This is a genomic window from Streptomyces sp. NPDC088810, from assembly GCF_044750305.1.
In the GTDB taxonomy this organism is placed as follows: domain Bacteria; phylum Actinomycetota; class Actinomycetes; order Streptomycetales; family Streptomycetaceae; genus Streptomyces.
In genome coordinates this window covers 508297-565967 of sequence record NZ_JBIVJQ010000002.1, presented here as the reverse complement: position 1 = coordinate 565967, position 57671 = coordinate 508297, and the positions used below count along the sequence as shown (strand labels likewise).

Genomic DNA, 57671 nt, shown 5'->3' with positions numbered 1-57671 from the left:
CTGGGCGGCATCGACATCCTGGTGAACAACGCGGGCTTCCTCGCCTACGGCCCGCTGGACGAGGTGACCCCCGAGTACCTGGACAAGGTGCTCGCCGCCGACGTCCGGTCGGTGTTCCTGGCCGCGCAGGCCGCCGCCCGGCACATGGGCGACGGCGGGCGGATCATCAGCATCGGCTCCTGCTTCAACGGCCGTGTCCCGGCCGGCAACTTCGTCCTCCAGGCGATGGCCAAGACCGCGCTCGTCGGTCTGACCAAGGGACTGGCCCGGGAGCTGGGGCCGCGCGGGATCACCGCCACGCTCGTGGACCCGGGCCCGATCGACACCGACATGAACCCGGCCGACGGCGACTCCGCCGAGTGGCAGGCCTCCCTCACCGCCCTCGGCCGGTACGGCGAGGTGGAGGACATCGCCGCCGCGGTGGCCTACCTGGCGGGACCGGCCGGCCGCTACATCACCGGCACCTCCCTCGCCGTGGACGGCGGCTACACCACCTGACCCGCGCCCGTCCGCCACGACGGCCCCGAACCCCAGCCCCCGCCGGCCCAGCCGGCGGGGGCTTTTTGCTTTCCGGCACACAACAAGCGGTTCCCGGAATTGTCCGAGCCGGAGAAATCATTCGCACTTCTTGCCCGGCGTGACATTCCCTGACAGCCCTTGACAGAGCTCTGACAGAGCGCGCATCACTTCTTTGCACAGGGTCGCGCAGCATGTTCGGTGTCGAAAACGAAGCAGGTTCTGGAAAAGGAGGGAACGCAATGGCTGAATCAGTGAACGAGGGAAGCCTTCCGCGGCTGCCCCGTCTGTCCGACGCGACCCTGCGCGACTCCGCCCACATGGGAGGTGTCGAATTCGGGCCGAAGGACGCCACCGTCATCGCCGAACTGCTGGTGAAGACGGGTATCGACCTGGTCGAGGTCGGCATGGTGTCCGGGCCGGACTCCAAGGACGCCGACCTGGTCCTCGCCACCCACGAGGCGATCGGCCCCGAGCGCAGCATGACGCTCGTCGTGGTGCGCGACCGCGAGCAGGTCAAGAAGGCCCTGGACGAGGCCGAACGCCTGGGCGTACGGCACATCATGTACTCCATCCCCACCTCCGAGCAGCACGCCAAGCTGAAGCTCGGCTCGCCCAGCGCCAAGTTCCTCAACGTGCTGGCGCGTTCGGCGATCTCGCAGGCCAAGGAGCGCGGCTTCCACGTCACGTTCAGCGGCGAGGACGGAGCCCGCACCCCCAAGGGGCGGCTCGTCCCCTACGTCACCGCCGGTTTCGAGGCCGGGGCCGACCGGTTCCGGCTCGCGGAGACCGTCGCGTACCTGTCGCCCTGGCAGATGGAGGAGGTCATCTCCGACCTCACCGCCATCGACGGCTCCGAGATCGAGATCCACTCGCACAACATGCTGGGCATGGCCGTCGCCAACTCCCTGGCCGCCGTGCGCGCGGGCGCGCAGTGGATCTCGGCGACCGTCGGCGGCATCGGCGAGCGCGGCGGCAACGCCCCGCTGGCCGAGCTGCTCACCTCGCTGCGCGTCATCCACGGCGACACCCGGTTCGACCTGACCCATCTCACGGAGCTGTCGCGGGTGGCCCTCAGGGGCGCCGGTCTGGGCAGCGCCTTCCAGTCCGGTCCGACGACGCCGCACGCCTTCGCCTACGAACTGCCGGGTCAGCTCAGCCACCCGGAGGCGTACGAGACCCTGCCGGCCGAACTCGTCGGCAACACCCGGGAGCTGCGCGTGCGCACCCGGCTCACGCCCGCCCTCGTCAAGTGGGCGCTCGCCGGTTCGGGCGTCGACGTCGACGTCGAGGCCTTCACCGCCTGGCTCATCGAGCGGCAGGAGCGCAGCGGCGCCCCGGTCCTGGACCAGGAGGCGGTCCGCAAGGCCGCCGTCGACTTCCAGGCCGCCTGAGCGCCGTAGAGCCCGCGCTCCGAGCACCTCTCCTTCCCCCTACCCGTCACCATGATCGGAGTTCTGTCATGAGCACCGCTGTCCTGACCGGTTCGTGCCCCGAGTGCGAGACCGACCTGACCGTGCCCGAGATGGTCGAGGGCGAGACCCTCTCCTGCCCCGAGTGCATGCTGACGCTGCGCATCGAGGCCATCGCCGACGGCCGGCTGACCCTGGAGATGGTCGAGGTCCAGCTCCGCGACTGGGGCCAGTGACATGACCAACCGAGTCGCCGTCGTCGCGGACCGGGTCGGCTGGGAGGAACGCCGGCTGATCGAGACCGCCCAGGACTTCGGCCTGAGCATCGACTGGGTCAACGACGAGTCCCTGTGCGCCGGTCACCGCGACGCCCTGTCCGTCAAGGACTACGACGCGCTGATGGTCCGCAGCCGCAGCTACACCCGCGGCGGCCTGATCGCCACCCTCGCCGAGGCCGACGGCTTGCGTGTCCTCAACACGGCCGCCGCGATCCACTCCTGCGAGAACAAGCTGGTCCTGCGCGCCGTCCTGCGCGAAGCGGGCGTCCCGGTGCCGGACTTCCGGCTCGTGCTGTCCCGGAAGGACTTCGAGAAGGCGCTCGTCGACCTGGGCGTGCCGGTCGTGCTCAAGCCGGTCTACGGCGGCATGGGCAAGCGCGTCACCCTGGTCCGCGACGCCGATCTGGCGCAGTCCGTCTACGACTACGTCGAGGACCTGGGCCACGCCTTCGAACAGGCCTGCCTGGTGGAGCCGTACCTCGGCGGCGGGTCGATCCGCTGCCTGGTCGTCGGCCGGGAGATCGTCGCCGCCGCCGAGTTCGAGAGCGCCGGCGCCGACTGGCGCAGCAACGCGGCCCTGGGCAACCAGAGCCGGGCGCTGGCCCACGACCCCGACGTGCAGAAGATCGTGGACGGCGTCGTGGACCGGCTCGGCGCCGGCATCTACGGGGTCGACCTGTTCAAGACCCCGTCCGGCTATCTCGTCAACGAGGTCAACCACGCACCCGCCTGGCGGGGAGTGGCATCGACGACCGGGGTCGACATCGCGTCGGTCGTCGTCCGTTACGTCCAGGAGACACTCGAATGATCCGTGTGGGAATCGTCGGCGCGTCCGGGCTCGCCGGCGGAGAACTCATCAGGCTGGTCACCCAGCACCCCGAGATGGAACTGACCTACCTGGGCGGCAATTCCAGCGCCGGCCGGCGGCCGGCCGAGCTGCACCCCGGGCTCCGTCTCGACCTGGGCCTGACCGTCGAGCCCGTCACGGCCGACCGCGTGGCCGAGCGGTGCGACGTGGTGTTCCTCGCCACGCCCGCCCCGGTCTCCGCCCGGATCGCCGCGGAACTCGCCGACCGCGTCCCCTGCGTCACCGACCTGAGCGGCGCCTTCCGCATCCGCACCCCGGAGCTGCACGACCGCTGGTACCCGAAGGCCGAGCGGACCACCGAGCTGGCCGACCGCTTCGTCTACGGCGTGCCGGAGCTGGTCGGTGACGCCCTGGTGGACGCCCCGCTGATCTCGGTGCCCGGCTGCTACGCCACCGCCATCACCCTCGGGCTCGCGCCGCTGACCCTCGGTCTCGGCCTGCACCTCAGCACGGTCGTCGTGGACGGCAAGAGCGGCTCCAGCGGCGGCGGCCTGCAACTGCGCGTGCCGGACCTGCACCCGCTGCGCAACGGCGCGATCGCGCCGTACGCCCCCACCGGGCACCGGCACGCCGCCGAGGTCAGCGACTTCCTGCTGCGCAGCAAGCCCGGCAGCGTCGGCTCCCTGGCCATGTCGGCGTACGGGGTGTCGCACGTGCGCGGGCTGCTCGCCAGCGTCTACGTGTACACCGACGAGCAGGTGGACCAGCGGGAACTGCAGCGCGCGTACCTCAGGTTCTACAAGGGTCACACCTTCGTACGGGTGCGGCGGCACAACGAGACGCTGATCCCGGTGCCCGACCCGCAGGCCGTGCTCGGCTCCAACTACTGCGACGTCACCGCCCTGCACGACCCGGACGCCGGCCGCATCGTCGTCCTCGCCGCCCTGGACAACCTGGTCAAGGGCGCCGCCGGGCAGGCCGTGCAAGCCGTGAACAAGCGCTTCCGCCTGCCCGAGGACACGGGCCTGACCATGCAGCCGGTGATGCCCGCATGACCGAGACCCCGACACCGCTGCCCCCGACCGTGGTGAAGCTCGGCGGCAGCTGCCTGGCCGACCTCGACGGCGGCTGGTGGGACGACCTGGCCGAGCACGGCCGTGAGCGGCCGCTGGTCCTCGTCCACGGCTGGTCCAAGCCGCTGAAGCAGCTCAGCCCCCGCTACAGCGAGCCCTCGGCGATCCTGCGCGACCGGTACGGCAACCAGAGCCGCTGGACCACGCCCGAGGTCATCGAGGACATCAAGACCGTCAGCGCCGAGCTGGGCCGGGAGGTGCTCAGGCGCCTCGAACAGAGCGGCATCGCCGCCGAGCGGCTGCTCGGCAGCGACGGCCTGGTCAGCGCCGGCGCGGGCGAACGCTGGTGGTGGAAGGACAAGCAGCTGGTCGAACTGGAGAACCTGGTCGGCCCCATCACCGGGGTGGACCCGGCGCCGCTGACCAAGCTGGAGCCGGGGCGCGCCTACCTCGTCACCCCGCTGGCCCGCAACGCCGCCGGGCAGGAGGTCAACACCGACGCCGACCGGGCCGCCGCCGCCATCGCCGGGGCCACCGGCGCCACCGACCTGATCCTCGTCACCGACGTCGCGCACCTGCTGATCGACGGCGAACCGGTGCGCGAGATCACCGCGCAGGCGGCGGCCGAGTTCCGCGACAAGGGCGCCACCGGCGGCATGCGCAAGAAGCTCCGGGCCGCGGGCGAGGCCCTGGACCGGGGAGTGGAGCGCGTCGTCATCGGCAGCGCACCCGTCACGGACCTGCTCGCCGCCCGCACCGGCACCGTCATCACGCGAACCTGAGGAGCACCCACGTGGCGAAATCCCGTGTGCTGGTCGTCAACAACCGCACACTCTCCCTGAAACAGCTCCGCGGGCGCTTCGAAGCGCTCGGCTCGGACACCGACACCGTCGAACCGGCCGCCGTGCCCGCCCGGCTCGACGGCCGCTACCAGGCCGTCGTGCTGAGCGGCACCAAGGTACGGGCCTTCGACCAGGAGTACTACAAGCCGCTCGTCGACCTCGTCATGAACGCCGACGTCCCGGTCTTCGGGATCTGCGGCGGCATGCAGATCCTCGCGGTCGCCGCCGGCGGCCGGCTGGCCGAGGGCCCGCAGCGGGTCGGCGGCTACGAGGTCCAGGTCGACAAGGAGGATCCGCTCTTCACCCATGTGAAGCCGACCGTGACGGTCTTCCACCGGCACACCCTCTACCTCCAGGAGGCCCCGGAGGGCTTCCGCTCCATCGGCCGCTCCGAGCACGCGCCCGTGGAGTTCCTGCGCTCCGACGACGGCCGCATCTACGGATCGCAGGCCCACCTGGAGTTCCGCAGCGACGGCCTGGAGATCCTGCGCGGCTTCGCACAGCTCTACCAGTGAACGCACCTCATGAACGAACAGGAGTACTCGGCACATGAGCCTTGTTGACGACACCACGCAGGACCCCGCGCTCGTCGTGCACCTGAACGGCAGCGGCGGCGCCATCAAGAGCTGGGTCGTGATCGACACGCTGGTCGACGGTCTCGCGATGGGCGGCGTGCGGATGACCCCCGGAGTGACCCGGGAGGAGGTGGCCGGCCTCGCCCGCGACATGACCCACAAGTTCACCCTCGCGGGTCTGCGCATCGGCGGCGCCAAGGGCGGCATCGTCTCCGACGGCAGCAACCGCGAGGAGACCTTCCGCACCTTCGGCCGTACCGTCAAGCCGCTGCTGCACGGCGGTATCCACCTCGGCATCGACATGGGCGTCACCCCCGCCGACCGCGCCGTGTTCTTCGACGAGGCGGGCTACGACCCGCGCTACCGGCTGGGCGCCCCGGACATGCCGATCGACTGGCGCACCTACTACGAGCCGCTCATCGACGTCACCGGGCACGGCGTCGGCGTCGCCGCCGTCACCGCCCTGGAGGCGAGCGGCCGCACCGGACCCGCCCGGGTCGTGGTGCAGGGCTTCGGCGCGGTCGGCCGCGCGGTCGCCCGGTTCCTGGAGGACCGCGGCCACGTCGTCGTGGGCGTCGCGGACGCCCAGGGCACCATCAGTGCCGACCGGCTGCCGGTGGCCGACCTGGTCGCCGTCACCGACGAGTTCGGGCTGATCGACCGCTCCCGCCTGCCGCAGCACGTCACCCTCTCCAGCGGGCCGGACGCCTGGCTCGACGTCGACGCCGACCTGCTGGTCCTCGCGGCCCAGAAGCACGCGCTGAACGCCGAGAACGCGCACCGGCTGCGCGCCGGCCTGATCGTCGAGGGCGCCAACCTCGCCTCCGACGCCGAGGCGCGGGAGAAGGCGCGGGCGGCCGGCGCCACCCTCGTGCCGGGCGTCATCGCCAACATCGGCGGCGCCGGCGCGGCGGCCCTCGCCGTCACCCGGGTCGTCCCCTTCGAGCTGGCGGCCGAGGCGCGCAAGGCGTGGGTCTTCGACTGGATCGGCGACCGGGTGCGGGAGAACACCCGGGCCCTGCTGGAGATCGCCGCCGCCCGCGCCGGCGACCCGCTGCCGGAGCTGCTGACGGTACGACGTGGAGAACTGCGATGACGACGACCCTTCCCCCCGCCCCGATACCGGCGCCGGCCCCGGCGCCGGCGGCGGACCGCGCGGCCGAGTACCGGTCGCGCGGCTGGTGGCGGGACGAGACGTTCCTCGACGACCTGCGCCGGCAGGCCCGGATCCGGCCGCGCAAGCTGGCCGTCGCCGGCCGCCGGCTGGGCGAGGCGCGTACCGACACCCTCGACTACGCCGAACTCTCCCTGCTGGCCGACCGGTTCGCCGGAGCCCTGCTCGAACTCGACGTCCGGCGGGGGGACGTCGTCGCGGTCCAGCTGCCCAACCGGTGGGAGATGGTGCCGCTGATGTACGCCTGCATGGCCGTCGGCGCCGTCATCTGTCCCATCGCGCCGGAGTGCCAGGGCGAGGAACTGCGCCACCGCCTCGAACTCACCGAGGCCCGGCTGTGCGTCACCGTCGCCGAGTGGGACGGCCGTCCGCTCGCCCGGGACGTCGCCGCGCTGCGTCCCGGACTGCCGCTGGAGAACGTGGTGGTGGTCGGCGGGCACGCACCCGAGGGCACGCTCGACTTCCACGACCACTTCGTCGCGGTGCCCTGGGAGGACACCCGCCTGGGCGACCTGGAGGGCCGCGCACTCGGGTCCGACGAGCCGTTCGTGGTGCTGTTCACCTCCGGCACGACCGGCTTCTCCAAGGGGGTCGTGCACAGCCAGAACACCGTCTACTCGGGCGTGCGCGGCTACGTGGACACCTTCCTGCTCCGCGACGACCTGGTGGCCGTCGTCACCACCCCGCTGGTGCACTACTCCGGCTTCGCCCAGGGCGTCCTCGCCGGCGTGATGCTCGGCGGGACGGTCGCCTTCCAGGACGGCAGGAACCACACCAGCCTGCTGGACCTGGCGGAGCGCTACCGGGCCACCCTGCTGTACGGCCCGCCGCCCACGCTCTTCGGCGTGGCGGCCGCCCAGCGCGCCGACCGGCACGACGTGTCCAGCCTGCGCCACACCGTCACCGGGGCCCAGCCGGTGCTGCAGGAGCTGGTGGACGAGCTGCGCGACACCTTCGACACCACCACGTACTCGGTGTGGGGCATGTCCGAGTTCGGGCCGATCACCATCAGCCGGCTCGACTACGACCAGGACTGGTCCGCGCACAGCCACGGCCGGCCGATCGACGCCATGCAGATCCGCATCGAGGGCAGCGGCGACCCCGGCGAGCGTGCCCGCGTGGGCCGGCTGCGGGTGCGCGGCGCCTCCCAGGCCCTCGGCTACTACCGCAACCAGGCCGCCTTCGACGCCGAACTGTCCGCGGACGGCTGGTTCGACACCGGTGACGTGGCGCGGGACGACGGCCGCGGCGGCATCCGTGTGCTGGGCCGGGCCAAGGACGCGATCCTGCGCGACGGGATCGTCGTCCCCATGGCCGAACTGGAGGCGATCCTCTCCGCGCACCCCAAGATCGCGGAGGCGACGCTGGTCGGGCCCACCGGCCAGGCGGACGACCCCATCGTGGCCGTCCTCGTGCCTCGCGGCGGCGGGGCCCGGCCCACGCTCCGGGAGATCCGGGAGCACCTGCTCGGCCGCGGCCAGGACCCCCGCTTCCTCCCGGACCGGCTTGACCTGGTCGAGGCACTGCCCAAGACCCTCACCGGCAAGGTCAAGAAGGCCGAACTCCGGCGCCGCCTCGCCGGAGCCTGACCCGCCCCGGCGCACCCAGCGCGGCGGCACTGCCCTCGGGCGGTGCCGCCGCGCTGTCGCGTGGACCGGGAGTCCTACGCCGGCCCGGGCTGCACGTGCGGGAGCCCGTAGCTGTCGGCGATCAGGGACAGCGAGGCGAGCCGCTCCTCCAAGCCGTGCGCGTTGGACGCGAGCATGAGTTCGTCGGCGCCCGTCCGCTTGCGCAGCTCGTCCAGCTGGTCCCGTACCGAGTCCGGTGTGCCGTGGACGGCGTTCTCCAGCCAGCCGCCGAGGACGTCCCGCTCGTACCCGGTGAACACATGCGACCTGGCCTCCTCGGGGGTCGGTACGAGCCCCGGGCGCCCGGTGCGGAACCGCACCGTGGTCAGCGCCCCGGTGAGGGCCTGGTCCCGGGCCTGCCGCTCGGTCTCCGCCGCGAACGTGAAGACGCCCACGACGGCGTAGGGCTCGGCCAGCACGGGGGAGGGCCGGAACGTCTGCCGGTACAGCTCCAGCGCGGGGATGGTGTGGTGCGCGGCGAAGTGGTGGGCGAAGGCGAAGGGCAGGCCCAGCCGGCCGGCCAGCTGGGCGCTGAACCCGGACGACCCGAGGAGCCACACCCCGGGCCGCCCGCCGGAGGGCCCCTGCACCGGGCCGGGCACGGCGTGCACCCGGCGATAGGGGTGCCCGTCGGGGAAGTCGTCGTGGAGGAAGCCGATCAGTTCGGCCACGTCGGCGGGGAAGGAGTCGCCCGTCGCCGGACCGTCGGTGCGCCGCAGCGCCCGCGCCGTCAACTGGTCGGTGCCCGGGGCGCGTCCGAGCCCGAGGTCCACCCGGCCGGGGGCCATCGCCTCCAGGGTGTTGAACTGCTCGGCGATGACCAGCGGGGCGTGGTTCGGCAGCATGACGCCCCCGGAACCGAGCCGGATCCGGGTGGTCTGGGCGGCGAGGTACGCCAGGATCACCGCGGGGCTGCTGCTGGCGATGCCGGGCATCGAGTGGTGTTCGGCGACCCAGTAGCGGCGCAAACCGCGGGCCTCGGCCAGGCGGGCGAGCCGCGCCGAGGTCTGCAGGGCCTCCCGCGTGGTGTGGCCCTCTCCGACCGCCACCAGGTCGAGAACGGACAGTGCGTCGACCATCCTTGCTGTCCCTCCGTACGTCGCGCACACGTGCGCGGTCCGTCATGAAAAAGGCCCGGGCCGGGTGTGCGGGAGCATTGCGATCCCGCACACCCGGCCCGAGCGCCTGGAGCGTCCGGCTGGGCTACTTCGGGGCCGCCGCCCCGTACCGGACCTCGTTCGCCAGCACGACCCCGTGGCTGGACACGTCGATGACCATCCGGTCGCCGTTCTCGATCCGGAACCCGTCGTGGTACGTGGCCTTGTCCGCGCCGAGGAAGAGGTAGTTGACCAGGCCCGGCCGGCGCAGCACCGGGTACGAGAACAGGTACTCGGCCATGTCCGGGATCCGGTGGAAGATGGAGTCGGCACCGCACGAGAAGCCGCCCTGCCAGGCCGCGGCACCGTCGCGCTCGATGGTGACGCTGCCGGTGACCTTCTCCGGCGGGGTGCCGAGGAACAGCCACGGCGTGATCGAGGTCTCGCACAGCTTGGCGTACGGGGTCCACGCCCACGGGTTCTTCAGGTGCAGGCCGATGTCGTTCAGGTCGTTGCCGAAGGTGTAGCCGGCGTAGTGCGGGACTCCCTGGTCGTCGTTGGCGTACACGAGGACGACCTCGGGCTCCTCCAGCAGCCACACCGGGTCGGCCGGGGTGGTCAGCGGCTCGTCGGGCAGCCGCAGCCAGGAACCGAAGCCCTTGATGTAGTAGTTCGGCGGGGTGAACTCCTCGTCCGGTTCCGGAGCGCGGTCGAACTTGGAGCGGTGCGTGCCCATGAACCCGTTGATCAGGGCGTTGTTGGAGGCGGTCGGCAGCAGCGGCGGGAGGAACCGCAGGCCGGCGTCGCCGGGGTCCACCTCGATCCGGCCGTGCTCGCCGCCCACGGCGGACCGCAGGTCCTCGGGGCCGTGACCCGCGACGAGGGCCGCCTGCAACTGCCCGTCGGCCACCGGGTACAGGGTGAGCGGGCTGCCGGGCACGGGCAGGCCGTGGCCCGCGTACCGCCGGCCCTGGTATTCGCACTCGAAGATGATGGACATGGCTGTCGGGGTCTCCTCAGGAGTGGGCGGATGGATGGGCGGCCGGGAACCCGTGGGAGCGGGCCGCGAGCACGATGGCGAGGACCGGAACCAGGAGGACCAGCACCGTCCAGGGGAAGGCGCCGGCGCCGGCGGCGTCCAGCAGGAGGCCGCCGGCGATGCCTCCGCCGGCCATCGCGACGTTCCACAGGGTCACGAGCATGGCCTGGGCCGCCTCGGCCGCCTCCCCGCCGGCCTGGCCGCCCGCGGTCTGCAGCAGGGTCGGCACCCCGCCCCAGCCCAGCCCCCACAGGGCGGCGGCCACGTAGACCAGCGCGTCGGTGCCGGAGAAGGCGCCCATGACCGCGACGGCGACACCGACCAGCAGGGTGCCGGCGACGGTCAGCGCGCGCAGGTGCCGGTGGATGAGGGCGCCGACGACCCAGATGCTGACCAGGCAGGCGACGCCGAAGACCAGCAGGACCGAGTCGACCTGGCCGCCCATGCCGATGTGGTCCAGGTAGCTGGCGATGTAGGCGTACAGAAGGGTGTGGGCCAGGACGAAGACCAGGGTGACGGTCAGCACCGCGGCGACACCCGGCACGCGCAGGGTGCTGCGCATGGGGATCTTGCCGCCGGCCGGCTGGCCGGGGTGGTCGGGCGCCACGACCGTGATCCACACGAGCAGCACCACGGTCAGGGCGGTCATCGCGAGGAAGGCGGCCTGCCAGGAGACCACCTGCCCCAGGAAGGTCCCGGCCGGGACGCCCAGCGACAGGGCGACGGGGATGCCGGCCATGGCGATCGCGATCGCGCGGCCCTCCTGGTGCGGGGCGACCATGCGGCGGGCGTAGCCGGCCAGCAGGGCCCAGGCCAGTCCGGCGGCGACACCGGCGACGAACCGGGCGACCAGGGTGAGCGGGTAGTTCACCGACAGGGCGGTGACGGTGTTGGCGACGGCGAAGCCGGCCATGGCGGTCAGCAGCAGGCGCTTGCGGCCCCATCCCGCGGTCGCGGCGGACAGCGGGATGGCCGTGAGCACCGTGCCCAGCGCGTAGATGGTCACCGTCTGGCCGGTGGCCGACTCGCTGGTGTGCAGGCTGGAACTCATGGCGGGCAGCAGCCCGGCGGGCAGGGTCTCGGTGAGACTGGTGACGAACACCGCGACGGCCAGGGCGAGCAGGGCCGCCATCGGCAGCTTCTGCTCGGCCGCCGGCGCGGTGCCGGCTGCGGGGACTGGGGTGGCGGTGCCGGTGGACGGCTCGGCGCTAGTCATGATGGGTGCCTTCGGTGTGAGGGTCGAGCCCGGCGTGGAAGGGTCCTCCCGGGACGGGAACGGCTCAGGCCCGCGGGGTGCGGGCGCCGGTGAGATCGGCCAGCGCGGAGTCGATCTGCTCAAGGTTCTTGCGGATCCACGGCAGTTCGAGCGGGTCGGCCGCCGCGAGCGCGGCGGTGCGCTGCTCGTCGTCCTCGCCGTACAGACGGCTGGTGGCGGCCCGGATCCGCAAGGGGTCGCCCTCCTCGCCGAACGCGCCGGCCGGGAGCAGGCCGATGCCGTGCCGCTCACCGAGGAACCGGACCAGGTCCGCACCGCCGTGCACGCCGTGGGCCCGGGCGAGGTGGTCCCCGAGCGGTGTGAAGTCCGGATAGAGGTAGCAGGTCGCGCGGACCGGGGCGAGCAGGGCGCCCGCGCCGGAGAACCGGCCGGCGACCGCGCGGACCACGGTCTCGTGCAGCCGGCGGCTGGCCGCCACGCGCTCGGCGACCTCCGGCGGCTCGCCGAACGCGTACGCGGCGGCGGCCTGCACCGGCGCCGGCGGACTGGACCAGATCTGGCTGGCGACCGACACGAGGCGGCCGTGCAGGGCACGCCCGGCGGCGCTGTCGGGCAGCCGGGCCACACCGGTGCGCCAGCCGCCGACCGCCAGGTTCTTGGTGAGCCCGGTGGTGACGACGGTGCGCTCCGGGGCGTGCCGGGCCGGGGACTCGGCGGGCGCCGAGGTGTCGTACACGAGGTCGCAGTAGATCTCGTCGGAGACGATGACGAGGTCCAGCTCCCGGGCCGCCGCCGCGAGCCGGCGCACCGTGCCGGGCGAGGCCACGGTGCCGGTCGGGTTGTCCGGCAGGGTCACCACCACGCACCGGGGATCCCGGCCGGCGGCCCGCGCCGCGGTGACGGCCGCGCGCAGCCGCTCCGGGTCGGGCACCCCGCCCTGTCCCGGCGCGATCGGCACGGGGACGGGACGGGCCCCCACGAGCCGGGCCTGTGCGGCGTAGCTGACCCAGCTGGGCACGGGCACGATCACGTCCCCGCCGAGCGCGAGCAGCAGCGCGAACAGCAGCGGCTTGCTGCCCGGCCCGGCCACGACGAGCCCGGGATCGGTGGCGAGACCGCGCCGGCCCCAGTACCCGGCGGCGGCGGCGCGCAGCGCCCGGCTGCCGGCCACGGGCCCGTACGCGTTCTCGTCCGCCGCGGCGGCGAGCCGCCGGCGCAGCGCGGGAAGCACGGGCAGGCCGATCTCCCCGCCGGCCATGGGCAGGACCTGTTCCCCGGCCCGTCGCCTGCGGTCCAGGGCCTCGTCGGCGGCCAGGGTCGCCGACATGGGGATGGACGGGGCATCGGACATGCTGTCACTGCCCCCAGTCGCGCAGCTGGACCTCGACCATCTCCAGGGTCAGCCGGCCGTCCGCGATGTCCTCCACGCGGAGGGTCAGCATGCACTCGGGGCAGGAGAGCGTCTCGCCCTGGACGACCGGCGGGACGGTCAGCTCGGTCTCGCACTCGGGGCAGGCGCCGGTGAGGGTGGCGCTGGACATGGATCAACTCCGTTCGGTGAGGTTCGCAACGGTCCACCACCTTCCAACGCGCCGCCGGAAAGAGTAAAGGCGGGCCGGTTAAATCTCTGTAGTGGATTGTCAAGAAGTGTCAAGACGGAAAGGAGTTGCAAGATTGGCCTGGCGGAATGTCAAGTCCGCCGGATTACCGCGGCCGGTGCCCGGAGCGGCAACTAATGTGCCGCCATGGACATTTTCCCGCTGCCCCGGCTCGGGCTGGTCGTTCCCCCCGAAAACCCGCTCGCCGAACCGGAGTTCAACCGTCTGATCGGCACCGAGCTGAATGTGTACACCGCGCGTTTCCCGCTGACTCCCGGAATGGGTGTGAAGGAAACGATGCTCCGGTACAACGACGTGCTCGCGGACACGCTCGCCACCTTCGGCCGCATGCGCCTGGACGCCGCCGTGGTGGCCTGCAACGCCTCGCACTATCTGCTGGGACCCGACGGCGACCGGGCTTTCGTGGCCGAACTGTCCGAGGCGTTCGGTTATCCCGTGCAGTCGACGACGCAGGCCATCCTCGCGGTGTGCGAGGAATTCGGGATATCCCGCCTGACCCTCGTCTCCCCCTACTGGGACTGGCTCACGGAGACGTCGCGCTCCTTCTGGGAGCAGGCCGGCGTCGCCGTCGACCGCGTCGTCCTCGCCCCGGCGGTGGCGGACCCGAAGGAGCAGGACCACGAGTTCGACCCGTACCGGGTGACGACGAGGACCCTCCTCGGCCGGATACGCGAGGCCGGCCTCCCCGACGAAGGGGCGATCCTGTTCACCGGCACGGGCATGGGCACCCTGGCCGCCCTGGCCGAACTCGACCGCGAGTTCGGCCGGACCACGCTGCTGACGTCCAACCTCGCGGCGGCCTGGTGGGCGCGGCGCACGGTGGGGGCCGCCGGCGCCGAGGTGCACCCCCTCCTGGAGCGGCTGGAGCGCGGCACGCCGCGCCGGCCCCGGTAGTCAGCCCTTCCCTTCTCACCGACCGCACCCACCGTCAAGGAGGCGCCCACCGTGGCCGTCACCAGCGAAGCACAGTCGTCCGATCCCCTCGTGGCCGTGGTGAGCGGCGGCGCGTCCGGCATCGGCGCGGCCGCCGCGGCCGCGCTCACCGCCCGGGGCGTCCGGGTAGCCGCCCTGGACCTGAAACCCGACGAGGTCGCCGCACCGGCCGTCGGCATCGTCTGCGACGTCTCCGACGACGCGTCCGTGCGCGCAGCCGTCGGCGAGGTCGCCGACCGGTTCGGCCGCATCGACATCGTCGTGAACAACGCCGGCATCGCCGCGCAGGGCGACATCACCGACAACGACGACGACGAGTGGCGGCGCGTACTGGACGTCAACGTCGTCGGCATGGTGCGCCTCGCCCGTGCCGCGCTCCCGTACCTGCGCAAGTCCCCGGCCGCCGCGATCGTCAACACCTGCTCCGTCTTCGCCTCCATGGGGGTACGGCGGCGCGTCCTCTACTCCGCGTCCAAGGGCGCCGTCCACTCCCTGACCCTGGCGATGGCCGCCGACCACGTCCGGGAGGGCATCCGGGTCAACGCCGTAGCGCCCGGCGCCGTCGACACCCCGTGGATCCAGCGGGTGCTGGCGAAGACCGCCGACCCGCAGGCGGAGCGGGACGCGCTGAACGACCGCCACCCGCTGGGCCGGCTGGCGCGGCCCGAGGAGGTCGGCGAGGCCATCGCCTTCCTGGCCACCGACGCCTCCGGCACCACCGGCACGATCCTCGCCGTCGACGGAGGCATCCACGACCTGCGGCTGTAAGCCCCGCCCGTCCGGACCGCCGGCCTCGCGCGCCGCCCCGACCGGGGCGGCGCGCGAGGCCGGCGGCGTGCCGGGAGCGGGCGTCACCCGGACTGCGGGGGAGCCGGAAAGTGGTTCTCCTGGACGAAGAACTCGACGTAGCGGTCGAAGAGTTCGCCGGTGAGCGGCGGGCAGGCGATCCCCGTGCCGGAGAGGGCCTCCTCCGTCTGCGTGGTGTCCAGGGCCGGATAGAAGGCGTCGGTGTCGCCCGTCATCAGCTCGAAGGCGTGCAGCAGCGGCAGCAGCGCGTTGTCGCGGTCCGACCGGACCAGCTCCCGCCAGGCCTCCGGGGCCAGGTCCCGCAGCGGGTAGCCGAGCGCCCGCAGGCGGGCGACGCACTCGCCGAGGCCCAGCGCGTCCCGGTTGAACAGGTGGAAGGTGCCGCCCGCCGCCGCCGGGCGGCCGGAGATCGACACGATCGCCGCGCTGACGTAGTCGACCGGCAGCAGGTGGAACCGCCCCTCGACACCGGCCGGCACCGCACCCGACTGCAGCAGGCCCTTGAGCGCGAGCCACACGAAGTCACGTGTCTGGCAGGCCCCGTTGACCTGGTCGCCGGAGATCACGTCCACCCGGTACACGGACACCGGCAGACCACGCTCCCGGGCCAGCTCCAGCACCTGTTCGGCCACCCACTTGCTCTGCAGATAGCCGCTGGGCAGCGCGTCGGCGGGCCCGGTGGGGTCGGTCACCTTCAGGGGCACGCCCGGGACGCGGGGGCCGTTGAAGACACCGACGGTGGACACGTGGTGGACGGGCACCGTGCGGTACCGGGCGGCCAGGCGCAGGATCTCCTCGGTGCCGCCCACGTTGGCGTCCCGCAGCGCCGTGTAGGGGTGCAGCCAGTGGACCGTGGCGCCCGCGTGGTAGACGACGTCCACCGTGCGGGCCAGGCCCTCGAAGGACTCCTCGGGGAGACCGAGCAGCGGCCGGGCCAGGTCGCCGGCGAGCACCGAGAGCCGGTCCGGGTCGATCTCGTCCCAGACGCGGTACCACTCCAGGCTCGCCCGCAGCCGCGCGTAGGCCGCCGCGTCGTCGGCGCCGCGCACCAGGCAGTGGATCCTGGCCCGGGTCCGCCGCATCAGGTCGCGCAGCAGGAACGCGCCGAGGAAGCCGCTGGCGCCGGTGAGCAGGATCTCGTCCGGGTCCGTGACCGTGCGGACGACCTGCTCGGCGGGGCGGATCGCGGGGTCGAGCCGGATGTCCGCGGCGTGGTCCACCGCCGGCGCGCCCGAGGCCCGGGGCCCCTCGTCGAACAGGGTCAGCAGGTGCGCGGCGAGGTCCGCGGGCGTCGGGTGGTCGAAGACGAGGGTGGCGGGCAGGCCCAGGCCGGTGTGCGCCGCGAGCCGGTTGCGCAGCTCCACCGAGGTGAGCGAGTCCAGGCCGAGCTGCGGGAAGGGGCGCTGCGCGTCGATGCCCGCGCTGCCCGCGTGACCGAGCGCGCCGGCCGTCTCCGCGAGCACCATGTCCCGCACGGCGGCCTGCCGTTGCGCCGGTGACAGGTCCGTGAGCAGCTCGGCGAGCGGGGGCTCGGCGGTGGCCTCGTCGGTCACCGACGGCCGCGCCGGGCGGCGGACGAGTGAGGTGAACACCGGCGGTACCGCGGGCTGTTCGCGCAGCGCCGCGAGGTCCAGCGGGCCGGCCACGGCGTCCGGGCGGCCCGAGCGCAGCGCGAGGTCCAGCAGGCCCGGGCCCTCGGCGGTGGGCACGGGGAGGAGGCCGGTGCGGGCGATCCGCTTGAGGTCGGCCTCCGTCAGCCCCTCGGCGAGGCCGCCGGCCTCGGCCCACAGGCCCCAGGCGACCGACGTGGCGGGCAGGCCCCGGGCCGCCCGGTGCTGCGCGAGGGCGTCCAGCGCGGCGTTGGCGGCGGCGTAGTCGGCCTGTCCGGGGCCGCCGAGCAGGGCCGCCACCGAGGAGAACAGCACGAAGGCCGTCAGGTCCCGGTCCCGGGTCAGCTCGTGCAGGTGCCAGGCCGCGTCCGCCTTCGGGGCGAGCACACCGGCAAGGCGTTCGGCGGTCATCGCCGGGACGAGACCGTCGTCCCGGACACCGGCCATGTGCACGACCGCGGTGAGCGGGTGCTCCGCGGGGATGTCCGCGATGAGCGCGGCGAGCGCGTGGCGGTCCGAGACGTCGCACGCCCGGAGCGTGACCCGCGCCCCCAGACCGGCGAGCTGCGCAGCCAACTCGCCGGCCCCTTGTGCCTGTTCGCCCCGGCGGCTGACCAGCAGCAGGTGCCGGACGCCGTGCTCGGTGACGAGGTGCCGGGCGAAGAGGGCGCCGAGCGCACCGGTGCCGCCGGTCACCAGGACGGTGCCGTCGGGGCCGAAGGCGGGGCGGACGGGCGGCCCGCCCCGGCGGGCGGCCGGTCCCGCCGCCCGGGTCAGGCGCGGCACGAGAACCGTGCCCCGCCGGATCGCCGCCTCGGACTCCCCGGCCGCGGCGAGCGCGGTGACCGCGGCGGTCAGCAGCGCGGGGTCGGTCGCCGGGTCGGCGTCGACGAGGACGAACCGGCCCGGCGCCTCGGACCGGGCCGAGCGCAGCAGGCCCAGGGCGGCGGCCGCGCCGGGGTCGGTGACCGGCTCCCCGCCGGCCGCCACGGCACCCGAGGTCACCACGGCCACCGGGGCCCCGGTGCCGCTCTCGTCGGCCATCACGCGCTGGGCGAGCCGCATCGCCTCCACAGTGGTGACGTGCAGCGCGTCCACCGGGTCGCCGCCGGGCGCGGCCGTCGCCAGACGCACGATCTCCGGGACCGGGGTGCCCTCGGCAGCGGGGGCCAGGGAGCGCGGCACCCAGTCGACGTGGAAGAGCGCCTCGTGCCCGCGGGCGGCGAGGGCCGCCGGCCGGGCCGGTTCGGCCAGCCGCACGGTCACCGCCTCGACGTCGGCCACCGGGCGGCCGGCCGGGGTGGACAGCCGCACGGCCACGGTGCCGTCGTCGTGCGGGACGGCGCGCACCCGCAGCCGGGTCGCGCCCGAGGCGTGCAGGCGCAGCCCGCGCCAGTGGACCGCGCCGGCCTCCCCGCCGGATGCGGGCCGCAGCAGCCGTACCGCCGCCGCGAGCAGCGCCGGATGCAGTCCGAGGCGCCCAGCCTCCTCGACCGCCGCCTCGGGCAGCGCCAGTTCCGCGAACACCTCCGCGCCGCGGCGCCACACACCGGTCAGCGGCGGCCGGTTGCCGTCCTCGGGGGCACTCTCGGCCCCAGCCGGCGGCCACTGCTCGGGCTCCGGCGGTGCGATCACGGGTACGGCCCCCAGTGTGCCGTGCGCATGCTGGGTCCAGGGCGCGTCGGGGTCGTCGGACCGCGTGTGGACGGTGACGGCACGGCGCCCCTCGCCGGCCGGCGCGCCCACCCGGACCTGCACCTGGAGGGCGCCCTCGGCGGGCAGCGCCACCGGCTCGTCCACGACGAGTTCCTCGACCGCGTCGCAGCCGGCCTCGTCGGCCGCCCGGACCGCCAGCTCGACCAGCACCTCCTCGGCCAGCAACGGCACACCCGCCACGGTCCGTACGGTGTCCTCGGGCGCCGTACGGCGTGAGACGCGTCCGGTGAGGACCACGCCGCCGTCGTCGAGCCGCAGCGCGGCGCCCAGCAGCGGATGCCCGGCCGGGACGAGGCCCAGACCGGCGGTGTTCGCGGAGGTGTCCGCCGGGCCGAGCCAGTAGCGCTCGTGCTGGAAGGCGTAGGTGGGCAGCGGGACGCGGTGGGCGCCGGTGCCGGCGAAGAACCGCTGCCAGTCCACGGGCACGCCCGCCTCGTGCAGCCGGCCGAGGGCGGACACGAGGGAGTGCGGTTCGGGCCGGTCCCGGTGCAGGAGGGGGATCGTGACGGCGGTGGCGCCCAGGTCGTCGAGGACCTCCCGGGCGAGCGCGGACAGCACGCTGTCCGGACCGATCTCCACGAACGTCGTCACGCCCTGCTCGTGCAGGGTGCGGACGGTGTCGGCGAACCGCACCGCGTGCCGGAGCTGGTTGGTCCAGTACTCGGGGGTGCGCAGGTCGTCGGGGGTGGCGAGAGTGCCGGTGAGGGTGGGCAGGACCGGCAGGACCGGGGCCGCGTAGGCGAGTTGCTTCGCGGTGGTGTGGAACTCGTCGAGGACGGCGTCCATGTGGGGGGAGTGGAAGGCGTGCGAGACGGTGAGCCGGTGCGTCTTGTGGCCCCGCCGGCGCAGCTCCTGTGCGATGGCCTCGGCGGCCGGGGCGCTGCCCGAGATCACTGTGGAGTGCGGGGTGTTGACCGCGGCGATGTCGACGTCGTCGGTGAGGAGCGGACGGACGGCGTCCTCCGGCGCCTGGATCGCGATCATGGCGCCGCCGGGCGGCTGGGCTCCCATCAGGCGGGCGCGGGTGGCCACGAGCCGGGCGGCGTCGGGGAGGGTGAGGATGCCGGCGAGGTGGGCGGCGGTGAGTTCGCCGAGGGAGTGGCCGGCGAGGTGGTGGGGGGTGATGCCCCAGGTGGTGATCAGGTGGTGGAGGGCGGTTTCGAGGGCGAAGAGGGCGGGTTGGGTGTAGCGGGTGTCGTCGAGGTGGTGTCCGGTGGTGATGGTGTGGTGGAGGGGCTGGTCGAGGTGGGGGTCGAGGGCGGCGCAGACGGTGTCGAAGGCTTCGGCGAAGGCGGGGTACGTCTCGTAGAGTTCGCGTCCCATGCCGATGCGCTGGGCGCCCTGGCCGGTGTAGAGGAACGCCACCCTGCCGCCCGCGGGAGGCGAAGAGCCGGGTACCCGGTCTGCCAGGGCCCGCAGTTGCCCCGTGAGGTCCTCGCGGTCCCTGCCCACGAGTGCCGCGCGGTGGGCGTGGGCGGTGCGGGTGGTGGCGAGGGAGTGGGCGAGGTCGAGCGGGTCCTGGTCGGGGTGGTCCTCGACGTGGGTGAGGAGGCGTTCGGCCTGGGCCTTGAGGGCCTGGGGGGTCTTCGCCGAGAGCAGCCAGGGCAGCGCGCCGGCGGGCCGGCGTACCGGGTCGCCGTCCACGGGCTCGTCGGCGGGCGCCTCCTCAAGGATGACGTGCGCGTTCGTGCCGCTCACGCCGAACGCGGACACCGCCGCGCGACGCGGCCCGTCGGGCCGGGCCGGCCAGGGTTGCGGCTCGGTCAGCAGCCGGACCGTGCCGGAGGACCAGTCGACCATGGGGGTGGGCTCGTCCACGTGCAGCGTCCGCGGCAGCGTGTCGTGGTGCAGGGCCTGGATCATCTTGATGACACCGCCGACCCCGGCGGCGGCGACCGTGTGACCGATGTTGGACTTCAGCGAGCCGAGCCAGAGGGGCCGTCCCGGCGTGTGGGCGGCGCCGTAGGTGGCGAGGAGGGCCTGGGCCTCGATGGGGTCGCCGAGCCGGGTGCCGGTGCCGTGGGCCTCGACGGCGTCGACGTCGGCGGCGGTGAGGCGGGCGTCGGCGAGCGCGGCCCGGATGACCCGTTCCTGGGAGGGGCCGTTGGGCGCGGTGAGGCCGTTGCTGGCGCCGTCCTGGTTGACGGCGCTGCCGCGCAGGACGGCGAGGACGCGGTGTCCGTTGCGGCGGGCGTCGGAGAGGCGCTCGACCACCAGGACGCCCACGCCCTCCGACCACGAGGTGCCGTCGGCCGCAGCGGCGAAGGACTTGATGCGGCCGTCCGGGGCCAGACCCCGCTGCCGTGAGAAGTCCACGAAACCGCCCGGCGTCGCCGTGACCGTCACCCCGCCCGCCAGCGCCAGCTCCGACTCGCCGCGCCGCACCGACTGGACGGCGAGGTGCAGGGCGACCAGCGACGAGGAGCAGGCGGTGTCGACGGAGACGGCCGGGCCCTCGAGACCCAGGGTGTAGGCGACGCGGCCGGAGGCGATGCTGCCGTACCGGCCGGTCATCAGGTGGCCCTCGTACTCCTGGGGACCTTCCAGGCCGAGGTAGCTCTGCTCCACCAGCCCCGCGAACACACCGGTCCGCGAGCCCTTCAGCGAGGCCGGATCGATCCCCGCGTCCTCCAGCGCCTCCCACGCGGACTCCAGCAGCTGCCGCTGCTGCGGGTCCATCGCCCGGGCCTCGCGCGGCGACACACCGAAGAAGCCCGCGTCGAACTGCGCCGCACCGTCGAGGAAGCCGCCGTGCCGGGTGTAGGTGGTACCGGGGTGGTCCGGGTCGGGATGGTAGAGCCGGTCCAGGTCCCAGCCCCGGTCGTCGGGGAAGGCGCTGATGGCGTCCCTGCCCTCGGCGACCAGCCGCCACAGCTCGTCGGGAGAGGCCACACCGCCCGGGAACCGGCACGCCATGCCGACGACGGCGACGGGTTCGCCGCCGGCGTTCTCCAGCTCGGTGATGCGTTCACGGGCCTTCTGCAGATCCGCGGTGACCCACTTCAGGTAGTCGACCAGCTTCTGCTCGTTGGACGGCTCTGCGGACATGCGGGAACAGCCTCTCCTAGAAGAACGTACGGCGATGGGGACAGGGAGGTGGCGTCAGCGGGCCTCGCGGCCCAACTGCTGGTCGATGAAGGCGAAGAGGTCGTCCGCCGAAGCCGCCGCGAAGGGCTCCGCCGCCGCGGCCTCGACCGGCACCGGCGGCTGGACGTCGAGTCCGGCGAGCAGCGCGTGCAGCCGCACGGCCACGGTGGCGCGCGCCTCGTCCTGCGGCGGCAGACCGGTCAACGCGGCCTCCAGGCGGTCCAGTTCGGCCAGGACCGACTGTTCCGAGCCGCCCGTGGCGGGTTGCACCAGGGACTCCAGATGGGCGGCCAGGTTGCCCGGCGTCGGATGGTCGAAGACCAGCGTGGTGGGCAGGGCGATCCCCGCGGCCGCGCTCAGCCGGTTGCGCAGCTCCACCGCCGTCAGGGACGTGAAGCCCAGGTCCTGGAACTGCCGGTCCGCGGCCACCGCACCCTGGCCGGCATGGCCCAGCACGGCGGCGATCTCCTGCGTGACCAGGGTCAGCACATGCTGCTCGCGTTCCACGGCGGTCAGACCCGCCAGCCGCTCGGCGAGCGTCGGCACCTCGGCCGGCCCGGGACCGGCGGAATCCGTCGACGGCTGCTGCCCGGGCGTGACCTGCTCGTCGGCCGGCTCGGGGGTCCGCGCCTCGAACCAGTACCGCGTGTGCTGGAAGGCGTAGGTGGGCAGGGGGACGCGGTGGGCGCCGGTGCCCTCGAAGAACCGCTCCCAGTCCACCGGGACCCCGCGGGTGTGCAGGGCGCCGAGCGCCTCGACCAGGCTCCGGGACTCCGCCTGGTCGCGCCGCAGCAGGGGGATCGCCGCCAGCTCCTGCGGACGGTCGGCACCGGCGCTCACCAACGGGCTGAGCACCGCGTCCGGGCCGATCTCCACGAACGTGGTCACGCCCTCGGCCTCCAGGGTGCGGATGCCGTCGGCGAAGCGGACCGCGCCGCGGATGTGCCGGGTCCAGTACTCCGGGGTGGCGAGGTCCTCACCCGTCCCGCCGGTGAGGTTGGAGACCACCGGGATCCGCGGCGGACGGAAGTCGACCGTGGCCGCGATCTGCCGGAACTCCTCCAGGACGGGCTCCATGTGCGCCGAGTGGAAGGCGTGCGAGACCTTCAGCCGGCTGGTCCTGCGCCCCAGCGCCGTGAAGTGGTCGGCGACCCGCCGCACCGCCTCCGGATCACCGGAGACGACCGTGGAGTCCGGCGAGTTGAGGGCGGCGATGTCGACCCCGTCCGTCAGGTGCGCGGCGATCTCCGCCTCGGTGGCCTGTACGGCGATCATCGCGCCGCCCGCGGGTGCGGACTGCATCAGCCGTCCTCGCGCGGCCACGAGCCGGGCGGCGTCGGGGAGGGTGAGGATGCCGGCGAGGTGGGCGGCGGTGAGTTCGCCGAGGGAGTGGCCGGCGAGGTGGTGGGGGGTGATGCCCCAGGTGGTGATCAGGTGGTGGAGGGCGGTTTCGAGGGCGAAGAGGGCGGGTTGGGTGTAGCGGGTGTCGTCGAGGTGGTGTCCGGTGGTGATGGTGTGGTGGAGGGGCTGGTCGAGGTGGGGGTCGAGGGCGGCGCAGGCGGTGTCGAAGGCTTCGGCGAAGGCGGGGTACGTCTCGTAGAGTTCGCGTCCCATGCCGATGCGCTGGGCGCCCTGGCCGGTGTAGAGGAACGCCACCCGGCCGCCGGACCCGCGTCCCGGGAACACCTCGGCTCCGGCCAGCTGCCGCAGCGACGCGACGAGCTCCTCCCGGCCGGTGCCGACCGCCACCGCCCGCTGGGCGTGGGCGGTGCGGGTGGTGGCGAGGGAGTGGGCGAGGTCGAGCGGGTCCTGGTCGGGGTGGTCCTCGACGTGGGTGAGGAGGCGTTCGGCCTGGGCCTTGAGGGCCTGGGGGGTCTTCGCCGAGAGCAGCCAGGGCAGCGCGCCGGCGGGCCGGCGTACCGGGTCGCCGTCCACGGGCTCGTCGGCGGGCGCCTCCTCCAGGATGACGTGCGCGTTCGTACCCCCGAAACCGAAGGAGGAGACGGCGGCGCGGCGGGGGCGTGCGGCGGGGTCGGCGGGCCAGGGGACGGGTTCGGTGAGCAGGCGCATCGTGCCGGTGGTCCAGTCGACCATGGGGGTGGGGTTGTCGGCGTGGAGGGTCCTGGGCAGGGTGTGGTGGTGCAGGGCCTGGATCATCTTGATGATGCCGCCGACGCCCGCGGCGGCCTGGGCGTGGCCGATGTTGGACTTCAGTGAGCCGAGCCAGAGGGGCTGGTCGGGGGTGTGGGCGGCGCCGTAGGTGGCGAGGATGGCCTGGGCCTCGATGGGGTCGCCGAGCCGGGTGCCGGTGCCGTGGGCCTCGACGGCGTCGACGTCGGCGGCGGTGAGGCGGGCGTCGGCGAGAGCGGCCCGGATGACCCGTTCCTGGGAGGGGCCGTTGGGTGCGGTGAGCCCGTTGCTGGCGCCGTCCTGGTTGACGGCGCTGCCGCGCAGCACGGCGAGGACGCGGTGTCCGTTGCGGCGGGCGTCGGAGAGACGTTCGACGAGGAGGAGGCCGACGCCTTCCGCCCAGCCGGTGCCGTCGGCGTCGGCGGAGAAGGAGCGGCAGCGCCCGTCGGCGGACAGCCCCCGCAGCCGGGAGAACTCCACGAACGCGACCGGCGTCGACATCACCGTCGCCCCGCCGGCCAGGGCGAGGTCGCACTCGCCGTTGCGCAGGGCGCCGGCGGCGAGGTGGAGGGCGACGAGGGAGGAGGAGCAGGCGGTGTCGACGGTGACGGCCGGTCCCTCGAAGCCGTAGGTGTACGACAGCCGCCCCGAGGCGATGCTGCCCGCGCTGCCGCTGAAGAGGAAGCCCTCCAGGCCCTCGGAGGGCCGGTGGGCGCGCGTGCCGTAGTCGTTGTACATGACCCCGGTGAACACACCGGTGCGCGAGCCGCGCAGGGCGGCCGGGTCGAGCCCCGCGCTCTCCAGCGCCTCCCACGCCGTCTCCAGCAGCAGCCGCTGCTGCGGGTCCGTCGCCAGCGCCTCGCGCGGCGAGAGCCCGAAGAAGTCGGCGTCGAAACCGTCCGCGTCGTGCAGGAAGCCGCCCTCCCGGCCGTACGAGGTACCCGGCCGGTCGGGGTCGGGGTCGTAGAGCCGCTCCAGGTCCCAGCCCCGGTTGACCGGGAACCCGCCGACCGCGTCGGTGCCTTCGGCGACCAGCCGCCACAGGTCGTCCGGCGAGGCCACACCGCCCGGGTAGCGGCAGGCCATGCCCACGATGGCGATCGGCTCGTGCTGCCGCTCCTCGATCTCGCGCAGTCTCGCCCGCGCGTCCTGCGCCTCCCCGATGGCCTTCTTGAGGTAGTCGCGGAGCTTGTCCTCGCCCGCCATGAGCCGTTCAACTCCTTGCAGTCGTCAGCGTCGTCGTCGGATGGGCGCCGTGCGGCGCAGGGGCGGGGCGCCGTCGCCCCGCCGGGGTCAGTCGAGGTCGTCGAGCAGGGCGAACAGCTCCTCGTCGGTGGCCGTCTCCAGGGACGCGGGGTCGGCGTCCCGGGGATCGGGCCCGGTGCGGACCACGCTGTCCGCACCGGCGGCCGCCAGGAGTTCCCGCAGCCGTGCGACGACCCGGTCGTGCGCGTCGGTGCCCCGCTCGACCGCGGCCACCGCCGGAGCCAGCCGGTCCAGACCGGTCAGCAGCGCGTCGTCCGCCGGCTCGCCGGCGACGCCGAGCAGGTCCCGCAGATGGTCGGCCAGCGCCTGCGGGGTGGGGTGGTCGAACACCAGCGTGGTGGGCAGACGCAGCCCGGTCTCCGCGACCAGCTGGTTGCGCAGCTCGACCGCCGTCAGCGAGTCGAAGCCCAGCTCCTGCAGCGGGCGTACGGCATCGATCTCGCCCGGGTCCGCGTGGCCCAGGACGGCCGCCACCCGGCCGCGCACCAGGTCGGCGAGGGCACGGTCGCGCTCCTCGGGCGCCAGCGCGGCCAGCCGCTCGGCCAGGCCCGGGGTGTCCTGCCGCTCCGCCGCCGCCCGCCGGGGCGCCGGGCGCACCAGGGAGCGCAGCGGCGGCGGTACGGCACCCGAGGCGCGCAGCGCCGCGGTGTCCAGCCGGGTGACCGCGAGGACGTCCTCGCTGCTGCCCAGCGCCGCGTCGAACAGGTCCAGCGCGTCGTCGGTGGCCAGCGGACGCAGACCCGAGCGGGCCAGCCGCCGCACATCGGCCTCCGAGAGGTGTCCGCTCAGCTCGCTGCTCTCCTCCCACAGGCCCCAGGCGAGGGAGACGGCGGGCAGGCCCTGTGCCCTGCGGTGCGCGGCCAGCGCGTCCAGGAACGTGTTCCCGGCGGCGTAGTTGGCCTGGCCCGCCGTGCCGAGCAGACCGGCGACGGACGAGTACAGGACGAAGGCGGTGAGGGGGTGGTTGCGGGTGAGGTCGTGGAGGTGCCAGGCGGCGTCGGTCTTGGGTCGCAGGACGGTGTGGAGGCGGTCGGGGGTGAGGTCGGTGAGGAGGCCGTCGTCGAGGGTGCCTGCGGTGTGGATGACGGCGGTGAGGGGGTGGTCGGTGGGGATGGTGTCGAGGAGGTGGGTGAGCTGGTCGCGGTCGGTGGTGTCGCAGGCGGTGAGGGTGGCGGTGGCGCCGAGTCCGGTGAGGCGGGTGTGGAGGTCCTGGGCGCCGGGGGCGTCGGGGCCGCGGCGGCTGACCAGGAGCAGGTGCCGTACCCCGTGCTCGCGCACCAGGTGCTCCGCCAGGACCGTGCCCAGGGCACCGGTCGCACCGGTGATCAGCACGGTGCCGTCGCCCCACTCGGGCGCGGTGGCGTCCGCTGCCGCGCGGGCCCAGCGGGGCACGAGCAACCCACCGTCCCGGAGGGCCAGTTGCGGCTCCCCGGTGGCGAGCGCGCCGGGCAGCGCGGTGAGGTCGCCGTCCTGCTCGGCGTCGACGAGGACGAGCCGGTCCGGGTTCTCCGTCTGTGCGGAGCGCACCAGACCCCAGACCGGGGCGTGGACCAGGTTCGTCCCGCCGGTGGCGCCCCGGGTGACCACCACGAGCCGCGACGCGGCGAACCGGTCGTCGGACAGCCAGGTCCGCAGATCGGTCAGGACGCCCCGCGTCACCTCCCGCACCGCGTCGGGGACCTCCGCCTCCGGGTGCTCCGCCACCGGCAGCAGCACGTACGGCGGGACCTCGGCACCGGCGTCCACCGCGCGGACCAGGGCGGGCAGGTCGTCGTATGCGACCGCGGTGCCGTACGACGCCGTCGCGGACCCGCCGAGCACGGCGAGCGAGCCCGCTGCGGGCTGCGCCGGCTCCTGCGGGAGCGGCGTCCACTCGACCCGGAACAGCCCGTCGCGGGTCCCTCCGTCCGCGGCCCGCAGCGCCTCCGCGGACAGCGGTCGCAGGGTGAGCGCGTCGACCGAGACCACCGGCGCGCCGGTGGGGTCGCAGACCGTCAGGGCGTACGTCGGCGAGTCCGGGTCGCCGGCGGCCGGCGCCAGCCGGACCCTGAGGCTCGTGGCGCCCGTCGCGTGCACCGTGACCCCGGACCAGGCGAACGGCAGCCACGAGCGGCCTCCCGGCCCCGCCACCCCGGGCAGCACCGGGTGCAGCGCCGCGTCCAGCAGCGCCGGATGCACCAGGAAGCGTCCGGCGTCCGCGTGCCACTCCTCGTCGAGGGACACCTCCGCGTACAACGCGCCGTCGGCCGACGTCCACAGCCGGCGCAGACCGCTGAACGGCGGCCCGTACGTGTACTCCGCCTCGGCCAGCCGCTCGTAGACGCCGCTCAGATCGACCTCGGTGGCGCCCGCCGGGGGCCAGGCCCGCAGCTCCTCGCCGGGGCCGCCCGCCGTGTCCGTGAGCCGTCCGTGCGCGTGCAGCGTCCAGCCGGGCTCCTCGCCGCCGTCGCGGCCCGCGTCCGGACGGGAGTGCACCCGGAACGTGCGGCCGCCGGCGTCGTCGGAGGCGACGGACACCTGGAGCTGGACGCCGCCGCGCTCCGGCAGCACCAGCGGGGCGGCGAGCGTCAGCTCCTCGACCCCGGCCGCACCGGTGCGCTCCGCCGCCGTCAGCGCGAGGTCCAGCAGACCGGTCGCGGGCACCAGGACCGTGCCGGCGACGGCGTGACCGGTGAGCCAGGGCAGGCCGGAGCGGGACAGCCGCCCGGTGAAGACCTGCTCGTCACGGCCCGCCAGGGCGACAGCGGCCCCGAGCAGCGGATGGTCCGCCTCGGCCAGGCCCAGGCCGTTCGCGTCGCCCGCCGCGGCGGGCGCGTCCAGCCAGTACCGCCGGTGCCGGAACGCATAGGTCGGCAGATCGGTACGCCGGGCGCCGGGGAAGACCCTCTCCCAGCGCACCGGGGCGCCGCGCAGCGCGAACCGGGCGAGCGCCGTGGCGAACGCGACGCCCTCCGGCCGGTCCCGGCGCAGCGCCGGCACCAGGGCACCGGTGTCCCTGCCGTCGAGGCAGGCACGGGCGAGCGCGGTGAGCACCCCGTCGGGGCCGAGTTCCAGCCACTCCGTGACGCCGAGGTCCGCCAGGTGCCGTACGCCGTCCATGAAGCGGACCCCCTCCCGGATGTGCCGGGTCCAGTACTCCGGGGAGGTCAGCTGCTCGTCGGTGGCCAGCACACCGGTCACGTTCGACACGATCGGGATCGTCGGCCGGTGGAACGTCAGGCCCTTGGCCACGGACCGGAACTCGTCGAGGATCTCCGCCATGTGGGCCGAGTGGAAGGCGTGGCTGACCGGCAGCCGCCTGGTCCGCACCCCGCGCTCGCGCCACCCGGCGGTGACCGCGTCGACGGCCTCGGCGTCGCCGGAGATCACGGTGGCGAGCGGCGCGTTGACCGCGGCGACCGTCACCGCGTCGCCGAGCCCGGCGAGGGTGGCGCGTACGTCCTCCTCGTCCGCCTCGATCGCGGCCATCGCCCCGCCCTCGCGCGCCGCCTGCATGAGCCTGCCCCGCTCGGCGATCAGCAGACAGGCGTCCGGCAGGTCCAGCACCCCCGACAGGTGCGCGGCGGTCACCTCGCCGAGGGAGTGGCCCAGCAGGAAGTCCGGGACCAGACCGTGGTGTTCGGCGAGCCGGAACAGCGCGGTCTCCACGGCGAACAGCGCGGCCTGGGTGAACGCGGTCAGGTCGATCAGCGCCGCGTCGGCGGAGTCCTCCGGCGCGAACAGCACCTGCTTGACCGGCCGTACCAGCTCGCGGTCCAAGTGCCGGCACACCTCGTCGAACGCCTCCGCGAACACCGGGGAGCTCTCGTAGAGTTCACGGCCCATGCCGAGCCGCTGCGCCCCCTGCCCGGTGAGCAGGAAGGCCGTCCTGCCGCGCGGCACGGTCCCGTCCTCGCGTACCACCGCGGACGGGGTCTCGCCGCGGGCCGTCCGCTCCAGCGCGTCCAGGAACCCGGCGCGGTCGGCGGCCACGACGGCCGCGGCCCGGCCGTGCAGGGGACGGGTGGTGGCCAGGGAGAAGCCGATGTCGGCCAGCGCCGTGTCCGAGGCGTCCACGTGCGCGTGCAGCCGTGCCGCCTGGGCCCGCAGGGCGTCCTCGTCCCGCGCCGACAGCAGCCAGGGCCCGGCGCCGACGGAGTGCCCGGCCGGCTCCTCGCGCGGATCCTCGGCGGGCGCCTCCTCAAGGATGACGTGGGCGTTGGTGCCGCTGATGCCGAAGGAGGAGACGGCGGCGCGGCGGGGGCGTGCGGTGGGGTCGGCGGGCCAGGGGACGGGTTCGGTGAGCAGGCGCATCGTGCCGGTGGTCCAGTCGACCATGGGGGTGGGGTTGTCGGCGTGGAGGGTCCTGGGCAGGGTGTGGTGGTGCAGGGCCTGGATCATCTTGATGATGCCGCCGACTCCGGCGGCGGCCTGGGCGTGGCCGATGTTGGACTTCAGTGAGCCGAGCCAGAGGGGCTGGTCGGGGGTGTGGGCGGCGCCGTAGGTGGCGAGGAGGGCCTGGGCCTCGATGGGGTCGCCGAGCCGGGTGCCGGTGCCGTGGGCCTCGACGGCGTCGACGTCGGCGGCGGTGAGGCGGGCGTCGGCGAGCGCGGCCCGGATGACCCGTTCCTGGGAGGGGCCGTTGGGGGCGGTGAGGCCGTTGCTGGCGCCGTCCTGGTTGACGGCGCTGCCGCGCAGCACGGCGAGGACGCGGTGGCCGTTGCGGCGGGCGTCGGAGAGGCGTTCGACGAGGAGGAGGCCGACTCCTTCGGCCCAGCCGGTGCCGTCGGCGTCGGCGGAGAAGGAGCGGCAGCGCCCGTCGGCGGACAGCCCCCGCTGCCGCGAGAACTCCACGAAGACACTCGGGCCCGCCATCACGGTCACCCCGCCGGCCAGGGCGAGGTCGCACTCGCCGTTGCGCAGGGCGCCGGCGGCGAGGTGGAGGGCGACGAGGGAGGAGGAGCAGGCGGTGTCGACGGTGACGGCCGGTCCCTCGAAGCCGTAGGTGTACGACAGCCGCCCCGAGATGACGCTGGAGAGGTTGCCGGCGAGCAGGAAACCCTCGTACTCCTTCGGGCTGGAGGCCAGCCGCGACACGTAGTCGTCGTACATGGCGCCCGTGAACACACCGGTGCGCGAGCCGCGCAGGGCGGCCGGGTCGAGCCCCGCGCTCTCCAGCGCCTCCCACGCCGTCTCCAGCAGCAGCCGCTGCTGCGGGTCCGTCGCCGTCGCCTCGCGCGGCGAGATCCCGAAGAACTCGCGGTCGAACTGGTCGGCGTCGTGCAGGAACCCGCCGTGCCGCACGTACGACGTTCCGGTGGCGGCCGGGTCGGGGTCGTAGAGCCGCTCCAGGTCCCAGCCGCGGTTGGCCGGGAACCCGCTGATGGCGTCGGTGCCTTCGGCGACCAGCCGCCACAGGTCGTCCGGCGAGGCCACACCGCCCGGGTAGCGGCAGGCCATGCCCACGATGGCGATCGGCTCGTCCGCGGAAGCGGCCGTACGGACCGGGGCCGCGACCGGGGCGGCAGCGGGAGCGGCCACGAGGGACACCAGGTGGTCGGCGAGGGCCTGCGGCGAGGGGTGGTCGAAGACGACCGTGGTCGACAGGCGCAGGCCCGTCGCCGCGATGAGCTGGTTGCGCAGTTCGACGCCGGTCAGCGAGTCGAATCCGGCCTCGCTGAAGGCACGCTGCGGCTCCACGGCCGCCGCGTCGCTGTGCCCGAGCACCCGCGCGATCGTGGCCCGCACCAACTCCAGTACGGCGCCGCCGCGTTCCTCCGCGGGCAGCGCGGCGGTCCGCTGCGCCCAGCCCGTGTCCGCCCCGCCCGCGCGGGCGGCCGTACGACGGGACACCGGCCGCACGAGTCCGCGCAGCAGCGCCGCCGGCTGCTCGTCCCGGCCGCGCAGCGCGGGCAGGTCGAGAGCGACCGGCGCCAGCAGCGCGGCGGGGTGTGCCAGCGCCCGGTCGAACAGCGCGAGCCCCTCGGCCGGTTCGAGGGCACGGATGCCCGCACGGCGCCACCGGGCGACGTCGGCCTCGCCGAGCGTGCCGCCCATGCCGCCCGTCGCGTCCCACAGGCCCCAGGCGAGGGAGACGGCGGGCAGGCCCTGTGCCCTGCGGTGCGCGGCCAGCGCGTCCAGATAGGCGTTGCCGGCGGCGTAGTTGGCCTGGCCGGGGGTGCCGACGAGACCCGAGACGGAGGAGAACAGGACGAAGGCGGTGAGGGGGTGGTTGCGGGTGAGGTCGTGGAGGTGCCAGGCGGCGTCGGTCTTGGGCCGCAGGACGGTGTGGAGGCGGTCGGGGGTGAGGTCGGTGAGGAGGCCGTCGTCGAGGGTGCCCGCGGTGTGGATGACGGCGGTGAGGGGGTGGTCGGTGGGGATGGTGTCGAGGAGGTGGGTGAGCTGGTCGCGGTCGGTGGTGTCGCAGGCGGTGAGGGTGGCGGTGGCGCCGAGTCCGGTGAGGCGGGTGCGCAGGTCCTGGGCGCCGGGGGCGTCGGGGCCGCGGCGGCTGACCAGGAGCAGGTGCCGTACCCCGTGCTCGCGCACCAGGTGCTCCGCGAACAGGGCGCCGAGACCGCCGGTTCCGCCGGTGATCAGGACGGTGCCGTCGGCGGCGAGGCGTGCCGGGTCGCTCGCGGCACCCACCCGGCCGAGGCGCGGCACCAGCAACTCGCCGTCGCGCAGCGCCACTTGCGGCTCGCCCGTGGCCAGGGCGGCCGACAGCAGGGACTCGTCGTCCGGGCCGGTCACATCGGCGAGCACCAGCCTGCCCGGGTGCTCCGACTGAGCCGAGCGCACCAGCCCCCAGACCGGAGCGGAGGCCAGCCCGGTGATCGCCTCGCCCTCCCGTGCGGCCACCGCCTGCCGGGTGACGAGGAGCATGCGGGCCTGCGCGTACCGCTCGTCCGCGAGGAACCGCTGGACCAGTCCGAGGACGTGCCGTGCCGTGCCGTGGGCCGCGGCAACCGGGTCGTCCCCCTCGGCGGCGAACTCCCCGACGCGCACCAGCACGGTGAACGCGCCGCCTTCGTCGGGGAGTTCGCCGCCGGTCGCCGCCACGAGCCGCACCTCGTCGGCGGCGGGCGAGGGAAGTCGATGCCACTCCACCTCGTAGAGGGCGTCCGCCGCGCCGTCCCGCACGGCGAGCCCGCCGCGCGGGACCGCCCGCAGCGCCAGCGACGCCACCGACGCCACCGGCGCTCCGGAGCCGTCGGCGAGGGACAGCGCGAAGGTGTCCGTACCGGTGGGGGAGATGCGGGCACGCAGCTCGGTGGCCCCGGCCGCCCGCAGCTCCATGCCCGTCCAGGCGAACGGGAGCCGGACCGCTCCGTCACCCGCGGCTTCGGCGGCGTGCAGGACCAGCGGATGCAGCACGGCGTCGAGCAGCGCGGGGTGCAGTCCGAAGCCGGTGGCACCGGTCCGCTGCTCCTGCGGCAGCCGGACCTCGGCGTACAGGTCGTCGCCCGACCGCCACATGCGGGTCACGCCCTGGAAGGCGGGGCCGTAGACGTATCCGGCCTCGGCGAGACGCTCGTAGACGTCCTCGGTCGGCAGTTCGGTCACCCCGGCGGGCGGCCAGGCGGCCAGGTCCGCGGCGGGGTCGGCGGCCGGGCCGCCCAGGAGGCCCGAGGCGTGCCGGGTCCACTGCGGGTCCCCGTCCGCCGTGTGGCCGGGCCGGGAGTGCACCGCGAAGGGCCGCAGGCCGTCGGCGTCGGGCGGGCCGACGGTGACCTGGACCCGTGCCGCGGCCTCGGCGGACAGCACCAGCGGCGTCTCCAGGGTCAGTTCACCGATCCGGTCGGTGCCGAGCCGGTCGCCGGCGGCCAGCGCCAGCTCCAGGAAGGCCGTGGCGGGCACCAGGACGCCGCCCGCGACGGCGTGATCGGCCAGCCACGGGTGCGTGGCGGTGGAGAGCAGACCCGTCAGCACCAGGTCGCCGCGGTCGGCCAGCTCCACGGCCGTGGACAGCAGCGGGTGCCGGGCCGGGTCGAGCCCGAGGGAGCGCGCGTCCGCCGGGGCCCCGGAGGCCAGCCAGAACCGCTCCCGCTGGAAGGCGTACGTGGGCAGATCGACCCGGCGGCCGCCCGGGAAGAACGTGGCGCCGTCGAGCGGGGCGCCGTGCACCCGCGCGGTCGCCAGGCCCAGCGCGAGGGTCTCGGACTCGGGACGGCCCGCCCGCAGCAGCGGTACGGCCACGGCCGGTGTCTCCTCGTCCAGGCTCGCCCGTACCAGGGGGGTCAGCACCGCGTCGGGGCCGATCTCCACGAACACGGTCGTGCCGCGTGCCCGCAACGTGCGGACGGCGTCGCGGAACCGCACGGTCGCGCGGATCTGCCCGCTCCAGTAGTCGGCGGAGGCCAGCTCGGCGGCGGTGGCGATCCGGCCGGTCACCGTGGACACGATCGGGATGTCCGGCTGGTGGAACGTCAGGCCCGCGGCCACCGAACGGAATTCGGCGAGGATCTCGTCCATGTGCGGCGAGTGGAAGGCGTGGCTCACCGTCAGGCGGCGCGTCCGGCGGCCCCGGGCCCGCAGTCGCTCGGCCACCTCCCCCGCCGCGTCCTCGTCACCGGAGAGCACGAGGGACATCGGCCCGTTGACCGCGGCCACCGCGAGACGTCCCACGAACTCGGCCAGTTCGTCGGCCAGTTCGGCTTCATCCGCCTCCACGGCCACCATCGCGCCGCCCTCCCGTGCCGACTCCATCAGCCGGCCGCGCGTGGCCACCAGCCGAGCCGCGTCCGCCAGGGAGAGCACGCCCGCGCAGTGCGCGGCGGCCAGTTCGCCGATGGAGTGCCCGGCGAGCAGGTCAGGGGCGAGCCCGTGGTGCGCGGCCAGCCGGAACAGTGCGACCTCGATCGCGAAGAGGGCCGGCTGGGTGTACGCGGTGCGGTCGAGCAGCGCCGCCTCCGCACTGTCGTCCGGGGCGAACAGCACCTCGCGCAGCGGCCGTTCCAGGTGGGCGTCGAAGGCCGCACACAACTCGTCCAGGGCGGCGGCGAAGACGGGGTGAGCGCCGTACAACTCGCGCCCCATACCGAGGCGCTGGGCACCCTGACCGGTGAAGACGAAGGCCGTGCGGCCCGCTCCCGACGCGTCGCCGACCACCGTACGCACGTCGTCCCGGCCCTCGGCGAGCGCACCGAGCCCCGTCAGCAGGTCCTGCGTGGTCAGCCCGACGACGGCCGCCCGGTGCGGCAGGGCCGTCCGGTGGGCGGCCAGCGTGTACCCCACGTCGGACGGGTGCGTCCCCGTGGTGAGCACCAGATCGCGCAGCCGGCCGGCCTGGGCGCGCAGCGCCGCCCCGTCCTGCGCGGACAGCAGCCACGGCACCGGCGCGGCCGGCTCGACGGGCTCCGGGGCGGGCACCGGCTCGGGGGCCTGCTCCAGGACGACGTGGGCGTTGGTGCCGCTGATGCCGAAGGAGGAGACGGCGGCGCGCCGCGGCCGGCCGGCGTCCGGCCACACGGCCGGCTCGGTGAGCAGGGACACCGCGCCCGCGGACCAGTCGACCAGCGGGGTGGGCTCCTGGACGTGCAGGGTCCGCGGGAGCAGGCCGTGCCGCATGGCCTCGATCATCTTGATCACGCCGCCGACGCCGGCCGCGGCCTGCGCGTGCCCGATGTTCGACTTCAGCGAGCCGAGCCGCACCGGGGCCGTGTCCGGGCGGTCCTGCCCGTAGGTGGCGATGACCGCCTCCGCCTCGATGGGGTCGCCGAGCCGGGTGCCGGTGCCGTGGGCCTCGACGGCGTCGACGTCCGCCGGGGCGAGCCCCGCGTCCGCCAGCGCCGCCCGGATGACCCGCTCCTGCGAGGGGCCGTTGGGCGCGGTGAGCCCGTTGCTGGCGCCGTCCTGGTTGATCGCGGTGCCGCGGACCACGGCGAGCACCCGATGGCCGTTGCGCACGGCGTCCGACAGCCGCTCGACCACCAGCAGACCCACGCCCTCCGCCCAGGAGGTGCCGTCGGCCGAGGACGCGAACGCCTTGGACCGGCCGTCGGCGGCCAGCCCGCGCTGGCGGGAGAACTCCACGAACATGCCCGGCGACGACATCACCGTCACACCGCCCGCCAGGGCCAGCGCCGACTCGCCCGACCGCAGCGAACGCACCGCGAGGTGGAGGGCGGTGAGCGAGGAGGAGCAGGCCGTGTCGACGGTCACCGCGGGTCCGACCAGCCCCAGCTGGTAGGCGATGCGCCCGGACAGCACACTCGGGGTCGTACCGGTGAGCACATGCCCCTCGACACTGTCGGGGGCGTCCTGCATCCGCGGCCCGTAGTCGAGCGCCGTGGCACCGATGAACACGCCGGTACGGCTGCCCCGCAGGCCCTCCGCGTCCAGGCCGGCCCGCTCGACGGCCTCCCACGCGGTCTCCAGCAGCAGCCGCTGCTGCGGATCCATCGCGAGCGCCTCGCGGGGCGAGATGCCGAAGAAGCCGTTGTCGAACCAGGCGGCGTCGTCCAGGAAGCCGCCCTCGCGCACGGTGCTGTGCCCGCTGCGCCCGGGATCGCCGTCGTACAGCTCCGGGTTCCAGCCGCGGTCCGTCGGGAAGCCGGACACGGCGTCCCGCTCCTCGACCAGCAGCCGCCACAGGTCCTCGGGGGAGCGCACCCCGCCCGGGAAGCGGCAGGCCATGCCGACCACGGCGATCGGCTCCTCGGAACCGGCCGGCTCGGCCGGCTCCGGCGCCCCGGCCGGCCGCGTCCCCTCCAGGAGCGCGCCCAGCCGCTCGACGAGGGCCTCGGGCGTCGGGTGGTCGAAGAGCAGCCCGCCGGGCAGCCGCAGCCCGGTCGCCGCGGCCAGCGCGTCACGCAGCTCCACGGACATCAGCGAGTCGAAGCCCAGCTCCTTGAACGTGGCGCGGGCCGGCACCGGCTGGCCGTCCGGGTACTCCAGCACCCGGGCGGCCTCCCGCTGCACCAGCTCCCGCACGTCCAGCGCGGCCGTGGCCGCCGGAGCGCTCCGCCGGTCCGCGACCGGAGCCGACGGCAGGGCCGGGCGGGCGGCGCCGCCGACCCAGTACCGCTCCCGCTGGAACGCGTACGTGGGCAGCGGCACCCGGCGCGCGCCCCGGCCCGCGTGCACGGCCGCCCAGTCGACATCGGCGCCGTGCGCGAACACGCTGCCGACGGCGGCGAGCAGGGTACGGACCTCGGGGCGCCCACGGCGCAGCGCGCCGGCCGTGACGATCGTGCCGTCGCCGCCCACCGAGGCGTCGGCCATGGTGGCGCAGACCGTGTCGGGGCCCAGTTCCAGGAACAGGCCCGCGCCCGCGTCCGCCAGCGCGCGCGCCGCGTCGGCGAAGCGCACCGGGCGGCGCACCTGCTCCACCCAGTAGTCCGCCGAGGCCCACTCGCCGGCGACCGGCCGGCCGGTCACCGTCGACACGGCCGCGATACGGGGCGCGCGCAGGGTCAGCGCGCCGACCACGGCGCGGAACTCCTCCAGCATCGGCTCCATCAGGGGCGAGTGGAAGGCGTGCGACACCGACAGCCGGGTCGTCCGGTGGCCCTGGGCGGCCAGCTGCCCGGTCACCTCCAGGACCGTGTCCTCGGCGCCGGAGACCACCACCGCGCGCGGCCCGTTCACCGCGGCGACACCGGCCCGTTCCTCGTGACCGGCCAGCAGCGCGAGGACCTCGTCCTCCGTGGCCTCCACCGCGACCATGGCGCCGCCGGCCGGCAGCGCCTGCATCAGCCGCCCGCGGGCCGCGACCAGCCGGGCGGCGTCGGCCAGGTCCAGCACCCCCGCGACATGCGCGGCGGCGATCTCGCCGACCGAGTGACCGGCGACCAGGTCGGGCCGCAGGCCCCACGACTCCACGAGCCGGTACAGCGCGACCTCCACCGCGAACAGCGCGGGCTGCGTGGACGCCGTCTCGTCCAGGCCCTCGCCGGAGGCGACGACCTCGCGCAGCGGACGCTCCAGCAGCGGATCGAGTACGGCGCACACCGCGTCGAACGCCGCCGCGAACACCGGGAACGCCGCGTACAGCTCCAGGCCCATGCCGGCGCGCTGCGCGCCCTGCCCGGTGAACAGGAAGGCGAGCCCGGCGTCGGTCGCGGCCCCGGTCACCACCTGCGGCGAGCGCTCGCCGCCGGCGAGGGCGGCCAGGGCGGCGAGCAGTTCGCGCCGGTCGTCGGTGGGGGCCGGCAGGACCGCCCGGTGCTCGAACACACTGCGGGTCGTCGCGAGCGACCAGGCCACGTCCAGCGTCCCCGGCGCACCGTCCCGCCCGAGCGCGGCCCCCAGCTTCGCGGCCTGCCCGCGCAGGGCCGCTTCGGAACGCGCGGAGAGGACGAGGGCGGCGAAGGGGAGGGGCGCCGGGGGAGTGGCGGGGGTGGTGGTGGAGGTGTCGGTGGGGGCCGGGTCCGCGGCCGGCGTGTGGGTGGGGTCGGCGGCCGCTGTCGAGGTGGCGGTGGGGTCGGCGGCGGCTGTCGGGGTGCCGGTGGGGTCGGGGGCAGTGGCTTCTGGGCCGCTGGTGGGGGCGTTGGCCGGTTCGAGGCCGTTGGTGGGGACGCCGGCGGCTTCGGAGCCGCTGCCGGCCACGTCGGCGGTTGCGGGGTCGGCCGGGTGGGCCGGCGAGGGCAGCGGGGACTCCGTCACGACCACGTGGGCGTTCGTGCCGCCCATGCCGAAGGACGACACCCCGGCCACCAGCGGTGCCTCGGGCGCGGGCCAGCCGGTCGGCTCGTCCTGCACCCGCAGACCCAGCTCCGCCAGCGGGATCCCCGGGTTCGGCTCGGCGAAGTTCAGGCTCGCGGGAAGCCGCCGGCGGCTGATCGCCAGCAGCGTCTTGACCAGGCCGACCATCCCGGCGGCGCCTTCGAGGTGCCCGACGTTGGTCTTCGCCGAGCCGACCCGCAGCCGCTCGTCGTGGCGGCGTCCGGCACCGAGCACCGCGCCGAGGGCAGCCGCCTCGATCGGGTCGCCCACCGGCGTGCCGGTGCCGTGCAGTTCGACGTACTGCACGGCCGCCGGATCGACCCCGGCCCGCCGGTACGCCTCGCGCAGCACCCGCTCCTGCGCCTGCCGGTCGGGCACGGTCAGCCCCGGCGTCGCACCGTCGTTGTTGACCGCGCTGCCGCGGATGACACCGTAGATCCGGTCGCCGTCCGCGATCGCGCGGGCCAGCGGCTTGAGCAGGCAGGCCGCCCCGCCCTCGCCGCGGACGAAACCGTCGGCGCGCGCGTCGAAGGTGTACGTCGTCCCGGTCGGCGAGAGCCCGCCGAACCGCTCCTCGGCGAGCGCCCCTTCGGCCAGCAGATGGAGATTGACGCCCGCGACCAGGGCCGCCTCGGACTCGCCCGCCCGCAGGGACGCGCAGGCCAGGTGCACCGCGACCAGCGAGGACGACTGCGCGGAGTCGACCGTGAGGCTCGGGCCGCGCAGCCCGAGGTGGTACGACACCCGGTTGGCGATGACGCCCCGGTTGACGCCCGCCAGCGTGTGCTGGGTGACCGCCTGTTCGCCGTGCTGGTAGAGCAGCGCGGTGTAGTCGTCGCGCAGGGTGCCGACGAACACCGCGGTGCGGCTGCCGCGCAGGGACTGCGGCAGGACGCCCGCGTCCTCCAGCGTCTCCCAGGCCAGTTCGAGCACCAGCCGCTGCTGCGGGTCCATGGTGACGGCCTCGCGGGGCGAGACACCGAAGAACGCGGCGTCGAAGGCGTCCACCTCGTCGAGGAACCCGCCGCGGCGCATGCCGGGTTCGGCGGCCTCGGGCACCGTACCGGTCGCCGCGGCCGTCCACCGCCCGTCGGGCACGTCGGTGATCGCGTCCCGCCCCCGGAGCAGCAGGTCCCAGAACGCGTCGGGTCCATCGGCTCCGGGAAGCCGGCAGGCCATGCCGACGACGGCGATGCCCTCGGCGGTGTCCTCGTCGTGTCCGGGGCCGCGGACGACCGGGTGGGAACGCTGCTGATCCGTCATGGCGTTCGACGTCCCTTTCCAGCTCGCACCGGTCGGGGTCACCGGCCGGCAAAGGCGTTTCGGAGAAAGCACGCCGATCGTAGGCAGGCGCTGCTCTCCGGCTTCTCAGCAGCTGTCAACCGCCCGGTAATCGCGGGCTTCCCGGCAGGAGATCGGCCCATTACCCCGTGATGGACGGCACGTTGATGCCCGCCCCTAATGTTGCCGACGGAATGCACGCCACGTCACGAGAAGGCAGGTTGACTCTCGTCATGTCTCAGCTCACCGACAACGTCGAAAAGCACACCGATCAGTATGTGGCGGCGTTCAACGCCGGCGACTTCGAGACGGTCGACAGTTTTTACACGGATGAGGCCGTCATCATCTGGGAGCCCGGAAAGCCGATGACCGGCGAGGCCCGGCGGGAGTACCAGAGGGAATTTCTGAAGAACCGGCCGAAGATGACGGCCGTGCCCCGCGAGAAGTACGTCACCGGTGACACCGCCCTCCTGATCGTCGACTGGACGATCGACACGGTCGACGCCGACGGCAAGCCCGAGCGGCTCCAGGGCATCGGCGTCGACGTCCTGCGCCTGGGCGAGGACAAGGTGTGGCGCTACGCCATCGACGACCCGTACGGCCAGCGCTGACCGGTACCCGCCCGCCGTACCCCCAGCCGCACGCCCCGTACCCCGGACCGCAGAAGGGACCACCGCCCATGTCGCACTTCACCGTCGACTTCGACCCGGACCACCCGGACCTGACCGCCGACACCGACCTGCAGAACGAGATCTTCCTGCAGGCCTTCAACTCCGGTGACGGAGCCGTGTTCAACCTGCTCTACCGCGACGACTCCATCTCGAACTTCTCCGGCGAACCCCTCACCGGCGCGGCCCGGCTCGCCTTCTTCAAGGAGTTCCTGGCCGCCAAGCCCCGCCTGGAGGCGGCCGTCACGCACTCCTATGTCGCCGGTGACGTCGCGCTGATCGGCGTCGACTACAAGGTCGACACCACCGGCCCGGACGGAGAGCCGGTCCAGCTGCGCGGCCAGTGCACCGACGTGCTGCGACGCGGCGAGGACGGGCGCTGGCTGATGGCCATCGACCGCCCCGTCGCCGACAACGGCCTGCTGGCCGACTGACGCCGGCGAGCGCACCACCCCTGCGAACCCCCCTGCCCCTCCAGGGGGGTTCGGACGTCTGACGGCAATCCGTGCACAGCACGCACATCGAGGAGAGAGAGTGGCCACGCAAGAAGAGCTGAACTCCGTACTGACCGCGGTCCGCGAGGCCGTTCCCACCCTGCGCCGCAACGGGGCGGAGGCGGAGGAGCGCCGCTGGATCCCGGACGAGAACATCCACCTGCTGGAGAAGGCGGGGGTGTTCCGTACGGCCGTGCCGCGCGCCCACGGCGGCCTCGACTTCGACGTGGCCCAGCAGGCGCAGGTCATCGCCGAGGTGGCCCGCGGCTGCCCGTCCACCGGCTGGCTGACCATGGTGTGGCTGACCAGCACCGCGGCCGCCGCGCTGTACCCCGACCGGGCGCAGAAGGAGGTGTTCGAGGGCGGCAGCACCCGGGTGTCCATCGTGTTCGCCCCCAACGGCACCCTCACCCCGGTCGACGGCGGCTACCGGCTGAGCGGCACCTGGCGCTTCAACTCCGGTGTCCGGGGAGCCGACTGGGACCTGCTGGGGGCGCTCGTCGAGCGTCCCGACGGGACCGAGGAGGAGCTGGTCGCCCTCGTGCCGACGGCCGAGCTGTCCGTCGCCGACGACTGGGACGTGACGGCCGGCGCCGCGACCGGCAGCTCGACCACGACCGCGCAGGACGTGTTCGTGCCCGAGCACCGGGTGGTGCGGCTCGACGAGGCCATGGTCAGCGGCACCGGCAACCGGGCCAACGCGGGTGTCACGGGCCGCAACTACGCCTTGCTCGGCTACATCCTCTCCGGTGTCGCCGCGACCTTCGTGGGCATGGCCCGGGGCGGCCTCGAGCTGTTCGTGGAGCGGCTGCCCGGGCGGGGCATCACCTACACCGAGTGGACGGAGCAGAGCCTGCACCCGCTCACCCAGCAGCAGGTGGCCGTCGCCGGCAACAAGATCGCCGCCGCGGAGGCGCTCTCCGCGACCTGGCACCGGGTCCTGCAGGAGGCGGCCGACGCCGGCATCCAGCCGTCCGACACGGACAAGGCCGTCATGCGGGGCCGCACCGCCTACGCCGCGCAGCTGGCGAAGGAGGCCGTCGAGCTGCTCTTCACCGCGAGCGGCGGCTCGGTCATCCGCCGCACAGAGCCACTCCAGCGCGTCCACCGCGACATCCAGGGCTTCTCCCTGCACGCCCTGGTGCAGCTCAACACCAACCTGGAAGTCCAGGGCCGAGTCCTCCTGGGCCTGGACCCCGGCACGTACTTCCTCTGACACCCCGGGTCCCACGACTGACCCAGGGCCCACCCCCGCCCAGGGCCCACCCCCGCCCTCGGTCCGGCGTCCGGCTCCGTCCGGCGTCCGGCTCGGGTCCGTGTCTGGCCTCGGGTCCGTGTCTGGCCTCGGGTCCGTGTCTGGCCTCGGGTTCGTGTCTGGCCTCGGTCCGGCGTCTGGCGCGGGTTCGGCGTCTGGCTCAGGTCCCGCGTCCGGCTCGGGTCCGCGTCTGGCCTCGGGTCCGCGTCTGGCCTCGGGTCCGCGTCTGGCCTCGGGTCCGCGTCTGGCCTCGAGTTCGTGTCTGGCCTCGGTCCGGCGTCCGGCGCGGGTTCGGCGTCTGGCTCAGGTCCGGTGTCTGGCTCGGGTTCGCGTCCGCCTCTGGACTCGGTCCCGCTCCTGGCTCCGGGTCCGCCCTTGGCTCCGGTCCGCCCCTGGCCCCTGGCCCGGCGCGCGGGTCCGGGGCCAGTCGCGTGTCGTGGGCGGCTGGGTAACCCAGGCCTGCATCGAGTCGGCGAAGGGCCGGGGGCCGGGCCCTCGGAGTCAGCCGTCACGCCCCACCACACGGCCCGAGGTCGCTGGGGTCAGTCGCCTGTTCTGGCCGGTCGGGCCACGCCCGGGTGGAGTCGGCGAAGGGCCGGGGGCCGGGTTTTCGGAGTCGGACCCCGTACGCACTGCGCGGCCCGTGGTCACCGGATTGGTCGGGTGTCCCGGCCGGCTGGGCGACCCCACGCCCCGGTCCGACCTGGCGAAGGGCCGGGGCCGGGTCGGTCGATGGAATAGACCCAGTACGCACTCCACGACCCCCGCCACCGGGTTGGTCGAGTGTTCCGACCGGTGGGACGAAGCCACGTCCGGATGGGGTCGGCGATGACCCGGGGGCCGGGAGCTCGGGGTCGGACCCCGTACGCGCTGCACGGCGTGCGGCCGCCTGGGCCAGTCGCGTGTCCCGGCCGGCTGGGAACCCACGCCCGACCGTACCCGGTGAAGGGCCGGGGCCGGGTCGGTCGTCGGAGTAGGACCCGGTACGCACTGCCGGGTACGCGGCCGCCGGGTCGTCGGGTGTTCGGGCTGTCCCGGCCGGCTGGGCAAACCCACGCCCGACCCCACCCGGTGAAGGGCCGGGGCCGGGTCGGTCGTCGGAGTGGGACCCCGTACGCACTGCCCAGCCCGCGGCCACGGGGTTGGTCGGGTGTTCCGGCCGGTGGGGCGAAGCCACGTCCGGATGGGGTCGGCGATGGCCCGGGGGCCGGGAGCTCGGGGTCGGGCCCCGTACGCGCTGCACGGTCTGCGGGAAGACCTACGTCTGGATCGAGCCGGCGGGCGCCCGGAGGGCGGTTGCTCTACGCCGGCCGCCGCATTCACCGTACGGCCCGCGGTCACCCCGCCCCGGTTCGCACAGGGGCGCGCATGCGGCGCGAGGAGGTCGGGCGGAGACGCGTCCTCAGGCGGCGTGGGGGCTGCGTCCGCGGCAGCAGGCGCGAAGCCCATGCGACACCCGCAGCCCGCAAGGCCTACGCCACCCCACCCCGGGCATTCACCGCCTCAACGGCGGGCGGGCTGGGCTGCAGAGCATCGGGGCGTACGCGCACCGAGCGGTGGCGGTGGCGGTGACTGGGACGGGCGGATGCGTGATCGCTGTGCCGCCGCGAGAGGAGCCGCCCTCGCCGGACTTCGGCGATCCGTGCCTTTCGGGCGGCCCGGTGAAGTCGTACCTGCGTGGGGCGGCGGGCAGGCGGAGCCGGGGCCATGCCTGCCCGACCGGGCGTCGTACCCGGGGCCGTAGGTCCGGGCCGCCGCCGGCCCGGGCGTACCGGCTGCCGTGGGCGCAACGGCTGCCCGGGACGGGCCCGCTGTCGCCGGCGGGCCGGCGCCTCTCAGTGCGCAGCCGGCCGAGGGGCCTCCGCGCGGCCGAAGCGGCCGTTCACGAACAGCAGGCCGTCCGCGTCGTCGCCCTGACCCGCGGCCAGCACCGTGCCGATGAACAGCGTGTGGTCGGCGAAGACGTGCGAGTCGGTCAGCGTGCACTCCAGCCACGCCACCGCACCCGCCAGCAGCGGCGCCCCGGTGTGTTCGCCGGCCGACCAGTCCACGCCCTGGAACTGCGCGGCGCCGAGGGTGCGTTTCTTGTCCGCGAAATGCCGGGCCAGCCCTTCCTGTTCCACGCCGAGTATGTTCACGGCGAACCGCCCCGCCGAGCTGAGCGCACTGTGCATCACGGCTCCGTGTCCGACACTGCACAGCACGGACGGCGGATCGAGGGAAACAGACGTGAACGCATTCGCCGTCATGGCGTGTACGTGCTCGCCGCCGACGGTGAGGACGGTGACCCCGGTGGCGAATCGGGACATCACTTCCCGCATCTTCGCGGGCGGCGGCCCGGATTCCGATGCCGGCCCCGAACGCAGGGCCACGGAATCGATGTCAGTGGACGCGGAATTCATGCCACCCTCTCCGGATTAGGCTGCACGGGATGCCGGCGGGCCGCGACGGGCATGAGCAGCCGACACATTCAACGTACCCGCGCCTTTCGCTCCGTCTCCCACTGTCGGGTAACCGCCCCGCCATCCCCCGCTGAGCACCGGTGATGACCCCGCGATGACCGCCCGTTGACCCCCCTGACGCACTCTTTTGGCCATGGACGACTATTACGCGACGACTCCCGGGCCCGAGCTGGCTGAGCCCTATCTGCGCGAGGTGCTCGACAGCGCGGGACTGGCCGTCGAATACGTGCGCGCGCAGGGGAACACCCTCTACCAGCGAACCGACGACGGCGAGCTCCCGGTGGCCGATTTCGCCGGCGGCTACGGCTCCGTGCTCCTCGGCCACAACCACCCGGCCATCGTGGCGCGGGCCAAGGAACTGCTCGACGGCGGCACCCCCGTGCACGCGCAGTTCTCCCGCCACCCCTACGCCAACCGGCTCGCCGCGGAACTCAACCGCATCATCCACCGCGAACTGTGCACGGACGAGCCCTACTACGCCGTCTTCGCCAACAGCGGCGCCGAGGCCGTGGAAGCGGCGATCAAGCACGCCGAACTCGACCGGGGCATGCGCGTCGCGGAGCTCCTGGAACGGACGGCCGCCCGGCGCAGTTCCGTGCGGGCGGCGGTGGCGGACGGCACGGCCACCGTGCCCGACACCGTCCTCAGCACCCTCGGCGTCACCGCGCGACCGGACTCCGCGGCCGAGCGGTTCGCCCTCGCGGAGGAGGAGATCGAGCGGCGCGCCCGCGAACTGACGGCCCGTCCGCCGATGTTCCTGTCCCTGGAGGGCGGATTCCACGGCAAACTCGCCGCCAGTGTGCAGCTGACCCACAACGAGGGCTACCGGCTGCCGTTCGCCGCCCTCGCCGCCCAGGCACGCTTCGTCCCGCAGGACCGGCCCGACATCCTCAAGGAGATCCACGCCGAGGAGCGCGGCGTCCTGCCGGAGCCGGCCGTCGTGGACGGCCAGGTCACCCTGGTGGAACGGGAGTTCCCCGTTTTCTGCGCCTTCCTCCTGGAGCCCGTCCAGGGCGAGGGCGGCATCCGCGAACTCTCGGCCGAATTCGCCCGGGAGATACAGGAGTTCTGTGCCGCCATCGACTGCCCCGTGGTCGTCGACGAGATCCAGAGCGGCATGGGACGCACCGGCACCCTGCTCGCCAGCTCCCCGCTCGGCCTGCGTGGCGACTACTACACGCTCGCCAAGACGCTCGGCGGAGGCATCGCGAAGACGTCCGTGATGCTGGTGCGCCGCACCTGGTACCGCAAGGAGTTCGAGATCGTCCACAGCTCGACCTTCGCCAAGGACAGCTTCTCCTGCCACATCGCCCTGAAGGTCCTGGAACTCCTCGAGGCGGACGACGGGGCGGCCTACCGGCGCGCCGAGGAGCGCGGTGAGGCGCTGCGCTCGATGCTGACCCGGCTGCACACCGACTTCCCCGACGTCGTCGCGGACGTCCGCGGCCGGGGCCTGATGCTGGGCCTGGAGTTCCGGGACCAGTCGGAGTCCGCCTCCGCGGAGATCCGGCAGGCCGCCCAGGGCGGGCTGTTCGGCTATGTGCTGGCCGGACACCTGCTCCGCCGCCACCGGGTGCGCACCTTCCCCACGGCGAGCGCCGTCAACACCCTGCGCTTCGAGCCGTCCGTCGAGGTCGACGACACGCAGATCGCGCAGCTGGAGACGGGACTGCGGGACGTCTGCGCCCTGCTGCGGGCCCAGGACGGCGCGGCACTCGGCTCGGCGTAGTCCGGTGCCGGACCTCCTCGCGCCTGGGCGAACGGCCGGTTGACGGAACCCGTGACCCTGGGCCAAGGGGTATGTGATCGTTGAGCATTGAGTGAAAGCAGGTTGCACCGCCGTACGGTGATCCGGCGAGAATCGCGGTGATTTCCGTTGTACGAGTGCGGATGACGGGGGAAACGCATGCGCATACGCATTCTGGGGCCGCTGGAGGTCGAGGACGACTCCGGCCTCGTCGAGCTGGGCGGGGTGCGGCAGCGCTCCGCCCTGGCCTATCTGCTCCTGCACGCCAACCAGGTGGTCTCCACCAGCCAGTTGCTGGCGGCGCTGTGGCCGGCCGACGACGCGCCCATGACCGCGCGGAAGATCCTGCAGAACGCCGTCTGGCGCCTGCGGGGCGCGCTGTCCGGGAACCGGCCGGAGGGTACGCCTCCGGAACTCCTCACGCGGAACCCGGGATACATGCTCCGGGTCACGCCCGACCAGGTGGACCTGCTGGTCTTCCAACAGCGGGTCGCCGAGGGCCGTACGGCCATGGCCGCCGGCGACCCGGCCGGCGCGCGCGAGCTGCTCACCGGCGCGCTGTCGCTGTGGCGCGGCGGGGTCCTCGCCGACCTGGTCGAGGAGGGCACCTGCTGGCCGGAGCTGGCCTCGATCGAGAAGGAGCGCCTCGATGTCATGGAGGACTGGTTCGAGGTCGAACTGGCGTGCGGCGGTCATCAGAGTGTGCTGCACGACCTCAAGACCCTGGCCGAGCAGGAGCCCCTGCGCGAGCGCGCCGCCGGCCAGTTGATGCTCGCGCTGTACCGCTGCGGGCGGCAGGCCGACGCGCTCGCCGTCTACGGCCGGTTACGCGAGGCCCTGGTGGACAACCTCGGCCTGGAGCCGAGCCCCGATCTGCAGCGCCTGCAGCAGGCCGTGCTGGTCCAGGACCCTTCGCTGGACCTGCCGGCCCCGACGCCGACCCGCGACGACCGCCCCTCCACGCCGGTCATGCCGCAACAACAGGGGCCGCGGGACGCCCTCGACGCCACACCCGGCCCGGTACCGATGCTCCCGCCCGACACCCCGGCGGCCCACGGGACGCCACCCGGCGGCACGGAACGGCCCGCGGCGGCCCCTGCGGACGGCCGGACGTGGCCTGGGGCGATCCCTTCTGGGCCGACCCCGCCGGAGGGCACGGGGTGGCCAGGGACGGCGCGGCCGGACGGCCCGAGGCGGCCCGGGGCGGCCGCACCGGACACCCCGCGGTGGCCCGCGGCGACCGCGCCGGACGGTACGGACTGGCCCGGGGCGGTCCGGCCGGACGGCCCGGAGGGGGCCGCGGCGACCTCCCCTGACGATGCGGGGTGGCTCGGGGCGGCTGCACCGGACGGCACGGAGTGGCCTGCGGCGACTGCACTGGACGGCGTGGGCTGGCCTGGGGCGGTCCGGCCGGGCGGCCCGGAGGGGGCTGCGGCGACCTCGCCTGACGATGCGGGGTGGCTCGGGGCGGCTGCACCCGACGGCCCGGAGTGGCCTGCGGCGACCGCACCGGACGGCCCGCGGTGGTCCGCGACGACCGCACCGGACGACGCGGAGTGGTCCGGGACGACCGCACTGGACGGTATGGGCTGGCCTGGGGCGGTCCGGCCGGACGGTACGGAGGGGGCCGCGGCGACCCCGCCTGATGATGCGGGGTGGCTCGGGGCGGCTGCACCCGACGGTGCGCGGTGGCCGGACGACAGGGGGTGGCCCGCGGCGACCGCACCGGACGGTACGGAGGGGGCCGCGACGATCCCGCCTGACGATGCGAGGCGGCTTGAGGCGGCCTCACCCGACGGCACGGAGGGGCCCGCGGCGGCGCGGCAGGACGGTACGGGACGGCTCGCGACGACCCCTCACAACGGCGCTGGGTGGCTCGCGGCGGCGCGGCCGGACGGTAGGGGACGGCCCGCGGCGGCCCCTCAGGACGGCACGGGCCGTCCCGCGGCGACTCCACCCGATGGCGCGGAATGGCCGGCCGCGACCTCATCCGACGGCTCGCAGCGGCCCGGGGCGACCCGGCCGGACGCGGAGCGGCCCGCGGCCGGCCGGCCGGACGGTACGGAGCCCCGCCCCGCGGCGCCGCACCGCGTGCCCGGTGCGCCGTTGCCCAAGCGCCCGGCCCCCGCGGCGGAGGCGCTCGCGGCCGCGGCCGTCCGCCGCCCCGCCTTCCCGGCGGCCGGAGGCGACGAGGGCCGGCCGGTCACGGTCGTGCTGCTGCGCTTCGAACTCGGTGCCGGGTTCGACGGGGTCTCCGCCGAGTCCCTGGACCAGACCCTCGACGCGGTCACCCAGCTGGCCCGGGAGCGGATCGAGGCCGAAGGCGGAGTGATGGCGTCGGCCCTCGGCTCCGTACTCCTCGGGCTGTTCGAGGGCGAGCCGCAGGAACGGGCGGCCGCCGCCGCGGTCCGGGCCGCGGCGGTCGTACGCGCCGGCCTGCGCCGCGCCTCCGCCTCCTTCCACCTCGCCGGCAGAGGCATCTCGGCCCGGGCCGCCGTCGCCACCGGACCCGCCGTCGTACGGCACAGGCCCGACGCCGGGCCGACGGCACCGTGGATCGGCGGGGGCCTGGTCTCCGCGTGCGAGGTCCTGCTCGCCGAGGTCGAGCCGGACGAGGTGCGCGTGTGCGACACCACCCGTCGGCTGACGGAACCCGGCATCGCCTACCGCCGCATCGACGGGCCCCTCCCGGCCTGGGCGGTCGAGGACGTGGCCGACGGGGCGTGGCACGACCCCGGCGCCGCCACGGACTGCCGGGACTGCGAACTGGACCTGATGCGCGGCATGACCCGCCGCAGCGTCGGCCTCGCCCTGCCCCATCTGCTCACCGTCCTCGGCCCGGGGAACCGCCGGACCTCGCTGCTGATGGCCTTCCGGCAGCAGCTGGAGGACAGCCCCGCCCGCGTCCTGGCGGCCACCTGCGGCCCCTGCGCCGACGGCTGGCCCGCCCCGGCGGCCCTGCTCGCCGCCTACGCCGGTATCAGCCCGGACGACCTCGCGGAGTCGGTGCGGGCCAAGCTCGACGGGGCCCTGTCCGGGCTCGTCGACGACCGGCGGCGGCGGGACGCGCTGCTGGACCGGCTGGACCCGCTGTTCCGCCCGGCGCCGGGGCCCGTGCCGCCCGAGGCCCTCGCCGCGGAACGGGAGTTCCTCGTGCTGGCGGCGGCCCGGGAGCCGCTGGTGGTGATCTGGGACGACCTGGACCGCGCGGACGAGGCGGCGCTGACGCTGGTGGAGGACATGGTGTGCGCGGCGCCCGGCGTACCGCTGCTGACCGTGGCCGGCGCGGACCCGCGGCTGCTGGAGCGCCGTCCGGACTGGTCCGCGGGCCGCCCGCAGACCATGACGATCAGTCTGGTCCCGTCGGCCGACAGCGCGCTGGAGCGGCTCCTGGAATGCCTGTACGCACTCGACCGCCTCGCATGGGCGGCGTAGGACCGACCGGGCCCGACCCCCGGTCCCTGCCGCTCGCGCCCCGGTGTGGTCAGCCGGTCGGGCGCTGGCGGGCCTGCTCCCGGTCCCTGCCGCTCGCGCTCGGCGCGGTCAGCCGTACAGGCGCTGGACAGGCCCTGTCGGGCTGCTCCCCGGGCCCCGCCGCTCGCGCCCCGCGGGCTCAGCCGTACGGGCCCTGTCGGGCCGCTCCCCGGACACCCCCGCTCGCGCCCCGCGCGGTCACCCCGACAGTCGCTGCCCGGCCGGGCTGCCGCCCCCGCTGCGGTGGCCCGGCAGGCCGCCGGCGCGCAGGAGCGCCCGGACGACGTCGAGGGAGGCGGGGTCCTCGGAGGGCAGGCACCGGGTGGCCGCGTCGATGAGCAGGGGCAGCGCGACGGCGCGGCGTTGCGCGTCGGCGCCGGCCGGGGCGGACGTCGCCCGCGCGTCCGGTCCGCACGCGGTGTCCAGCAGCTGCCTTCCCCAGCGCGCCAGCGCAGAGCGTGCCCTGCGGTGCCGGGCGGCGGCGAGCGCGGGCAGGGCCGCCAGGGACCGCTCGTAGCGCCGGAGGATCTGCGGCGCGTGCTCGCGCAGCAGCAGGGCCTCAGGGGCCGGTGTCCGCTCCGGCGCGTGGTCCGGGAGCCGGAGCGCACCGGTGTGCGCGGGAGCGGTCCCGGCCGTGGCCCGGCGCAGTCCGGCCGACAGGGCCGCCGTGAACTCCCGCCCGACGAAGGCCGCGAACGTGGTGTCGTCGAACGGTGCCGGCGGGAACGCGGGTACGCCGTCGCCCTCCGGCCGGGCACGTGTCGTATGGGGTGTCAGGAGATCGTCCATGCCGTCCAGCACAGCAGACGGCGCACATCGCGCACCCACTTCCCGCTGCACCGCCCGGTCATCGGGTGTTCTCGGCGCGGCATCTGGCCGCCCCCCAGGCGGGCGGCCGCGGGCCGCGGCGAGCGTGAGCGGCCGCGTACGGCCCGCACCCGGGCGCAGGCCGCGGTCACCCCGTGAGCAGCCGCGCACGGCCCGCACCCGGGCGCAGGACCACCACTCCCTCGCGCGGCGGCGGCACCGCGGACGGCCCGACTGGGGCGCGCCGGGGCTCCGGCAGCGGGGCGAGGCTGATCGTGCTGGTGCTGTGCTGTCCGACGCCCCACATCGGGCGCTGACCGAGGAGTTCCGGCCGCGCGCTGGCCACGACGAGCAGCGGGGCGTCCGTCGCGCTGCCGGCGAGTCCCTCCAGCCAGTCCTGCACCGGGCCCGGGGCGAGGTGCACGTCGTCGACGCACAGCACCACGGGTCGCTGCCGGGTTCCGGCCAGCAGCACCCGCGTCCAGACCTCCAGCGCCGTACCCGGGGACCCGCCCGAGCGGTCCGGAGCGAGCATGGCACGTAACAGCGGGTCGGCCTCCGGCCCGGGGCCCGCCACCGAGCGGACGAGCGCGGCGAGCGCGGCGTCCGCCGAGGCGGCCGGCCGCGGCCGGCAGGCCGCCCGCCAGGCGTCGAGCAGCGCGGCAGCCGGGGCCGCCGGTCCGCCGAACGCGGGCCGCAGCACCAGCACGTCGTCGGTGGCCCCGGCCCGCCCGGCGAACTCGGCCAGGAGCCGCGACTTGCCGGTGCCCGGCCCGCCGAGAACCGTCAGCAGATAGGGCACCCGCCGGTGCCGGGAGTGCGCCAACAGGCCTGTGAGCACGGTCAGTTCGTGCTCCCGCTCGTGGTGGCCCGCCCCCGGCGCCGGGCTGCGGCGGGTACGGGGCGCGAGGGCCTCGTAGAGACCGTGGCCGGTGCCCCGTCCGCCCGCCACCCGCTGGTACGCGATGCGGTCCTCGGTGTCCGCGACGGCCCGGCCGCCGACGTACACCTTCCCGGGCGGTACCTCGGCGAGCATGTGCCGCGCGGTGTCCAGCAGGACACCGACGGCGGAGACGGCGCTGTCGGGGCGCACCGAGGACCGGCGGATCAGCATGCTGCCGGTCGTCACGACGGCGCTCACGGCCAGTTCCGGCCGGCGCGCGAGCCGGTCCCGCACGGCAAGGGCCGCCCGGACCGCGTCCGGGCCCGCCGACGGCGTGTCGTCCCGCAGTCCGAACAGCGCGGCCCACACCTGCCCGAGGGATCCCACGACCCGGCCCCCGTGCGCGGCGATGCTCTCCGCCGCCGCGGACATGGCGTCGTGCGCCAGCGTGTCCTGCGCCCCGGTCCCGACGTGTTCCCCGGAGGGCCGTACGGCCGCGCGCACCAGGAGCACGGCGACATCGCGCCGTTCGCTCAGCGGCCGGCCGGACTCCGGGCGGAGCACCGGGTCCGACGCCGCGGCGGAGCCGGCGAGGGCGGCCGCGCGGGGCGGGGATTCCGCCGCAGGAGCCCCGCCGGAAGAGGTGCCGGCGGGTTCGGTCACCGCCGTGGCCGGTGTGTTCGCCACGAGAGCGACGGGTTCCGGCGGATGCTCCGCCTGCGCGGCGAGGACCAGCCCCGGATCGTGCCGCAGGATCTGCTGCTGGAGATGCTGCAGTTCGCGCGAGGGTTCGAGACCGTACTCCTCGTCGAGCGTGCGGCGCAGGGAGGTGAAGGCGGCGAGGGCCTCGGCCTGGCGGCCGCACCGGTACAGGGCGAGCATCAACTGCCCGTGCAGCCGCTCCCGCAGCGGCTCCGCCGCGGTCAGGGTGATCAGCTCACCGAGGACGGCCTGATGGCGGCCGCACTGCAGTTCGGCCTCGAAGCGGAACTCCATGGCGTCCAGGCGCAGTTGCCGCAGCCGGGCCATCTCCGGCCAGTCGATGCCCTGCTCCACCAGGTCGGACAGGACCGGGCCGCGCCATTCGTCGAGCGCGTCCCGCAGCAGTTCGGCCGCGCGCAGCGGACGGCCGGCCTCCAGGTGGGTCCGGCCCTCGGCCACCCGCTGGTCGAAGCGGGAGACGTCCAGGCTGCCGGGGGTTATGCGGAGCATGTAGCCGGGGGCGCGGGTGAGCAGTTCGGCCGGGCGGGCCCGGCTGTGGGCGCGGGCCAGGGCGGTACGCAGCCCCGACACGGCGTTCTGGAGGATCTTGCGCGCGGTGGCCGGCCGGTTCTCGTCCGGCCACAGGGCCCGGAGCAACTCGCTCGTGGCGACGACCTGGTTGGCGCGCAGCAGCAACAGGCCCAGCACGGCCCGCTGTTTGAATCCGCCCAGCGCGAGCGTGTGGCCGAGGGCCTGCACTTCCAGCGGTCCCAGGATTCTGAATTCCACGACTGCCCCTCTTGCTCGTTTCGACGGTGGGTCGATCCGGCGGCACCCGTCCGGGATCGTCCGAGGGCCCGCCGTGGTTCTCTGCGCAACCGCGCCAGGCCCGCGGACCGGCCCGTGCATACGGGGGTGTGCCGGTGCGGCGGCGGCTGCGGACGCGATCGGGGCCCGGGCAGGGGGAGCGGCCGGCGACGGGATCCGGAGGGGATCACGCGGCCGGTTGCCGGGGCCGGAAACGGACGGTTGAGACACACGGGACCGCACCGCGAGCCGGAGGCGCGGGCTCGCGCAGGCCGTGCGCGGCTTCGGCCCGGGGCAGCGTCGGCCCGGGCCGGTTCACCTGGCGAGCGGCGCGGACGCCGTCAGCGTCCGACCGCCTCCTGGACTTCCCGGACACCGTCGACGACGACGTCGGCGACGGCGTCCGTACAGTGGTCCAGGTAGAAGTGACCGCCGGGGAAGACCCGGACCTCGCACCCGGACCGGGTGAACTCCCGCCACCGGGCCACCTCGGCCGGCGCCACGACGGGATCGGTGTCGCCCGTCAGCGCGGTGACGGGGGTGTCCAGCGGTTCGCCGGGCGGACGGCGGTATGCCGCGAGCGCGCGGTAGTCGGCCCGCAGGACGGGCAGGGCCAGCTCCAGCAGGTCCGGGTCGGCGAGCGCGGCGGCCGAGGTCCCGCCGAGCCGGCGGACGGCGGCCAGGATCGCGGCGTCGTCCGGCAGTTGGTCGTGCGGGTTCGGCTGCCCGGTGGGCGCACCGCGCCCGGAGAGGAACAGCCTGAGCGGGGCGGGCGCTCCCGAGGCGCGCAGCACCCGGGCGGTCTCGAAGGCGACGAGCGCGCCCATGCTGTGCCCGAACAGGGCGTACGGCCGGTCGGTGGCCGGCCGCAGCGCGGCGGCGATCTGCCGGGCGAGCCCGGCGACGTCCTCGGCCGGCTGCTCCCGCCTGCGGTCCTGCCGCCCGGGGTACTGCACGGCCAGCGCGTCGAGCCGTGGTGACAGACACCGCAGCAGAGGGACGTACGAGGCGGCGGAACCGCCCGCGTGCGGGAAACAGATCAGGCGCACCGCACGGGACTCCTCGGTCCCGAACCGCCTGAACCACAGACTGTCCATCGCTTCCCCCGTCACTACGTCACGTGCTGTCATCCCGGGAGCCGGTACGGCTCCTCGGCGCGGGCCCGGCGCAGGGCGCGCGCCCACCAGCCCAGGCGGTCGAACATCTTGCAGGCGGCCTCGTCGCACTCCTCCCGGGCCAGCGGAAGGCCGTCCGGACCGAAGCTGGACCAGTAGTTGTGGAAGCTGACCGTCTCGCGCACCGTCACGGCGTGCACATCGGCGAAGACCTGCCGCAGCTGCGCCACGGCGGTCAGTCCGCTGGAGGCGCCCCCGTAGGACACGAAGGCGACGGGCTTGGCGTGCCACTCCTCGTCGTACCAGTCGATCGCGTTCTTCAGCGCGGCGGGGAAGCTCTGGTTGTACTCGGGCGTGACGACCACGAAGGCGTCCGCCGCGCCCAGCCACGGCGCGAGGTCCTGGACCGCCCGGGGTCTGAGCGCGTCCCGGTCGGCCGACATCACGTCCGGCAGCCAGGCCGTGGCGAGGTCGATGATGTCGACGTCGAAGTCGTGGCGACGGCCCGCACGGGACGCCAGCCAGTCCGCGACGACCGGTCCGAACCGGCCTTTTCTGACACTGCCGATGATGATCACCAGCTGGAGCCGATCCCCCTCGGCCATGCCGCCCCCCTTTGCGTCCGTGGCGCCGTACTCGTTCTCCGGGCCGTCCACCACCCTCTCCCATGGCGCTTCGGGTTTGCTTCGGGCCGGATTCGGACCTCCGCCCGCACCCTCTTCGGACCGCCGGAGCGCAAAGAATCGGTCAATACTCTGTCACGTTCGAGTTACTGTGATCACATGCGATTCGGGGTGCTGGGTCCGCTGGAGGTGTGGAGCGCCGAGGGAAGACTCGTGCGGGTGCCCGAGGTGAAGGTGCGGACGCTCCTCGCCGATCTCCTCGTCCACCACGGGGAGGCGGTGCCGTCGGTCCGGCTGATCGACGACCTGTGGGGGGAGTCCAGCTACACCGCCCGGCCGGCCTCGTCCCTGCAGGCCAAGGTCTCCCAGCTGCGCCGCGCCCTCGACGACGCCGAGCCGGGCGCCCGCGCCCTGGTGGCCCATCAGCCGCCGGGCTACAGCCTGGAGGTACCCGCGGACGACCTCGACAGCGGGCGCTTCCGCGACCTCGTGGCGCGCGCCCGGCTCGCCGAGGACCCCGCCGAGAAGGCCGCCCTGCTGACGGAGGGCCTGGCGCTGTGGCGGGGCGAGGCCTTCGCCGACTTCGCGGACCAGCCGTTCGCGCGCACCGCGGCCGCCGCGCTGGAGGAGGAGCGGCTGGCGGCCGTGGAGGAGTACGCCGAGGCCCGGCTGGAACTGGGCGAACACGGTGCGCTCGCCGGGGAACTCACCCTCTGGGTGGAGAAGTTCCCGCTGCGGGAGGGGCTGCGCGCGGTGCACATGCGCGCCCTGTACCGGGCCGGGCGCCCCTCCGAGGCCCTCGACAGCTACGCCGACCTGCGCCGCCGCCTCGACGAGGAACTGGGACTGCGCCCCGGCCCCGCGCTCGACGCCCTGCAACAGGCCGTGCTGCGCCACGATCCGGCCCTCGCCGCCCGGGGGCACGCCGAGAGCCCCGCGCGGCCGGCCCCCGCGCGCACCCGCACCAACCTGGGCGCCCCGGTGAGCAGCCTGGTCGGCCGGGACGAGGGCGTGGCCCAGGTGCGCTCCCTGGTCTCCGGCCGGCGCCTGGTCACCCTGACCGGGCCCGGCGGGGTGGGCAAGACCCGGCTCGCCACCGCGGCCGTGGGCGGGCTGGCCGGGGAGTTCCCCGACGGGATCTGGCTGGTGGAGCTGGCGGGCACCGTCGGTCCCGAGGGCGGCGACCCCGCGTGGCTGGCCGAGCGCGTGATGGCCGTGCTCGGCATCCGCGAGGCCGCCACCACCGACCCCGCGGGAGGCCCCGACCGCAAGCTCGCCGACGCACTCGCCGGGCAGCGGCTGCTGTTGCTGCTGGACGGCTGCGAGCATGTGATCGACGACGTGGCCCGGCTGCTGGGCCCGCTGCTCGACGCCGCACCCGGGCTCCATGTCCTGACGACAAGTCAGGAACCGCTGCGGATCGGCGGGGAGACCGTCTGGCCGGTGACCGCGCTGGACCTGCCGGCGCCGGACGAGAACCGGCTGCCGCACCTGCTGTCGGCCAGCGCCGTACGGCTGTTCATCGACCGCGTCGCCGCCGCGGACCCCCACTTCGCGCCCGACGAGGCGACCGCGGTGCGCATCGCCGAGATCTGCCGGCGCCTCGACGGCATTCCCCTGGCCCTGGAACTCGCGGCCAACCGGGTCAGGGCGCTCGGCGTCGAAGAGCTGCACGACCGGCTCGACGACCGCTTCCGCGTCCTGACCGGCGGCTACCGGGACGCCCCGCACCGCCACCGCACCCTGCAGGCCACCCTCGACTGGAGCTGGAGCCTGCTGGAACCCCGCGAGCAGACGGTGCTGAGCCGGCTCTCCGTGTTCGCCGACGGCTGCGAACTGGAGGCCGCCCAAGTGGTGTGCGCCGACGACGGCCTGACCCGGCACGAGGTCCTGGACGCCCTCGCCATCCTGGTCGACCGCTCCCTGGCGCTGCGCGGCGACGAGCCGTCCGGCACCCGGTACCGGCTGCTGGAGTCCGTCGCCGCCTACGGCCAGCAGCGGCTGCGCGAGCAGGGCGCGGCCGGCGTCGCCGGGCGGCACCTGCGGTACTACACCGACCTGGCCGAGCGCGCCGGCCGGCAGCTGAGCGGCGAGGACCAGTGCCGGTGGCTGCTCCGGCTGGACGCGGAGAACGCCAACTTCCGCCGCGCGCTGGAGGAGGCCCGGCGCACCGGCAGCGCCGACCTCGCGCTCCGGCTCGCCAACTCCCTGAGCTGGTACCGGTTCCTGCGCGGCAGGCTCGGCGAGGCGCGCAGGTCACTGGCGATCGCACTGGCCGTCGAGGGCGACGGGGCCTCCGCCGGGCGCGCCGAGGCGGTGTCCTGGCACGCCGGGTTCGCCATCCTGCTGGGAGAGGGCTGGTCCGGCGTCGAACACGTCGTGCACGCCCTGCCCGACGCGGCCCGCACCCCCGGCTCGATCCGCGCCGCCTGGTTCCTCGGCCACGCCCAGCTGAGCGTGGGAGCGCTGGAAGCCGGCGAGGCGAGCGTCCGCCGGGCGCTGGAGGAGTTCCGGGCGACCCGGGACCAGTGGGGTGTCGCGGCCGCCCTGGGCAGCCGAGCCGCGCTGGCCATGGCCCGCGGCGACCTGGACGCGATGCGCCGCGACGCCCTGGAGTCCCGCCGTCTCTTCGTGGAACTCGGCGAGCAGTGGGGCGAGTTGAAGGCCATCGAGGTGCTCGGCGGGTTGGCCGAGATCAACGGCGAGTACGGCCAGGCCGAACAACTGCACCGGGAGAGCCTGCGCATCGCCGAGGCCCTGGAGCTGTGGCCCGAGGTCTCCCGCCAGCTCTCCGGGCTGGGCCGGATCGCCCTGCTGCAGCGGCGCTACCGGGAGGCCGAGGACCTGCACACCCGCGCCCTGCGCCTCGCCGTGGAACAGGGCAACCAGCCGGCGGAGCAGTTCGCCGCGCTCGGCCTCGCCCTCGGCGCCCGGCGTGAGGGGCACCTCGACACCGCCGAGGACCGGCTGCGCCCCTGGCTGTCGTGGAACCGCAGCCGCTACGACGCCCCGGGCCTCGCCCTGGTGCTGGCCGAACTCGGCTTCATCGCGGAGCAGCGCGGCGACGCCGCTCAGGCGTACACCCTGCACCAGGACGGGCTGGCCGCCGCCGTCTCCACCGGCGACCCGCGGGCCGTGGCGCTCGCCCTCGAAGGGCTGGCCGGGGCGCACTCGCTGACCGGCCGCTGGAGCCGCGCGGCACGCCTGCTCGCCACGGCCGCCGCCACCCGCAGGCTGGCCGGCGCTCCCCAGCCCGCCGCCGAACGGGCCGACGTGGAACGGATAGCGGCCCGCATCCGCCGCGCGATCGGCGACGAGGCCTACGCCGCGCGGTTCGCGGAGGGCGAGAAGACCGACCACGGGACGCAGGCAGCCGCCGAGGCCGAGGCCCCGCTGCCGCGCCGCGTCCCGTGACCGGCCCCGCCGCTCACCGCACCGTGCGTCAGGAAGCTTCCTCGCTGAACTCCGTACGCCGGTCGTACTCGGCGCGGGCCACCGCGATCTCCTCCTGGTGCTCCTCGGTCCAGGCCACCAGCGCCTGGATCGTGTCGTGCAGCGTCACGCCCAGCGGCGTCAGCTCGTAGTCCACCCGGGGCGGCACCACCGGGTGGACGGTACGGCGCACCAGGCCGTCCCGCTCCAGCTGACGCAGGGTCACGGTCAGCATGCGCTGGCTGATGCCCTCGATGCTGTGGCGCAGTTGGGTGAAGCGCAGGCTGCGGTTCTCCAGCAGCGCTATGACCAGAAGCGACCACTTGTCGGCGACGCGGTCCAGGATCTGGCGGACCTCGCAGCCCTCGCGGACGTCCCACTGAAGGATGTTGTAGTCGTCGGTACCCGAGCAGTGCCTCGGTGACTTTAAAGTGCCTTCTTCCATGGGAC

General features: G+C 74.7%; 31 protein-coding genes (1 of these 31 running past the window's edge). 17 read left to right on the top strand and 14 right to left on the bottom strand.

Going from position 1 to position 57671, the window contains the following annotated elements; genetic code table 11:
* The 9 genes from ACIP4Y_RS09105 to ACIP4Y_RS09065 form a co-directional block, all read left to right on the top strand.
* Positions 1–498: the 3' portion of an SDR family NAD(P)-dependent oxidoreductase gene (locus ACIP4Y_RS09105; RefSeq protein ID WP_401389803.1), read on the top strand. 243 nt of this gene lie to the left of the window's left edge; only the last 498 of its 741 coding nucleotides appear in the window; its start codon lies beyond the left edge, outside the window; its stop codon occupies positions 496–498.
* A gap of 260 nt (positions 499–758) precedes the next feature.
* The gene (locus ACIP4Y_RS09100; protein ID WP_401389800.1) at positions 759–1910 is read left to right on the top strand and encodes an isopropylmalate synthase; all 1152 of its coding nucleotides are present in this window, start codon (positions 759–761) and stop codon (positions 1908–1910) included.
* A gap of 68 nt (positions 1911–1978) precedes the next feature.
* Positions 1979–2164 (top strand): lysine biosynthesis protein LysW, encoded by a 186-nt coding sequence (locus ACIP4Y_RS09095; RefSeq protein ID WP_401389797.1) that lies wholly within the window; start codon positions 1979–1981, stop codon positions 2162–2164.
* 1 nt (position 2165) lies between these two features.
* Positions 2166–3014 carry a RimK family alpha-L-glutamate ligase gene (locus ACIP4Y_RS09090; protein ID WP_401389794.1) on the top strand — a complete coding sequence of 283 codons (849 nt, stop codon included), beginning with the start codon at positions 2166–2168 and terminating at the stop codon, positions 3012–3014.
* Positions 3011–4069, top strand: a complete 1059-nt coding sequence (argC, locus tag ACIP4Y_RS09085) for an N-acetyl-gamma-glutamyl-phosphate reductase (protein WP_401389791.1) — start codon at positions 3011–3013, stop codon at positions 4067–4069. Before ACIP4Y_RS09090 ends, argC begins: the two co-directional genes overlap by 4 nt.
* Positions 4066–4869, top strand: coding sequence for an acetylglutamate kinase (locus ACIP4Y_RS09080; RefSeq protein ID WP_401389788.1), 804 nt, complete (start codon positions 4066–4068; stop codon positions 4867–4869). The genes argC and ACIP4Y_RS09080 overlap by 4 nt, the downstream gene beginning before the upstream one ends.
* An 11-nt stretch (positions 4870–4880) precedes the next feature.
* Complete coding sequence (locus tag ACIP4Y_RS09075) at positions 4881–5444, top strand: type 1 glutamine amidotransferase (protein WP_401389786.1); 564 nt, start codon at positions 4881–4883, stop codon at positions 5442–5444.
* Between the two features lie 34 nt (positions 5445–5478).
* Positions 5479–6600 (top strand): Glu/Leu/Phe/Val dehydrogenase dimerization domain-containing protein, encoded by a 1122-nt coding sequence (locus tag ACIP4Y_RS09070; RefSeq protein WP_401389783.1) that lies wholly within the window; start codon positions 5479–5481, stop codon positions 6598–6600.
* On the top strand, positions 6597–8267 hold the full coding sequence (locus ACIP4Y_RS09065; protein WP_401389780.1) for an AMP-binding protein: 1671 nt from the start codon (positions 6597–6599) through the stop codon (positions 8265–8267). Before ACIP4Y_RS09070 ends, ACIP4Y_RS09065 begins: the two co-directional genes overlap by 4 nt.
* Positions 8268–8341: 74 nt before the next feature.
* Here the strand turns inward: ACIP4Y_RS09065 and ACIP4Y_RS09060 are convergent, their stop codons facing one another.
* The 5 genes from ACIP4Y_RS09060 to ACIP4Y_RS09040 all read right to left on the bottom strand — a co-directional run bounded on the left by ACIP4Y_RS09060 (position 8342) and on the right by ACIP4Y_RS09040 (position 13199).
* Positions 8342–9385, bottom strand: coding sequence for an LLM class flavin-dependent oxidoreductase (locus ACIP4Y_RS09060; protein WP_401389777.1), 1044 nt, complete (start codon positions 9383–9385; stop codon positions 8342–8344).
* A 124-nt stretch (positions 9386–9509) separates the two neighbouring features.
* Entirely contained in the window at positions 9510–10403 is an 894-nt protein-coding gene (locus ACIP4Y_RS09055; protein WP_401389774.1) for a fumarylacetoacetate (FAA) hydrolase, read from the bottom strand.
* Between the two features lie 16 nt (positions 10404–10419).
* Complete coding sequence (locus tag ACIP4Y_RS09050; RefSeq protein WP_401389771.1) at positions 10420–11658, bottom strand: MFS transporter; 1239 nt, start codon at positions 11656–11658, stop codon at positions 10420–10422.
* Positions 11659–11722: 64 nt separating this feature from the next.
* Complete coding sequence (locus ACIP4Y_RS09045; RefSeq protein ID WP_401389768.1) at positions 11723–13009, bottom strand: pyridoxal phosphate-dependent aminotransferase; 1287 nt, start codon at positions 13007–13009, stop codon at positions 11723–11725.
* Positions 13010–13013: 4 nt separating this feature from the next.
* On the bottom strand, positions 13014–13199 hold the full coding sequence (locus ACIP4Y_RS09040; protein WP_358646495.1) for a lysine biosynthesis protein LysW: 186 nt from the start codon (positions 13197–13199) through the stop codon (positions 13014–13016).
* A gap of 204 nt (positions 13200–13403) precedes the next feature.
* Between ACIP4Y_RS09040 and ACIP4Y_RS09035 the strand changes: the two genes are divergently transcribed.
* Entirely contained in the window at positions 13404–14171 is a 768-nt protein-coding gene (locus ACIP4Y_RS09035) for an arylmalonate decarboxylase (RefSeq protein WP_401389765.1), read from the top strand.
* A gap of 51 nt (positions 14172–14222) precedes the next feature.
* A complete protein-coding gene (locus ACIP4Y_RS09030; protein ID WP_358646499.1) occupies positions 14223–14978 on the top strand; it encodes an SDR family oxidoreductase in 756 nt (251 codons plus the stop codon).
* Between the two features lie 83 nt (positions 14979–15061).
* Here the strand turns inward: ACIP4Y_RS09030 and ACIP4Y_RS09025 are convergent, their stop codons facing one another.
* The 3 genes from ACIP4Y_RS09025 to ACIP4Y_RS09015 form a co-directional block, all read right to left on the bottom strand.
* Complete coding sequence (locus tag ACIP4Y_RS09025; RefSeq protein WP_401389762.1) at positions 15062–21391, bottom strand: type I polyketide synthase; 6330 nt, start codon at positions 21389–21391, stop codon at positions 15062–15064.
* 54 nt (positions 21392–21445) lie between these two features.
* A complete protein-coding gene (locus tag ACIP4Y_RS09020) occupies positions 21446–24724 on the bottom strand; it encodes a type I polyketide synthase (protein ID WP_401390650.1) in 3279 nt (1092 codons plus the stop codon).
* 129 nt (positions 24725–24853) lie between these two features.
* Positions 24854–38734, bottom strand: coding sequence for an SDR family NAD(P)-dependent oxidoreductase (locus ACIP4Y_RS09015; protein WP_401389759.1), 13881 nt, complete (start codon positions 38732–38734; stop codon positions 24854–24856).
* Positions 38735–38985: 251 nt separating this feature from the next.
* Here ACIP4Y_RS09015 and ACIP4Y_RS09010 point away from each other — a divergent pair, with 251 nt between their 5' ends.
* The 3 genes from ACIP4Y_RS09010 to ACIP4Y_RS09000 all read left to right on the top strand — a co-directional run bounded on the left by ACIP4Y_RS09010 (position 38986) and on the right by ACIP4Y_RS09000 (position 41130).
* Positions 38986–39363, top strand: coding sequence for a YybH family protein (locus ACIP4Y_RS09010; RefSeq protein WP_401389756.1), 378 nt, complete (start codon positions 38986–38988; stop codon positions 39361–39363).
* A gap of 68 nt (positions 39364–39431) precedes the next feature.
* A complete protein-coding gene (locus tag ACIP4Y_RS09005) occupies positions 39432–39854 on the top strand; it encodes a YybH family protein (protein ID WP_401389753.1) in 423 nt (140 codons plus the stop codon).
* Positions 39855–39954: 100 nt separating this feature from the next.
* Positions 39955–41130, top strand: coding sequence for an acyl-CoA dehydrogenase family protein (locus tag ACIP4Y_RS09000; RefSeq protein ID WP_401389750.1), 1176 nt, complete (start codon positions 39955–39957; stop codon positions 41128–41130).
* A gap of 1874 nt (positions 41131–43004) precedes the next feature.
* Here the strand turns inward: ACIP4Y_RS09000 and ACIP4Y_RS08995 are convergent.
* On the bottom strand, positions 43005–43478 hold the full coding sequence (locus tag ACIP4Y_RS08995) for a flavin reductase family protein (RefSeq protein WP_401389747.1): 474 nt from the start codon (positions 43476–43478) through the stop codon (positions 43005–43007).
* A gap of 286 nt (positions 43479–43764) precedes the next feature.
* Between ACIP4Y_RS08995 and ACIP4Y_RS08990 the strand changes: the two genes are divergently transcribed.
* Both ACIP4Y_RS08990 and ACIP4Y_RS08985 read left to right on the top strand, forming a co-directional pair.
* Complete coding sequence (locus ACIP4Y_RS08990; RefSeq protein ID WP_401389744.1) at positions 43765–45360, top strand: aspartate aminotransferase family protein; 1596 nt, start codon at positions 43765–43767, stop codon at positions 45358–45360.
* 177 nt (positions 45361–45537) lie between these two features.
* Complete coding sequence (locus tag ACIP4Y_RS08985; RefSeq protein WP_401389741.1) at positions 45538–48813, top strand: BTAD domain-containing putative transcriptional regulator; 3276 nt, start codon at positions 45538–45540, stop codon at positions 48811–48813.
* A 237-nt stretch (positions 48814–49050) separates the two neighbouring features.
* On the opposite strand, the gene ACIP4Y_RS08980 is transcribed toward ACIP4Y_RS08985, so the two are convergent.
* From ACIP4Y_RS08980 to ACIP4Y_RS08965, 4 genes are all read right to left on the bottom strand, one after another.
* On the bottom strand, positions 49051–49641 hold the full coding sequence (locus ACIP4Y_RS08980; RefSeq protein WP_401389738.1) for a hypothetical protein: 591 nt from the start codon (positions 49639–49641) through the stop codon (positions 49051–49053).
* Between the two features lie 166 nt (positions 49642–49807).
* Positions 49808–52033, bottom strand: a complete 2226-nt coding sequence (locus tag ACIP4Y_RS08975; RefSeq protein ID WP_401389735.1) for a BTAD domain-containing putative transcriptional regulator — start codon at positions 52031–52033, stop codon at positions 49808–49810.
* Between the two features lie 359 nt (positions 52034–52392).
* Positions 52393–53148: a thioesterase II family protein gene (locus ACIP4Y_RS08970; RefSeq protein WP_401389733.1), complete on the bottom strand. Its 756-nt coding sequence runs from the start codon at positions 53146–53148 to the stop codon at positions 52393–52395.
* Positions 53149–53177: 29 nt separating this feature from the next.
* The gene (locus ACIP4Y_RS08965; RefSeq protein WP_361476922.1) at positions 53178–53771 is read right to left on the bottom strand and encodes an NAD(P)H-dependent oxidoreductase; all 594 of its coding nucleotides are present in this window, start codon (positions 53769–53771) and stop codon (positions 53178–53180) included.
* A 177-nt stretch (positions 53772–53948) separates the two neighbouring features.
* Between ACIP4Y_RS08965 and ACIP4Y_RS08960 the strand changes: the two genes are divergently transcribed.
* Positions 53949–57203 (top strand): BTAD domain-containing putative transcriptional regulator, encoded by a 3255-nt coding sequence (locus ACIP4Y_RS08960; RefSeq protein WP_401389730.1) that lies wholly within the window; start codon positions 53949–53951, stop codon positions 57201–57203.
* A 28-nt stretch (positions 57204–57231) separates the two neighbouring features.
* Here ACIP4Y_RS08960 and ACIP4Y_RS08955 read toward each other — a convergent pair whose 3' ends face one another.
* A complete protein-coding gene (locus ACIP4Y_RS08955; protein ID WP_401389727.1) occupies positions 57232–57666 on the bottom strand; it encodes a winged helix-turn-helix transcriptional regulator in 435 nt (144 codons plus the stop codon).
* Positions 57667–57671: the final 5 nt, after the last annotated feature.

Bases quoted from the DNA above. Each gene is read 5' to 3' on its own strand.
- ACIP4Y_RS09100 (WP_401389800.1), top strand. From the start codon at position 759: ATGGCTGAATCAGTGAACGAGGGAAGCCTTCCGCGGCTGCCCCGTCTG.
- ACIP4Y_RS09095 (WP_401389797.1), top strand. From the start codon at position 1,979: ATGAGCACCGCTGTCCTGACCGGTTCGTGCCCCGAGTGCGAGACCGAC.
- ACIP4Y_RS09090 (WP_401389794.1), top strand. From the start codon at position 2,166: ATGACCAACCGAGTCGCCGTCGTCGCGGACCGGGTCGGCTGGGAGGAA.
- argC (WP_401389791.1), top strand. From the start codon at position 3,011: ATGATCCGTGTGGGAATCGTCGGCGCGTCCGGGCTCGCCGGCGGAGAA.
- ACIP4Y_RS09080 (WP_401389788.1), top strand. From the start codon at position 4,066: ATGACCGAGACCCCGACACCGCTGCCCCCGACCGTGGTGAAGCTCGGC.
- ACIP4Y_RS09070 (WP_401389783.1), top strand. From the start codon at position 5,479: ATGAGCCTTGTTGACGACACCACGCAGGACCCCGCGCTCGTCGTGCAC.
- ACIP4Y_RS09065 (WP_401389780.1), top strand. From the start codon at position 6,597: ATGACGACGACCCTTCCCCCCGCCCCGATACCGGCGCCGGCCCCGGCG.
- ACIP4Y_RS09060 (WP_401389777.1), bottom strand. From the start codon at position 9,385: ATGGTCGACGCACTGTCCGTTCTCGACCTGGTGGCGGTCGGAGAGGGC.
- ACIP4Y_RS09055 (WP_401389774.1), bottom strand. From the start codon at position 10,403: ATGTCCATCATCTTCGAGTGCGAATACCAGGGCCGGCGGTACGCGGGC.
- ACIP4Y_RS09050 (WP_401389771.1), bottom strand. From the start codon at position 11,658: ATGACTAGCGCCGAGCCGTCCACCGGCACCGCCACCCCAGTCCCCGCA.
- ACIP4Y_RS09045 (WP_401389768.1), bottom strand. From the start codon at position 13,009: ATGTCCGATGCCCCGTCCATCCCCATGTCGGCGACCCTGGCCGCCGAC.
- ACIP4Y_RS09040 (WP_358646495.1), bottom strand. From the start codon at position 13,199: ATGTCCAGCGCCACCCTCACCGGCGCCTGCCCCGAGTGCGAGACCGAG.
- ACIP4Y_RS09035 (WP_401389765.1), top strand. From the start codon at position 13,404: ATGGACATTTTCCCGCTGCCCCGGCTCGGGCTGGTCGTTCCCCCCGAA.
- ACIP4Y_RS09025 (WP_401389762.1), bottom strand. From the start codon at position 21,391: ATGTCCGCAGAGCCGTCCAACGAGCAGAAGCTGGTCGACTACCTGAAG.
- ACIP4Y_RS09015 (WP_401389759.1), bottom strand. From the start codon at position 38,734: ATGACGGATCAGCAGCGTTCCCACCCGGTCGTCCGCGGCCCCGGACAC.
- ACIP4Y_RS09010 (WP_401389756.1), top strand. From the start codon at position 38,986: ATGTCTCAGCTCACCGACAACGTCGAAAAGCACACCGATCAGTATGTG.
- ACIP4Y_RS09005 (WP_401389753.1), top strand. From the start codon at position 39,432: ATGTCGCACTTCACCGTCGACTTCGACCCGGACCACCCGGACCTGACC.
- ACIP4Y_RS08995 (WP_401389747.1), bottom strand. From the start codon at position 43,478: ATGTCCCGATTCGCCACCGGGGTCACCGTCCTCACCGTCGGCGGCGAG.
- ACIP4Y_RS08990 (WP_401389744.1), top strand. From the start codon at position 43,765: ATGGACGACTATTACGCGACGACTCCCGGGCCCGAGCTGGCTGAGCCC.
- ACIP4Y_RS08985 (WP_401389741.1), top strand. From the start codon at position 45,538: ATGCGCATACGCATTCTGGGGCCGCTGGAGGTCGAGGACGACTCCGGC.
- ACIP4Y_RS08980 (WP_401389738.1), bottom strand. From the start codon at position 49,641: ATGGACGATCTCCTGACACCCCATACGACACGTGCCCGGCCGGAGGGC.
- ACIP4Y_RS08970 (WP_401389733.1), bottom strand. From the start codon at position 53,148: ATGGACAGTCTGTGGTTCAGGCGGTTCGGGACCGAGGAGTCCCGTGCG.
- ACIP4Y_RS08965 (WP_361476922.1), bottom strand. From the start codon at position 53,771: ATGGCCGAGGGGGATCGGCTCCAGCTGGTGATCATCATCGGCAGTGTC.
- ACIP4Y_RS08960 (WP_401389730.1), top strand. From the start codon at position 53,949: ATGCGATTCGGGGTGCTGGGTCCGCTGGAGGTGTGGAGCGCCGAGGGA.
- ACIP4Y_RS08955 (WP_401389727.1), bottom strand. From the start codon at position 57,666: ATGGAAGAAGGCACTTTAAAGTCACCGAGGCACTGCTCGGGTACCGAC.